Annotated in this window: 45 protein-coding genes (2 of these 45 only partly in view); 35 read left to right on the top strand and 10 right to left on the bottom strand. The window is 41.7% G+C overall.

The genetic code is table 11. The features are described from left to right. The 6 genes from BUB08_RS07270 to BUB08_RS07245 all read left to right on the top strand — a co-directional run. Window positions 1–28, top strand: partial view of a NifB/NifX family molybdenum-iron cluster-binding protein gene (locus BUB08_RS07270; RefSeq protein WP_073000308.1) — the final stretch only. The gene continues 311 nt to the left of window position 1, outside the view; the window shows 28 of its 339 coding nt (coding positions 312–339); the start codon falls outside the window, past its left edge; the stop codon is at window positions 26–28. A gap of 87 nt (window positions 29–115) precedes the next feature. Then, the gene (locus BUB08_RS07265; RefSeq protein ID WP_073000306.1) at window positions 116–457 is read left to right on the top strand and encodes a NifB/NifX family molybdenum-iron cluster-binding protein; all 342 of its coding nucleotides are present in this window, start codon (window positions 116–118) and stop codon (window positions 455–457) included. 24 nt (window positions 458–481) lie between these two features. Continuing rightward, a complete protein-coding gene (locus BUB08_RS07260) occupies window positions 482–1,351 on the top strand; it encodes a nucleotide-binding protein (RefSeq protein WP_073000304.1) in 870 nt (289 codons plus the stop codon). Window positions 1,352–1,364: 13 nt separating this feature from the next. Next, a complete protein-coding gene (locus BUB08_RS07255) occupies window positions 1,365–2,252 on the top strand; it encodes an ATP-binding protein (RefSeq protein WP_073000302.1) in 888 nt (295 codons plus the stop codon). 12 nt (window positions 2,253–2,264) lie between these two features. Then, a complete protein-coding gene (locus BUB08_RS07250) occupies window positions 2,265–3,485 on the top strand; it encodes an MFS transporter (protein WP_073000301.1) in 1,221 nt (406 codons plus the stop codon). Beyond that, window positions 3,482–4,264, top strand: coding sequence for an MBL fold metallo-hydrolase (locus BUB08_RS07245; RefSeq protein ID WP_073000299.1), 783 nt, complete (start codon window positions 3,482–3,484; stop codon window positions 4,262–4,264). Before BUB08_RS07250 ends, BUB08_RS07245 begins: the two co-directional genes overlap by 4 nt. Before the next feature lie 46 nt (window positions 4,265–4,310). On the opposite strand, the gene BUB08_RS07240 is transcribed toward BUB08_RS07245, so the two are convergent. After that, complete coding sequence (locus tag BUB08_RS07240) at window positions 4,311–5,087, bottom strand: amidohydrolase (RefSeq protein ID WP_073000862.1); 777 nt, start codon at window positions 5,085–5,087, stop codon at window positions 4,311–4,313. A gap of 313 nt (window positions 5,088–5,400) precedes the next feature. On the opposite strand from BUB08_RS07240, the gene BUB08_RS07235 reads away from it, so the two are divergent. The 3 genes from BUB08_RS07235 (at window position 5,401) to BUB08_RS07225 (ending at window position 7,915) form a co-directional block, all read left to right on the top strand. After that, a complete protein-coding gene (locus tag BUB08_RS07235) occupies window positions 5,401–5,895 on the top strand; it encodes a hypothetical protein (protein WP_073000297.1) in 495 nt (164 codons plus the stop codon). A 76-nt stretch (window positions 5,896–5,971) separates the two neighbouring features. After that, a complete protein-coding gene (locus BUB08_RS07230) occupies window positions 5,972–6,826 on the top strand; it encodes a GNAT family N-acetyltransferase (protein WP_073000295.1) in 855 nt (284 codons plus the stop codon). Between the two features lie 144 nt (window positions 6,827–6,970). After that, window positions 6,971–7,915 (top strand): NAD(P)-dependent alcohol dehydrogenase, encoded by a 945-nt coding sequence (locus BUB08_RS07225; protein WP_217651571.1) that lies wholly within the window; start codon window positions 6,971–6,973, stop codon window positions 7,913–7,915. Here BUB08_RS07225 and BUB08_RS07220 read toward each other — a convergent pair whose 3' ends face one another. Next, window positions 7,916–9,247, bottom strand: a complete 1,332-nt coding sequence (locus BUB08_RS07220; RefSeq protein WP_073000292.1) for a sodium:solute symporter family protein — start codon at window positions 9,245–9,247, stop codon at window positions 7,916–7,918. 115 nt (window positions 9,248–9,362) lie between these two features. Here BUB08_RS07220 and BUB08_RS07215 point away from each other — a divergent pair, with 115 nt between their 5' ends. From BUB08_RS07215 to BUB08_RS07115, 20 genes are all read left to right on the top strand, one after another. After that, window positions 9,363–11,450 (top strand): S9 family peptidase, encoded by a 2,088-nt coding sequence (locus tag BUB08_RS07215; RefSeq protein ID WP_262493942.1) that lies wholly within the window; start codon window positions 9,363–9,365, stop codon window positions 11,448–11,450. 502 nt (window positions 11,451–11,952) lie between these two features. Next, window positions 11,953–13,296: a 3-keto-disaccharide hydrolase gene (locus BUB08_RS07210; RefSeq protein ID WP_073000861.1), complete on the top strand. Its 1,344-nt coding sequence runs from the start codon at window positions 11,953–11,955 to the stop codon at window positions 13,294–13,296. Then, the gene (locus tag BUB08_RS07205) at window positions 13,296–14,135 is read left to right on the top strand and encodes a sugar phosphate isomerase/epimerase family protein (RefSeq protein WP_073000288.1); all 840 of its coding nucleotides are present in this window, start codon (window positions 13,296–13,298) and stop codon (window positions 14,133–14,135) included. Before BUB08_RS07210 ends, BUB08_RS07205 begins: the two co-directional genes overlap by 1 nt. Window positions 14,136–14,234: 99 nt before the next feature. After that, a complete protein-coding gene (locus BUB08_RS07200; protein WP_073000287.1) occupies window positions 14,235–15,578 on the top strand; it encodes a Gfo/Idh/MocA family protein in 1,344 nt (447 codons plus the stop codon). 478 nt (window positions 15,579–16,056) lie between these two features. After that, window positions 16,057–17,067: a DUF6807 domain-containing protein gene (locus BUB08_RS07190; protein ID WP_073000282.1), complete on the top strand. Its 1,011-nt coding sequence runs from the start codon at window positions 16,057–16,059 to the stop codon at window positions 17,065–17,067. Window positions 17,068–17,083: 16 nt separating this feature from the next. Further along, a complete protein-coding gene (locus tag BUB08_RS07185) occupies window positions 17,084–18,451 on the top strand; it encodes a Gfo/Idh/MocA family protein (RefSeq protein ID WP_073000280.1) in 1,368 nt (455 codons plus the stop codon). A gap of 276 nt (window positions 18,452–18,727) precedes the next feature. Then, window positions 18,728–19,306 (top strand): RNA polymerase sigma-70 factor, encoded by a 579-nt coding sequence (locus BUB08_RS07180; RefSeq protein WP_139249639.1) that lies wholly within the window; start codon window positions 18,728–18,730, stop codon window positions 19,304–19,306. A 156-nt stretch (window positions 19,307–19,462) separates the two neighbouring features. Continuing rightward, the gene (locus tag BUB08_RS07175) at window positions 19,463–20,647 is read left to right on the top strand and encodes a FecR family protein (RefSeq protein ID WP_073000277.1); all 1,185 of its coding nucleotides are present in this window, start codon (window positions 19,463–19,465) and stop codon (window positions 20,645–20,647) included. Between the two features lie 149 nt (window positions 20,648–20,796). Continuing rightward, window positions 20,797–24,198, top strand: a complete 3,402-nt coding sequence (locus tag BUB08_RS07170) for a TonB-dependent receptor (protein WP_175549968.1) — start codon at window positions 20,797–20,799, stop codon at window positions 24,196–24,198. A gap of 11 nt (window positions 24,199–24,209) precedes the next feature. Next, on the top strand, window positions 24,210–25,643 hold the full coding sequence (locus BUB08_RS07165; RefSeq protein WP_073000858.1) for a RagB/SusD family nutrient uptake outer membrane protein: 1,434 nt from the start codon (window positions 24,210–24,212) through the stop codon (window positions 25,641–25,643). Window positions 25,644–25,669: 26 nt separating this feature from the next. Then, window positions 25,670–26,278 carry a fasciclin domain-containing protein gene (locus BUB08_RS07160; protein ID WP_073000275.1) on the top strand — a complete coding sequence of 203 codons (609 nt, stop codon included), beginning with the start codon at window positions 25,670–25,672 and terminating at the stop codon, window positions 26,276–26,278. A gap of 39 nt (window positions 26,279–26,317) precedes the next feature. Continuing rightward, on the top strand, window positions 26,318–27,871 hold the full coding sequence (locus BUB08_RS07155) for a hypothetical protein (protein ID WP_073000274.1): 1,554 nt from the start codon (window positions 26,318–26,320) through the stop codon (window positions 27,869–27,871). Between the two features lie 216 nt (window positions 27,872–28,087). Continuing rightward, entirely contained in the window at window positions 28,088–30,172 is a 2,085-nt protein-coding gene (locus BUB08_RS07150) for a T9SS type A sorting domain-containing protein (protein WP_073000273.1), read from the top strand. Window positions 30,173–30,192: 20 nt separating this feature from the next. Continuing rightward, on the top strand, window positions 30,193–32,019 hold the full coding sequence (locus tag BUB08_RS07145; RefSeq protein ID WP_217651570.1) for a glycoside hydrolase family 99 protein: 1,827 nt from the start codon (window positions 30,193–30,195) through the stop codon (window positions 32,017–32,019). Further along, a complete protein-coding gene (locus BUB08_RS07140) occupies window positions 32,016–34,376 on the top strand; it encodes a glycoside hydrolase family 31 protein (RefSeq protein WP_073000272.1) in 2,361 nt (786 codons plus the stop codon). The genes BUB08_RS07145 and BUB08_RS07140 overlap by 4 nt, the downstream gene beginning before the upstream one ends. A gap of 31 nt (window positions 34,377–34,407) precedes the next feature. Then, window positions 34,408–37,080, top strand: a complete 2,673-nt coding sequence (locus BUB08_RS07135) for a glycoside hydrolase family 2 TIM barrel-domain containing protein (RefSeq protein WP_073000854.1) — start codon at window positions 34,408–34,410, stop codon at window positions 37,078–37,080. A gap of 81 nt (window positions 37,081–37,161) precedes the next feature. Then, complete coding sequence (locus BUB08_RS07130) at window positions 37,162–37,965, top strand: sialate O-acetylesterase (protein WP_073000270.1); 804 nt, start codon at window positions 37,162–37,164, stop codon at window positions 37,963–37,965. A 107-nt stretch (window positions 37,966–38,072) separates the two neighbouring features. Next, the gene (locus BUB08_RS07125; protein WP_073000268.1) at window positions 38,073–38,840 is read left to right on the top strand and encodes a TIGR03915 family putative DNA repair protein; all 768 of its coding nucleotides are present in this window, start codon (window positions 38,073–38,075) and stop codon (window positions 38,838–38,840) included. Between the two features lie 376 nt (window positions 38,841–39,216). Continuing rightward, window positions 39,217–42,282: a SusC/RagA family TonB-linked outer membrane protein gene (locus BUB08_RS07120; RefSeq protein ID WP_175549967.1), complete on the top strand. Its 3,066-nt coding sequence runs from the start codon at window positions 39,217–39,219 to the stop codon at window positions 42,280–42,282. Between the two features lie 18 nt (window positions 42,283–42,300). Continuing rightward, window positions 42,301–43,845: a RagB/SusD family nutrient uptake outer membrane protein gene (locus BUB08_RS07115; protein ID WP_073000266.1), complete on the top strand. Its 1,545-nt coding sequence runs from the start codon at window positions 42,301–42,303 to the stop codon at window positions 43,843–43,845. 924 nt (window positions 43,846–44,769) lie between these two features. On the opposite strand, the gene alaS is transcribed toward BUB08_RS07115, so the two are convergent. Continuing rightward, on the bottom strand, window positions 44,770–47,388 hold the full coding sequence (alaS, locus tag BUB08_RS07105) for an alanine--tRNA ligase (protein ID WP_073000850.1): 2,619 nt from the start codon (window positions 47,386–47,388) through the stop codon (window positions 44,770–44,772). 183 nt (window positions 47,389–47,571) lie between these two features. Here alaS and BUB08_RS07100 point away from each other — a divergent pair, with 183 nt between their 5' ends. From BUB08_RS07100 to BUB08_RS07080, 5 genes are all read left to right on the top strand, one after another. Further along, window positions 47,572–48,552, top strand: coding sequence for a M23 family metallopeptidase (locus BUB08_RS07100; protein ID WP_073000263.1), 981 nt, complete (start codon window positions 47,572–47,574; stop codon window positions 48,550–48,552). Between the two features lie 6 nt (window positions 48,553–48,558). Continuing rightward, window positions 48,559–48,900 (top strand): MerR family transcriptional regulator, encoded by a 342-nt coding sequence (locus BUB08_RS07095; RefSeq protein WP_073000261.1) that lies wholly within the window; start codon window positions 48,559–48,561, stop codon window positions 48,898–48,900. Between the two features lie 2 nt (window positions 48,901–48,902). Then, window positions 48,903–50,000, top strand: a complete 1,098-nt coding sequence (locus BUB08_RS07090; RefSeq protein WP_073000258.1) for a Nif3-like dinuclear metal center hexameric protein — start codon at window positions 48,903–48,905, stop codon at window positions 49,998–50,000. 35 nt (window positions 50,001–50,035) lie between these two features. Beyond that, window positions 50,036–50,812 (top strand): zinc ribbon domain-containing protein, encoded by a 777-nt coding sequence (locus BUB08_RS07085; RefSeq protein WP_073000256.1) that lies wholly within the window; start codon window positions 50,036–50,038, stop codon window positions 50,810–50,812. Between the two features lie 276 nt (window positions 50,813–51,088). Continuing rightward, a complete protein-coding gene (locus BUB08_RS07080) occupies window positions 51,089–51,919 on the top strand; it encodes a helix-turn-helix domain-containing protein (protein ID WP_073000255.1) in 831 nt (276 codons plus the stop codon). 122 nt (window positions 51,920–52,041) lie between these two features. Here BUB08_RS07080 and BUB08_RS07075 read toward each other — a convergent pair whose 3' ends face one another. The 4 genes from BUB08_RS07075 to BUB08_RS07060 form a co-directional block, all read right to left on the bottom strand. Next, window positions 52,042–52,473, bottom strand: coding sequence for a DsrE family protein (locus BUB08_RS07075; RefSeq protein ID WP_245820180.1), 432 nt, complete (start codon window positions 52,471–52,473; stop codon window positions 52,042–52,044). Window positions 52,474–52,485: 12 nt separating this feature from the next. Next, window positions 52,486–53,070 carry a peroxiredoxin-like family protein gene (locus tag BUB08_RS07070; RefSeq protein WP_073000253.1) on the bottom strand — a complete coding sequence of 195 codons (585 nt, stop codon included), beginning with the start codon at window positions 53,068–53,070 and terminating at the stop codon, window positions 52,486–52,488. A 131-nt stretch (window positions 53,071–53,201) separates the two neighbouring features. Further along, window positions 53,202–54,095 carry an anti-sigma factor gene (locus tag BUB08_RS07065; RefSeq protein ID WP_073000251.1) on the bottom strand — a complete coding sequence of 298 codons (894 nt, stop codon included), beginning with the start codon at window positions 54,093–54,095 and terminating at the stop codon, window positions 53,202–53,204. 40 nt (window positions 54,096–54,135) lie between these two features. Continuing rightward, complete coding sequence (locus BUB08_RS07060) at window positions 54,136–54,687, bottom strand: carboxymuconolactone decarboxylase family protein (protein WP_073000249.1); 552 nt, start codon at window positions 54,685–54,687, stop codon at window positions 54,136–54,138. Window positions 54,688–55,028: 341 nt separating this feature from the next. Here BUB08_RS07060 and BUB08_RS07055 point away from each other — a divergent pair, with 341 nt between their 5' ends. Further along, window positions 55,029–55,907 (top strand): DUF3078 domain-containing protein, encoded by an 879-nt coding sequence (locus BUB08_RS07055; protein WP_073000247.1) that lies wholly within the window; start codon window positions 55,029–55,031, stop codon window positions 55,905–55,907. 74 nt (window positions 55,908–55,981) lie between these two features. On the opposite strand, the gene BUB08_RS07050 is transcribed toward BUB08_RS07055, so the two are convergent. The 3 genes in view from BUB08_RS07050 to BUB08_RS07040 are tightly spaced (at most 12 nt apart) and all read right to left on the bottom strand, a layout consistent with a single transcriptional unit that may run on beyond the window. Next, window positions 55,982–56,782, bottom strand: a complete 801-nt coding sequence (locus BUB08_RS07050) for a TPM domain-containing protein (RefSeq protein ID WP_073000245.1) — start codon at window positions 56,780–56,782, stop codon at window positions 55,982–55,984. Continuing rightward, a complete protein-coding gene (locus tag BUB08_RS07045) occupies window positions 56,779–57,231 on the bottom strand; it encodes a TPM domain-containing protein (protein WP_073000243.1) in 453 nt (150 codons plus the stop codon). The genes BUB08_RS07050 and BUB08_RS07045 overlap by 4 nt, the downstream gene beginning before the upstream one ends. A gap of 12 nt (window positions 57,232–57,243) precedes the next feature. Next, on the bottom strand, window positions 57,244–57,671 hold the 3' portion of the coding sequence (locus BUB08_RS07040; RefSeq protein WP_073000241.1) for a LemA family protein. Its footprint extends 151 nt past the window's final position; the window shows 428 of its 579 coding nt (coding positions 152–579); its start codon lies beyond the right edge, outside the window; the stop codon is at window positions 57,244–57,246.

Here is a 57,671-nt window from a genome sequence, read left to right as displayed (position 1 = left end):
CAGTACCAAAAAACAACAAACTACCTGATAAATGCTGTTTTCAGGCACAGGGCAATTTCGGTTGTTCTGTGTCTTCTTTTGCTTCTCAATTCATTAAAAAAATAATACAAGTGTTATGAAAAAGAAATTTGCAGTTCCGGTTGACCAAAATGGAGTTTTGGATGGTCATTTTGGACATTGCCGTTATTTTGCCCTGCATACCGTAATAGATAATGAAATTACTTCAACTGAAATGATTCAGCCACCGCCGCACGAACCCGGAGTTCTTCCAAAATGGTTGTCGGATTTGGACGTTACCGATGTTCTGGCCGGAGGAATGGGAAATAGAGCCATTCAACTTTTTAATCAGCAGGGTGTAAATGTATTTGTAGGAGCACCTCAGAAAAAAGCTGAGGAACTGGTATCTGGATATCTCGAAAATACCATCGAATTTTCAGCAAATTATTGCGACCATTAGAAACAGGCAAGAGGGGATAAATAAATGCGAATAGCAGTTGCAAGTGGCAAGGGAGGCACCGGGAAAACCACGGTGGCAGTAAGCCTTTTTCATTTTCTTGAAATATTTCAGGATAAAAAAGTGCAGTTGGTTGACTGCGACGTGGAAGAACCCAACGATGCTCTTTTTCTGACTCCGCTACAGGTGTTGGACAAAGAGGAAGTTTGTCAGTTCATTCCCGGGATCGATCTCTCCACTTGCACCTTTTGCAAAAAATGCGTTGAATGGTGCGAGTTTAATGCCATTACTGTTGTGGCAAGCCGCAAATTTGCCGAAGTAGACTCCAATCTTTGTCACTCCTGTGGCGCCTGTTCAGAGGCTTGTCCTACTCATTCAATAGTAGAAGAACCTGGCGTCCTCGGTACTATTACGCATTACAAAACCGAAAACGGCAGCGCTTTTACACAAGGTCTTTTAGAGGTGGGGTCGGCAATGCAAACCATGCTTGTTAAAAAGCTAAAAAGCCGGGTTCGGCAAAATTCAGAAATCACGATTTTTGATTCTCCGCCGGGAACAAGTTGTTCTGTTGTAGAAACGGTTTCCGATACCGATTATGTTATTCTGGTTTCTGAGCCAACGCCATTTGGATTGCACGATTTGAAAATAACCGTGGAATTGTTGCAAGAGCTCGAAAAACCCTTTGGCGTAGTTGTGAATAAAGCGAATTTGGGTTTTCGCGATATTTATAGCTATCTGGATGAAAAAAAGATTGAGTTACTGGGCGAAATTCCATTTTCGCGAGAGTTTGCCCGGGTATATTCGTCGGGCGAATTGCTGAAAAATATTCCCGAAGAGTTCGAGCAAATTTACCAAGGAATAATCGAAAAGGTTTTGGCTCACGAAACAGTTAACTGAAAAAGCGGCACAATTGAAAGAGATTACCATACTTAGCGGAAAAGGTGGCGCCGGAAAAACCAGCGTAACCGCGGCCATTGCATCGTTGGTAAACAATGCGGTGTTTTGCGACAACGATGTGGATGCGGCTGATTTACATCTTGTTTTCAATCCAAAAATTAAGGAAGAACACGATTTTAGCAGCGGCAAAAAAGCGGTAATTGATGCCAAAAAATGTTCTGCTTGTGGTCTTTGTATTGAAAAGTGCCGGTTCGATGCCATTCATGTCAACGACGAAGGAATCCCGGAAATAAACCATTTCCAGTGCGAAGGTTGCAGATTGTGCGAACGTATTTGTCCGGAACAAGCGATAACTTCGGTTCAGTATAATAACAACAAGTGGTTTGTTTCAGACACACGGTTTGGTCTCTTGGTTCATGCGCGTATGAAGGCGGGTGAAGAAAACTCGGGCCGGTTGGTTACCGAAATTAGGGGAAAAGCCCGACAAATTGCTGAGGAATCAGCAGCAGATTTTGTTATAAACGATGGCCCTCCGGGAATTGGCTGTCCGGTAATTGCGTCGGTAACCGGAACCGACAAAGTGTTGCTGGTAACCGAGCCTTCGCTCTCCGGCCTTCACGACGCCGGGCGATTGCTGAAACTCGTTGAATCATTCCGTATTCCGGTGTTTGCTGTTATTAATAAATACGACATAAACCCGGAGATTACCGCTCAGACAGCCCGATTTTTTGAAGAAAAAGCTATTCCTCTGATTGGAAAAATACCGTTCGATACCCGGCTTGTTGATGCCATGGTTGCGGGGAAAAGTGTGGTTGAATTTGCTCCCGGCACTGAGCTTGCAACGGAGTTTGTTACGATTTGCGAAAAACTCGGAATTTTTCAGGATATTCGCAATGAGTAATGCGCAATATCAATGAAGTTATCCGAGAAAATATCACAACATAATTTTTGGTCTTTTTTGTGGCATGCCGGGTTTTTGGCTCTTGCAAAAAATTTTATGGATGTAGATACCATCATTCCGGCCATGTTGGTAGAAGCGGGCGGTGGTGCGTTTCACATCGGAATTATGACGGCAATTATGATGGGCGGTTCAAGTTTGACTCAACTCTTTTTTGCGCCGTATCTAAGTAATAAAACCTACAAAAAGGGATACCTGATAAGCGCCATTAGCATTCGTATCTTTTCTCTGGCCGGACTGGGAGGATTACTCTTTCTACTGAAGGGAGGGCAAGCCGGTTATGTGCTGTGGCCCGCATTTTTGTTCATTACTTTATTTTCGCTGGCCGGTGCTTTTGCCAATGTAAGTTATACCGACATTCTGGGAAAATCGGTCAATCCGGAAAAACGCAAAACTTTTTTCTCTTCTAACCAGATTATTTCGGGAGTTGTGGTGTTGGGCGCTGCATTTTTGGTAAAAAGAATACTGGTTTGGAAAGAATTTCCGGTGAATTACGCACTGATGTTTTTTGCAGGTGGAACACTGCTCCTGATAGCTTCAGGAGGATTTTGGAGCATTCGGGAAACGGTCCCTTCTACATTGAAAATTTCGGGGATGAAAAGCTTTTTCGGCATTTTGAAACATGAGCTGAAATCGAATAAAAAATTGGCTTATTTCCTGGGATTTATCAACACGCAGGGCATTGCAATTTCTTTTTTGCCGTTTGTGGTTTTATATGCGAAAGAAATTTTTCAGACGCAAAGCAGCGATACCGGTAACTTCCTTCTGTTTAAAGTTATCGGAATTGTTGTGGTAAGTACGCTGGTACTGCTGGGTGCCAAAAAATTGAAATACAATCTGCTGTTGTATGGAAATGTTGTGCTCTCTGTTCTGCTTGGGGCAATGGCTCTGGGAATTACCGACGTGGATAAACTGAAATATATTTTTGTGGTGGGCGGCATAGTCTATTCGCTTTATACAATGAGCATGAACGGCCTTTTACTCGAAATTTCCGGAACCGGAAACCGGGCGCTTTACACCGGATTTGCAGGCGCAGGAAATATTCTTCCGGCGGTTTTTCCGCTGTTGGGAGGCACACTTATTCAGCTATTCGGGTTTCATGCTTTTTTTGTGCTGTTTATGGTTGTTATTGCGTTGGCGGCCTTTTTCATTTTTAAAATTGATTGTAAACGATGAAGCTTTCTGTACTTACCGAAAATTGTGCCGGCGGCAGGTTTCTTGCCGAACACGGCCTGTCGTATTTGATAGAAATTGACGACCGGAAAATTTTGTTCGACACCGGTCATTCCGATGTTTTTCTGAAAAATGCCCGGCAAATGGGTGTTGATATCGAAAAAGAGGTGCAGCTTGTTGTTCTGAGTCACGGGCATTGGGATCACGGAGACGGATTGCAATACTTGCAGAACAAGCGGCTGATTACCCATCCCGGAGCGTTTATCCGGCGGTTTCGGAAGAGGGATTTTTCTGCGGTGGGGCTGTCGCTTTTAAAAACAGAAATAGAACAACGTTTTGATTTGACGGAGACAAAAAACGTATTTCAAATTAGCGAGCACTTGTTTTATCTGGGAGAAATTCCACGAGTTACTGAATTCGAAGCACAGGCAACACCTTTTGTTGATGAACATAAAAACGACGATGTTGTGCCCGACGATTCTGCGTTGGCTGCGATTGTAAATGATAGGTTGGTGGTAATTACCGGTTGTTCGCATTCTGGCATTTGCAATATTGTGGAACATGCCAAAAAAGCAACAGGTATTTCGGATGTAAAAACTGTTTTGGGCGGTTTTCATTTAAAAGAGCAGAATGAGCAAACGCGGCGCACTATCGGTTACTTTAAAAATGAACACGTCGAACAGGTTTATCCGTCGCACTGCACGGCGCTTCCTGCGCTGTCTGCATTCTATCAGGCATTTCAAAGTACGCAGTTAAAAACAGGAATGGTTTTGGAATTTTAATGCGTCAGCATTTACAAAGATCTGACGCGCAATCCGGTTATTTCTTTCAATTTGAAGTATCCAGTGAAAAAGCATCTCTGTCGTGTAAAACCGGGAATTTTTTCCTGAATTGATGCAGTTCCGAGTACGATAATTCGAAGGTTTTAACTGTTTCATCCTCTCCAATAAATGAAGCGGTACCTTTGGGGGAGATCAATGCAGATTTGCCCGAATAGTGCAGTCCGGTTCCGTCAACTCCCACCCGGTTTACGCCAATGCAATACGCCTGGTTTTCTATGGCGCGGGCCACCAACAGGTTTTCCCACACATGACTGCGCACCGAAGGCCAGTTGGCCATATATAGTAAAACATCGTAATTTTCGGTATTGCGGCTCCAAACCGGGAAACGCAAATCGTAACAAATGAGCGGGCAGAACCGCCAGCCGAGGTATTCTGTTACCAGCTTGTTGTTGCCGGGCGAATAGTGCGCATGTTCGCCACTCATGGTAAAAAGATGGCGCTTGTCGTAAAACTCCACTTTCCCGTTGGGGAGAACCCACAAACAGCGGTTGAAAATTTTCCCTTTGTCTTCAATTATCAGACTTCCTGTAATTGCTGCGTTTTTCTCATCGGCCAGCTTTTTCATCCATTGCACTGCCTGTCCGTCCATCGTTTCTTTCAGTTTTTCCGGATTCATGGAAAAGCCGGTTGTGAACATCTCGGGCAACACAATCAGGTTTGTATGTTGTACCTGGTTCAACATGTTGGAGCACCTTTTTAGATTCGCGTCCCGGTTTTCCCAAATAAGGTCGGGCTGTACAAGTGTAATATTGATTTTCTCCATTTTCTGCCTCCGCTTTTCTGCTTTTCCCAAATTGTCGACGTTGATAAAACAGATGTATTTAAAACAAATATAGTTTTAATCTCAATCACTTTAATTAAATCATGAGAAGCCGGAGTATACCTTGGAGTTTTTTACGGTTGAAGATTTTTTTTCCCTGGGAAAAAGTAAGTGTTTGGGCTTTAGTTGAGATACGGGGTTCAGAATTGTAGGCAGTTCTTTTATCTTTGTTGTTTCTGTAATGAATCAGCCGCTTTTCAATACTAGTAAAGAACAGAAAAATCTTATGCCTTAAATAACAAATAATTTTTGAAAGATGAGAATTAGATTAACCTGGAAAAAGGCACTCTTCTCAAGCACCTATTCAATATATTCGAACGAGAAAATTGTAGGGGCTTTAACGGGTAAATATTTTGCTCAGACAGCTTCCGGCGAGTTGAACGGCAAAAAATATACATTCAGAACAAAGGGCATTTTGAAACAGGAAACTGAAATTTTTGACAGCAGGGAAAATAAGGTCGTCGGAAGGATTTTATACGGCAACTGGATGAGCAACGCTACATTGGAACTGCCTGACAAATCGGTTAGTTGGGCTTACGACAATTTGTGGAACACCAAATGGCACGTTGTGGATGCAGAAGGGACAAAAATAAAATATGGAGGGACGTCAACCAGCGGAGAGATTGAATCGAACACTGATGACGCTTTGCTTTTACTGAGCGGACTTTTTGTAACCAATTATTTCTGGCAAATGGCAATTGGAATTATGATAGTAGCTTTTTTGCCGATATGGATATCAGTATTGAGTTAGCACAAAGAAAAGTGTTTGAGCCAAGAAATTGTGTTTAGCCTTTTTGAATTGAAACAGAAGAAAACTACCGAAACAGATGAAAATAAAGTCACTTGCGAACATCGAATTTGATACGTTTTTTGAAGCGTTCAGCCGGGCTTTTGCCGACTACGAGGTACAACTGAACAAACAGCAGTTGCAGGCCATGCTAAAAAGGCGTGGTTTCGACCCCGGCTTGTCTTTTGCCGCATTTAACACGAACAACCGGATTGTTGCTTTTACCTTTAACGGAATAGGAACGTTTAATGGAGTTCCGACTGCTTATGACACAGGAACAGGAACTCTGAAAGAGCACCGGGGAAAAGGTTTGGCAACCAAAATTTTTGAGTACTCCATTCCTTTCCTGAAAGAAAAGGAGATAAAACAATATCTGCTGGAAGTGTTGCAGCACAATACAAAAGCAGTTTCGGTGTACAAAAATCTTGGGTTCGAAATTACCCGCGAATTCAACTTTTTTATTCAGTCAAATACCGAAATACGGACAGATTTGAAAAGTGAGGCTTTCCCTTGTTCTATTGCGGAAATTAGTGTGGAAAAGCTGGCCTCAATTCCCGACTTCGGAGATTTTTATCCTTCGTGGCAAAACAGCCGCGAGGCGATTACGCGCGTTCCGGGAGAGTTTTTAATACTCGGTGCTTTTGCTGAAAACAGAATTTTGGGGTATTGTGTTTTTGAGCCCGTTTCGGGCGATGTTACTCAACTGGCAGTTGACCCGAAATACCGAAGAAAAGGGGTTGCGGGTTTGTTGCTTCGCGAAGTGGTGAAACTCAATAAATGTAATAAAATTAAAGTTTTGAATACTAATGTTTCATGTAACTCAATTACTTCTTTTTTAGCCGAAAAAAATATAAATATTCAGGGTAAGCAGTTTGAGATGATCAAGAAAATTTAAAACCGTATTTAATTAAATTCTGATTAATTTGACGGTGCTCCGGAGGCAGACAGGCAATACACGTTTCATTTTTTCGTACCTTCTTGAAGTTGCAAAAACGTGTTTTTTTATAAGTTGATAGTTTTGTAAATCAATGAATTAATTATGCCGATGAGAGCAGTGTTGTACAGCAAAACGAACCGCCAAAAGAAATTGGTCTGCCAGGAGATTGAAGAGCCTGTCCCTGCAGCCGGTGAAGTGTTAATTCGTGTAGAGGCAGTTGCACTAAACGCTGCTGACTACCGAATGATGCGGATGGGAATTGCGCCCAAAAAGAAGATCTTTGGGGCAGATATTGCAGGCAGAATAGAATCCACCGGAAATAATGTACAAATTTTCAAACCCGGAGACGAGGTGATTGCCGATTTGTCGGGGTGCGGCTTTGGCGGGATGGCAGAATACGTGGCGGTTCCCGAAAAGTACATAATTCGCAAGCCGGCAGGTATCTCTTTCGAAAATGCAGCGGCTTTGCCCATGGCGTCTGTAACAGCGCTGCAGGCGTTACGAAACAAAGGAGCCATCAAAAACGGGCAGAATGTGTTGATTATTGGCAGTGGCGGTGGTGTTGGTACTTTCGCCGTGCAGTTGGCAAAATATTTTGGAGCGAAAGTAACGGCAGTTTGCGGCCCTGAAAATGTTGAACTGGCCCGGTCGTTGGGTGCCGATAAGGTTATTGATTATACAAAAGAAAATTTTTTAGAAGGACAGGAGCCCTACGATTTGATTCTCGCGGCTAACGGGAATTATTCTTTGTCAGCCTGTAAAAGAATGCTGAATAAAAACGGTATTTATGTTTTATCAGGAGGAGCTTTAATTCAAATATTCAAAACCATGGCATTTGGCTGGTTTATGTCGTTAGGGTCAAAGAAAATTCGTTTTCTTGCGGCAAAACCTGAAGTTAAGGATTTGGAATTCATTCTGTCGCTTGTTGCCAACCAAAAGATTACACCTGTTGTCGACCGGGTTTATTTGTTGGAAGAAAGTGCCGATGCGTTTAAATACATGGGAGAGGGGCATGCCAAAGGGAAGGTTGTACTGAAAGTGCGATAATCAGTTTCTGTCTCTTTTCAAGTCAACAAACAAAAGAATCCCGTTCACGGCAAAAGCAAAAATTATCACAATATTTCCTGCCAGTGGATTTCCCCAAAGATTGATGAGTTTTCCTGCCAGAGCCACAAATCCTCCTGCTAAAATGGCTGCGGTGAGTTGCGGTTTTACAACTTTAATTCTTAGCAGGCCGGCCAGCATTGGCACCACAAATGCTCCTGAAAAAAATGTGAGCGCCAGCAACAGCGACTGTAAAATGGAAGTCACAAAAAGAGCAATAATTATACTGAAAAAGCCAAGCACCACAATCAGAATACGAGTAAGGCGAAAAGCTTTTTTGTCTTCCATATCAGGATGAAAAAGTTCGCTGAGAATGAGCGAAGAAGTGAGTAATGTGGTGTCGGCAGAAGACATCACCGCCGAAAGCAGCGCGGCCACAAACAATCCGTAAAACCAGTTGGGCAGCAGATGTTGTGCAAACGACATAATTTCCCGGCTTCCGGTTGCACTGGAATAAATGCCCAGAAACGTTAATCCGAAGGAGATCGGAATCAGAATAACTGCAACAATTAGTACGCTGCGTGTGGCTGTTTTTTCGTCTTTGGCACAAAACACCCGGGAGTAAATGTCGGGCCCCACCACAAAGGTAACCGAGTAGGTGAGAATCAGAATAACCAGGTCGATTCCTGTAAACGAGGCGTTGAACAATTCGCCGGTGGTTAGTTTTGGCAGACTGCCGGCAGTTGGTGTTTCTGCTGCAAAAATTGTTAATGCCGCCAGCCCCGTTATAATTAAAACCGATTGTAGTGTATCTGTTTTTAAAATACTGACCTGTCCGCCCACAAGGGTGTAAATAATAAAAACAGTGCCGGCAACAATTGCTGCAGCAGAATAGCCTATTATTCCCAGTCCGGTAAGTATTTTGGCCGCCGCAATAATTTGTGCTCCCACAATTCCCAGCCAGGCCAGAGGAATTACCAACGATGAAATAAAACGTGCCCGTTCTCCAAAAAAATGTCCCAGTAACCCGGGCAATGTATATTTGCCATACCGACTAACATATCTGGCCAGAGGCGCCAAAACAAATAATCCGAGCGCGGCGCAAAACAAAAACCATAAAGCTGCCCAGCCAATATTCTGGCTCAGCTCAATGGTTCCCAAAATTGCAGAGCCGCCAAGAATCGTCGCCAGCAAGCTTCCTGAAACCGGCACCAAACGGGCATTCTTTCCGGCAACGTAATAGTCTGATGGCGTTTTTATTTTAAACCAGGAATAAAACCCCAGCAATAAAACAAAAGCAAAATATATGATTACAAAATATATCGGGTCGTTCATGTAAATCTCGTTGAGATAATTGCAGCAAATATCGGAAAATCTGGGCCAATATTGTATTTTCGCTAAGTTATTAAAAGAATACCCAGATATGAAAAGACTGATTTTAAACTTTTTGGTGTTTTGTTTATTTTTAACAGGTTGTAACATCAAGGAGAAAATCGCTCCGCCAAAAGCAAAAAAAGTACCGATGGAAATAACGAAACACGGACATACCCGGGTAGATGACTATTACTGGTTGCGAGAACGTGAAAACCCCGAGGTGACAGAGTTTCTTGAAGTTGAAAACAACTACACTGAAAAAGTGATGAAACACACTCGACCGTTTCAGAATGAGATTTTTGAGGAAATTAAGTCGAAAATAAAACAGGAGGATGAATCTGTTCCCTACAAAAAAAACGGTTACTATTATTATAGCCGCACCGTACCCGAAACTGAATATTTTCTGATTTGTCGGAAAAAGGACATACCCGATGCCGGCGAGGAAACAATACTCGATGTAAACCAGGCAGCCTCCGGTTACGATTTTTTTGAACTGGGTGGCACTGCCGTTAGCCCTGATAACAAACTGTTGGCTTTTAGTGAAGATACAGTAAGCCGCCGGAAATACACCATCCGTATTAAAAACCTGGAAACCGGTGAAATGCTTGAAGATGCCATTCCGTTAACTTCGGGGCGGATTGTGTGGGCCAACGACAACAAAACGTTGTATTATGTTTTGAAAGATGATGTTACCCTGCGCTCTGAGCGGATTATGAAACACATCCTCGGAACTCCGTTTGAAGAAGATACTGAGGTGTTTTATGAAGAAGATGAAACTTTTTCGGTTTCTATTTATAAAACCAAGTCTGAAAAATACCTGATTATCGAAAGTGAAAGCACGCTCACTTCCGAATGTCGTTTTTTGGATGCCGGCAACCCCGGCGGGAAGTTTGAAATTATTCAGCCCCGCTCACGCGGAGTGGAATATTCAGTGGATCATTTCGGCACCGATTTTTACATTCGAACCAATCTGAACGCCCTCAATTTTAAACTGGTTAAAGCGCCAGTTGCCAATCCGGGGCAGGACAATTGGCAGGAAGTAATTCCTCATCGTGAAAACGTTTATTTTTCTGACTTTGAAATTCTGAAAAATTACCTGGTGGTTTCGGAGCGTGACCGTGGAATTACCCGGCTGCGGGTGATGCCGTGGAAAAATGGAGACGAGTATTATATCGATTTTGATGAAGATGTTTATACGGTTTACGGAGGCATTAACCTGGATTTTGATACCGAATGGTTTCGGTTCGATTATTCATCGTTGACAACTCCAAACTCAGTTTTCGAGTTCAATTTAAGAACAAAAGAACGTGTATTACTGAAAGAGGAGGAAGTTCTGGGCGGTTTTGATAAAAACAATTACGAAACCAAACGAATTTATGCCACGGCCGGCGACGGAACTCAGATTCCCATGTCGTTGGTTTATCGCAAAGGACTGGAAAAAAACGGCGATAATCCTGCATTGATATACGGTTACGGTTCGTACGGGATAACCATCGACCCTACTTTCCGGCTTTCCATTTTGCCACTTTTAGATCGCGGTTTTGTGTATGCAATTGCACATATTCGTGGCGGTCAGATTAATGGCCGGTCCTGGTACGAAGATGGCAAGCTCCTGAACAAAATGAATACGTTTACCGATTTTAACGACTGTGCACAACACCTGATTAACGAAGGTTACACCAACGAGAAAAAACTGTTTGCCAAAGGCGGAAGCGCCGGCGGACTATTGATGGGCGCCTGCATAAATATGCGGCCCGACTTGTATCGCGGAGTAATTGCCAATGTGCCGTTTGTTGATATTGTAACTACCATGCTCGACGAAACCATTCCGCTTACCACCAGCGAGTACGACGAGTGGGGTAATCCTAACAACGAAAAATACTATCACTACATGCTGTCGTATTCTCCGTACGACAATGTGGAACGGAAAGATTATCCGGCGTTGTTTGTAAGCACCGGATTGCACGATTCGCAGGTGCAGTACTGGGAACCTGCAAAATGGGTGGCCAAACTTCGCGACATGAAAACCGACAAAAACCTGCTTCTTTTTCATATTAATATGGATTACGGGCATGGCGGTGCATCCGGGCGTTTTCAGTGGATTGAAGATACTGCGCTGGAATATGCTTTTATTTTTGAATTGCTGGGGAAAGTCAACGGATAAATTCTTACAATGTTGTAATTTCGTTTTTTCAAAATGAAAATGCAATACAATAGCGCAAAAAACAAAGGCGACGGGCAGAACGATGTTTTGTTGGAACACGCATTCCGACAGCTGCATTCACCTTTGTTTTTTTATGCACTAAAATTTGTTGGGAACGATGAACCACTTCACAGAACCGCTAACTAAGGTCAGGTGGAGTTTATAGCCGCAAAGCCAGATCGACCTGAATATTGAGGCCGTAATTGAACAGAATCCGGGGTATAATCAGTAAATGATTAGATAATCAGTTCTTGATACTTATTTTGTAATCAGTACATTGTCCTGCTATGTTTTAGGAGTAGCAGGACAATGTTGTTTTTTTTGTACGTTGAAAGGTGAAAAAGCGTTCTGCTTTTCTGTTGTAGAACACCATGATGCAAACTAAAAAATAATTAAATTTGTATAGTCCGTGTGCGAACACGGTAACGTATTTGCAGTAAAACATATAAAAAAACTAATAATTATGAACAAAGTTCTTTATCTCTTTCTGGCGGTTTTGATTTTGAGTAGTTGCAACAGTGCAAAAAATGACGGCTGGACAGAGTTATTTAACGGTAAAGATCTAACCGGCTGGAAACAGCTGAATGGCGAAGCAAAATATGAGGCTGCTGATGGAATGATTGTTGGCACCACCGTTGCAAATACTCCCAATTCATTTTTATGCACAGAACAGGAATATTCAGACTTTGTGCTCGAACTCGAAATGTTGTTGGTAGACGATTTTAATTCAGGAATGCAATTTCGTAGTCAGAGTTCGCCTGATTATATGAACGGGCGGGTACATGGTTATCAATGCGAAGTAGACCCTTCTGAGCGTGCGTGGAGCGCAGGAATTTACGACGAAGCCCGTCGGGGATGGCTTTACCCGGTCGAATTAAATCCGGATGCGAAAACTGCATTCAAGTCTGGCCAATGGAACCACTACAGAATTGAGTGTATTGGCTCTTCAATAAAAACATGGCTGAACGGAGTTCCGGTTTCTCATCTTATTGATGATATGACTCCAAAAGGTTTTATTGCTTTGCAGGTTCATTCCATTCGCGATGAATCAATGGCCAACCGGCAAATCAAGTGGCGGAACATTCGCATAAAAACTGAAAATCTGCAACCTTCTCCCGACGAAGGTATCTATGTGGTAAATATGTTGCCGAACAATTTAAGCAAAGCTGAAGAAGGACAGGGTTTTAAATTGCTTTTCGACGGGAAATCTATCGACAACTTCAAAAGTGCAGAGGAAGATGAATTCCCTTCAAAAGGCTGGGAAGTAAAAAATGGGGAGCTTATTGTATTGTCTTCCGGTGGCGATCCTGAAAAAAAAGGCGGAAGTATTGTTACGAAGGAGCAGTTTGGTCCGTTCGAGCTAAAATTTGATTTTATGTTTACCGAAGGTGCCAACAGCGGAGTAAAATACTGCCTTGGAAATAACGGCCCTTCTGTAGGGCTTGAATACCAAATTCTCGACGACGAGAATCACCCTGATGCGAAAAATGGAATAAACGGGAACCGTACGCTGGCTTCGTTGTACGATTTAATTCCTGCCCAAAAAGAAAAACGTTACATCAAAGGGCCCGGCGAATGGAACCGCGGGCGCATTGTTGTTTATCCCGACAACAGGGCTGAGCACTGGCTCAACGGACGAAAAGTTGTTGAGTTTACAAGGGGAAGCGACGAATTTAAAAAGCTGGTTGCCGGCAGTAAGTTTGCAGATAAAGAAGGTTTTGCAATGGCAGACCAGTGGCCTATATACTTCCAGGATCACAATGATGAGGTACATTTCAGAAGTATTAAAATAAGAGAGTTGCAATAATGACAAACAGGAGAAATTTTTTGAAAGCTGCCGGAATTGGGATGGCTGCAGCAGCTATGCCAGGCCTGGCATCAGCTTCCTCTGGGAAAGCAGATGCCAAAAAAGACAAAATTAACTTTCAGCTGGGTGTTGCTTCTTATACGCTGAGAAGGTTCCCCGTTGAAGAAGCACTGGACATGACCCTGCGTTGCGGGGTAAACAGAATTACGTTTAAAGACATGCATCTGCCACTCGATTCGGACGAAGCGACCATCAAAAAAACGGTGGAGCTTTGCCGAAGTAAAGGTGTCGAAGCTTACGGAGCGGGTGTAATATACATGAAAACAAAAGAGGAAGTAGATCGCGCGTTTGAGTATGCCAAAGCTGCCGAAATGGAGATGATAATTGGTGTGCCCAATCACGAGCTGTTGGAATATGTGGAAGGCAAGGTAAAACAGTACGATATAAAACTGGCTATTCACAATCATGGTCCGGGCGACAAGTTATACCCAAGCGCCGAGAGTGCATACAAGCTTATTCAGCATTTGGATAAACGAATGGGATTGTGTATTGATATTGGTCATACAAAACGCATTAATCGCGATCCAGAGCAGGATGTAAAAGATTTTTTCGACCGTGTTTTCGATGTGCACATAAAAGATGTTACTGCTGCATCTGCCGACGGTAAAACCTGTATAATAGGGCGTGGTGTTATTGATTTTCCTGCTTTTATGAAAAGTATGGTGAAGCTGGGATACAACGGAACACTAGCTTTGGAATATGAGGCCGAAGCTGAAGACCCGCTTCCGGGAATGATGGAATCGTTCGGATACGTTAAGGGAATTATGGCCATGTTGTAGCAGATTAGATTGGGCGGATACTGTCTTGTTCCCGATTCAATTTCAACCTAAAAAAAGCAAGATCCAGAAATAAATTATAACAAAGAATTTTTAAGTAATATGAGTGCAAACAGAAGAGATTTTATCAAAAAAGTAACAGCCGGTGCTGCCGGAATCGCAGTTGGTGGTTCGGCAATGGGAATGTCGGCAAAAAGTTACAGTAGAGTTATTGGAGCTAACGAGAGGCTGAATGTGGCAATAGTAGGATTGGGAAGAAGATTGGGAGCCTACTATCAGCCGGTAGCCATGAAAGAGGCCAATGTTGAGTTGGTTTATTTATGCGATGTAATGAAAAAACAGCGGGAAAAAGCCTTGCAAAGTTTTTCGAAATTCATCGACTATAAACCGAAGCTGGAAAACGATATTCGAAAAGTAATTGACGACCCGAAAGTGGATGTTGTGTTTAATGCAACTCCCGACCATTGGCATACTCCGGGCTCTATTATGGCCATGAAAGGCGGAAAACATGTTTATGTTGAAAAACCTTGCAGCCATAATATGTTTGAAAACGAATTGCTTGTAAAAGCAGCAAAAAAGCTGAATAAAGTAGTGCAAATGGGTAATCAGCAACGCTCGTCTGATCATACCATCGAAATAATAAACGAAATTCATAACGGAGTAATCGGAACACCATACAAAGCCTTGGCTTTTTATACCAACAAAAGGGGAGAAGTGCCATTGCAAAAGAAAGCTCCTGCTCCTGAAGGTCTCGACTGGGAACTTTTCCAGGGACCTGCTCCGCGCCGCGACTATACCGTGGAAACATGGGATTACAACTGGCACTGGTACGGTTGGGATTATGGAACAGCAGAGTCGGGCAACAATGCTACCCACGAACTGGATGTGGCTCGTTGGGCTTTGGGTGTGGATCTTCCTCTTCGTGTGGATGTGGAAGCAGCAAAACGCCACTTTTTGAACGACGGCTGGGAAATGTATGATACCATGGAAGCTACGTTCCGTTTTTCCGGAAATAAAATCATTCAGTGGGACGGGAAAAGCCGTAACGGGTATGATACCTACAACAGCGACCGTGGCACTATTATTTATGGCAGCGAAGGTTCCGTTTTTGTAAACCGAAATAAATACATGCTGTTCGACCGTGCTGGCAAGATGATTAAAGACAACAAATCAGCATCAAACGAAGCAGGTACAGCTTTAGGTGGCGGTGGTGATATGACGACTACTCATGTTTTGAATTTCTTTGAAACCATAAGAGGAAAACAAAAGCTTACTGCGCCAATAGATGATGCCAGCATTAGTATGGCGATGGTTCATTACTCCAACATTGCATATCGTGTTGGAAGAGGTTTTGATATTGATGAGAAAACCGGCCGCATGTTTGATCGTGATGCGATGAAACTGTGGAGCAGAGAGTATGCTCCTGGTTGGGAGCCAACATTATAAAAAACTTACTTCCGGGAGTTTCCACATTCAACGGGAACTCCCTTTTTTTCTTCTATAATCTGAAAAGATCTTCCTGTCGTTCTATTTTCTCGTGCTTGATGGTCGTGAGCAACCACGGCATTGCCCTAAAAAGAAAGCCGTTTCGCGTCATTATATTTATGTTTCTGAATATTGTCGCAGAAAAATTCCAGTCAGTGCAGAAAGTTCTAATTTTTGTAATTGGCGCATCAGAAAAACAAATGCAGTTTCTCTTTTTGTCGAGAGGCGATGAAACAATTTTACATGACAAATTAACCTCTTTTTCAATTATTTAAACTGTACGAAAATGGGTCGGAGTTTTTTTGCTCAAATGCAAAAACTTTTTTGTTTCTGCGTCGAAAAAAGTCTGCAATATGTGAAAATCTCTCTGGAAAATACACTAAATTAGCAATCCGTGTGCGAACACGGAGACTTTTATAAAACTTAAATCCTTTATCTAATGAAACACATCATTTACCTGTCAATCTTATTTTTTGCTTTGACATTTGCCTCTTCAGCGCAAAAAGTGCAGTTTAAAAACGATACCGCAAATAGAAAAGTGGACGTTTATTTCGGAGACAGTTATTTTACTTCTTACATCTACCCCGAGGATATGGAAAAACAGGTTCTTTATCCGATTGTAACTGCTTCCGGTAAAGAAATTACGCGGGGATATCCGATTAATCCGAGGCCTTTTGAGCGGACAGACCATCCTCACCATGTCGGGCTTTGGCTGAACTTTGGCGATGTGAACGGCCTCGATTTTTGGAACAACTCTTTTGCGGTAAAAGCGGAAGATAAATACCGTTATGGTGCAATTAAATTCAAAGAAGTTGTTGACGCTAATTCTAAAACCGGAACTTTAGTGACAGCTTCAGATTGGGTGAATATAGACAATGAAACATTGCTGAATGAAAGAACAACCTTCGTTTTTGGCGAGAAAAAAGGTGTTCGAACAATTGATCGCACCTCTGAACTGACCGCGCGTCAGGAAGTGACATTTACTGAAAACAAAGAAGGACTGCTTGGCCTTCGCATGGATCGGGCCTTCGAAGAGCCCGCAGATAAAGCCGGCCGGTTTCTCGATGCCGAAGGCAATATAACCGAAGTTCCGGTATTGAATAACGACGGGGTGAACGGCGTTTATAGAAATGCCGAGGGTTTTACCGCCGGAGACGTTTGGGGGAAAAGAAGTCCGTGGGTTGCCCTCAGAGCCGAAAAAGAAGGAGAAGTTATTACGGTTGTGATACTGGATCATCCCGATAATCCTAATTATCCGGCGTGGTCGCATGCACGGGGGTATGGACTTTTTGCTTCAAATAATTTTGGCGGCAGGGCAATTGATAAAAATGCAAATCCGGTGAAGCTCACTTTAAAGCCCGGAGAAAAGCTGGTGTTGAAACATTTGGTAGTTATTGGAGGGGATTTAACCGACGAACAGATTTCGCGAATTAAAAAGAGTTTTAAATAATTAAATCAATAAAATTATGGGAAAATCTAACGACAATTCAAGAAGAAAGTTTATTAAGAATGCTGCAACAGGAGCCTTGTTTGCCACGGTAACGCCTGGCATATTAAGTGCTGAGCCCATTGCTGCCCCAACAATTCTCCCGGCTGATGCCAAAGGTGCAAACGACCGCATCAGAGTTGCTGTGCTTGGAATTAACGGCCGCGGAAAAAGTCATATTAGCGAGATAATGGGGCTTTCCAAAAAAGCAAATGTTGAGGTGGCTGCCCTTTGCGATCCGGATATGGTTATTTTGCAGGAACGCGCCAAAGAATTTCAGAAAAAATATGGAAAGGAAGTTGCCATCGAACAGGATTTTAGAAAAACCTACGACGACAAAAGTATCGATGCTGTAGCGCTTGCAACGCCAAATCATTGGCACGCGTTGCAAACTATTTGGGCATGCCAGGCCGGAAAAGATGTGTATGTTGAAAAACCCGCCACTCATAATATTTATGAAGGGAAGAAGATGATTGAGGCAGCGTACAAATACAATCGCATTGTTCAGCATGGTGTTCAGTTGCGCAGCTCCAAAGCTATTCAGGAGGCCATAAAACATTTGGAAGATGGTCTGATTGGTCGCGTTTACATGGCGCGCGGGTTGGTTTATCGCTGGCGGCCCGATATTGGCGATCAGGGAATTTCTAAAGTACCTGAAGGGTTGGATTACGACTTGTGGACAGGCCCGGCGCCGATGCGTCCTTTCTCCCGCAACCTGGTGCATTACAACTGGCACTGGCATTGGAATTACGGAAACGGCGACGTAGGAAATCAGGGTATCCACGAGACTGACTTGTGCATGTGGGGGCTGGGTGTTAACGAACTTCCAGAAAGAATTACTTCGATGGGCGGAAAATTTCTCTGGGATGATTGCAAAGAAGTGCCGGAAATACAGACATCAGTTTACCATTATCCGAAGCAAAAGAAGATTATTCAGTTTGAAGTACGTAACTGGTGCACCAACCTTGAAGATGGTGCAGGGGTAGGAAATATTTTTTACGGCGATAAAGGTTATTTGGTTGTAAAAGGATACGGTACCTACGCAACTTACCTGGGCAAAGATAGGGAGCCGGGCCCGTCGCGGTCGGAGGACGGAGAACTTACACTTCATTTCGAAAACTGGTTTGATGCAATCAGGGCGCGCGATATGAGCATTCAAAATGGCCCCGTACAAACCGGCCACTTGTCTTCTTCTTTGGCACATTTGGGCAACATTTCTTATCGGTTGGGGCGTCAGCTCGAGTTCGATCCGGTTGCCGAGCGGTTTGTTGGCGAGGGAGAAAGTGAAGCCAATTCTATGTTGAGCAGAAACTATCGGGCTCCTTATATTTTGCCAGAAATAGTCTGATCAATATAGTTCTAAGCAACAGTTAATATTTGAAGAATTAACACCATATCCCGGCGGGAAAAAACAGCCCTCCGGGATTTTTTATGTTTTTTTGTTCTGAACAAATGGTAAATAACTTGTTGCGAAAAATTTAGTTGCCGTTGAAGAAAACAGAACAGCATGCTGCGACACATATTTCTGTTTTCCAGAAACAAGTGTTTCTCTTTTGTATTGTATTGATAAGGCTGAAATCGTTTGTTTTTATTCTTTTTGAAAGAAGAAAAATATGGTCTATTTTTGACCGAGGAAAAGACTATGGGGGTTGAGTATAAAAAAATACAAGATGGAAACACACCAGCTTTTAAGGAATTCTTTGAGGATTTTTATCCCTCGTTGTGCTTTTTCGCCAATAAAATAGTCAGGGACGAAGAAGTGTCCAACGATATTGTGCAGGACGCTTTTATTTATTTCTGGGAGAAAAGGATTGGAATTGCCACCCTTAATGCCGCTAAATCATATCTTTTTAAATATGTAAAAAACCGGTGCCTGAATTATTTGCGGGATGATCATTCTGAACATTCCATAAAACCGGAGGATGTAAAAGAACACGCATTGTATCACGATTTTGTGGTGGAAGATGAAACGTACCGGCTAATTCATAAAGCCATAAGTGCATTGCCTCCCAAAGGTAAACAGGTTATTGAACTAACTCTCGACGGATTGAAAAACCAGGAAATAGCGGAATGTTTAGATGTGTCGATTAATACAGTTAAAACATTAAAATTAAGAGCTTTTAAGGTATTGCGGGAAGAATTGAAGGATATGTCGTTTCTGTTTTTTTCTTTGTTGCAGGAGGACGCTGCTGTTACGGAGTAGTGATTTTGTTATCCCTGCTTAATTTCTTTCTGCTAAATTTCAGTAATGTAATGAGTTGTATTTAGAATGATTTTTTTTTGAAAATATTCTTTCTTTTTGTCACCCGTTTTTCCCTTTTGGGTGCTTTACTCACAAATTGCTTTCAATAATTTCTGAATGAAGAATCATCAAAAAAAGATAGCCGGACTTATTGCCAAGGATACAATGGAAGAGTTGACGCCGAGAGAGAATGAAGAATTGGACAATTGGGTTAATGAGGGCAGTAACAGGCAATTATTGAATGCGATAAAAAATTCTAAAAACTACAGCGCATGGAGTCGTACCCGCGAAGCTGATACTCAGCCTGCATGGAACAAAATATACAAGGTAATACAAAAACAGAAAAAGCATTCATTTCTTCAAAAGGCTTTTCGGGTGGCAGCTTCAGTATTACTTCCTTTATTAATTGGCGGTGGTGTCTATTTATTTGTTTCAGATCATATTAACAAACAGGCGACGGAGAGTACTGTAGTTGCACAAATCACTCCGGGCACAAGTAAAGCTGTTTTGGTATTGGACAACGGGAAGTCGATTGTTTTAGATACTCCCGGAGAGGAAGAAATCAGGGAAGAAGATGGAACCGTTATTCGCAAATCAGAAAAGAAGCTGGATTATACTGAACATAAAATAAATAAAAAGGCCAAACAGCCATTGTATAATACAATCCGTGTTCCGCAAGGCGCAGAGTATGACTTGTTGCTTTCTGACGGAACGCGTGTTTTTCTGAATGCAAAAAGTGAATTCCGTTATCCGGTAAAGTTTTCGGGCGAAGTGAGGAAAGTGGAATTGACAGGAGAAGCGTATTTTGAAGTAACCAAATCAGGGACGCCTTTTATTGTTAAAACAGCACAAGTCAGTGTAGAAGTAATGGGCACCTCGTTTAATGTAAATGCATACGAAAGTACCGAAAAGGTAATTACTACCCTTGTGGAAGGGAAAGTAAGAGTGGCAGCAACCCGTCATCCCGAAAAAGCGTGCTTATTAGCACCCGACGAGCAGGCCGTTTTCTCACTTAGCGATGGGAGTATTGAAGTCGAAAAAGTTGATGTGTCCTTGTTTACTGCATGGAAAGATGGAGAATTGATTTTTCGGGACACGCGCCTCGAAGACATTATGATTACGCTGACCCGCTGGTATTCGGCCGATGTTTTTTATATGAATCCGTCGGTTAAAGAATTGCGTTTCAGTGGCAGTCTCAACAGATATGGAGATATTACCCAGGTACTTGATATAATAAAAGCAACCAATAAAGTAGAAGTAGACGTGAATGGTACAACCATATTATTTAGGGAAAGAAAGTAAATGAAAAAAGGCAGAAAGTACTCGCAATACTTTCTGCCTGAGCTTTATACTGCCAAAGGCAGAATTTAATATAAAACTAATAGTTCAAAAGTATGAAAAAATTTATGAATGATTACTTTCCCCGTCGGAAAGTGTTAAAATGCATCGTTATGATGAAAATGGTATGGATTTTTGTGTTAGCCTCAGCGTTACAGGTAGTGGCTGGCAACACAAAAAGCTATTCTCAGGTTACGAGGCTGGACTTAAAACTAAAAAATGCCTCGCTCGAAAATGTAATCTGGAGCATAAAAAAACAAACGGAGTTCAATTTTTTCTACAACTCCGAAGACGTAAAAGAAGTTAAAAACATTGATGTTGATTTGAAAGGGGCTACTGCCGAAGAAATTCTTGAGGATGTGCTGGAAGGGTCTGATTTAACTTTTGAGATCGTCCACAAAGCCATTATTATCCGGAAAGATTCCAGAATGAAATCCAAGTTGATGGAACCCTTGGAGCAAAACCAGCAGCCCCGGCAAAAAGAAATTACCGGGAAAGTAACCGATGCTGACGGAGGGCCGCTACCTGGCGTTACAATAATTGTAAAAGGAACCACTATCGGCGCGATAACCAATGTTGATGGTGAATTTTCATTTCTCATCCCTGCTGGGGCAGAAACATTACAGTTTTCATTTGTAGGTATGAAAACCCAGGAAATTGAAGTGAAAGGTAAAACCAGATTCGATGTGGTTTTGGATGCAGAAACCATCGGGATAGAAGAAGTTGTTGCAATCGGGTATGGTGCCATGAAAAAAAGGGACGTGACCGGCGCAATTACTTCTATTTCAAGCGAAGCTATCGAGAAAAAAGTTGCTACAAATATTTTCGATGCTTTGCAGGGATCTACTGCCGGCGTTCAGATTGTGTCCGGCTCAGGGCAACCGGGGGAATCTTCCTCAATCAAAATTCGTGGAACTTCTACGTTTTCTGCTGACGGAGTTAAACCACTCTATATTGTCGATGGAATTCCTCTGGAAGACATCGATGGAATTAACCCTAGCGATATTGCGTCGTTAGAAGTTTTAAAAGATGCGGCATCTGCAGCAATTTACGGTTCTCGTTCAGCCAACGGGGTGATAATTGTTACCACAAAGAGAGGACAGAAAGGGAAACCTCAAATTGATATTAAGTATAACCACTCCTGGGGAGTATTATCTCATAAGCTTGCACAGTCAAACCGGGAAGAACGTCGGTTATACGATGTGCTTCGTAAGGATTTTTTTGAAACCTACGGAGGAGGAAGCCCGACGGAAAGTATTCAGATGATTCAGGATTCTCTGAATGTTTTTTTCAACGTAGATAACGATTACCTGGACATGATTACCCAAACCGGAAAGAAAGATCAGGTTGATATTAGCGTAGGCGGAGGTGAGGATAAAATTAAGTATTTCATTAATACTGCCTATTTTAGCGAAAAGGGGATTATTCCGAACACAAGTTTCGACCGGTTAACAACCCGTATTAATACTGATTATAAACCGGCAAACTTCTTAAATATGGGAAACCGTATTTCATTAACATACTCGAAAAAGCAGGGAATAAATGAAGGGCAGTTGTTGAACGCCGTTTTAAGCAGGCGCCCGTATTTCTCAACAGTTTATCCTGATGGTTCGTTGGTTGGGGTTTTTAACGGGCAGAAAAATCCTCTGGCCCAGATAGAATATACAACCGATTTTACCGATTCATACAGAGGTCATTTCTTTCAGTTTTTTGAATTTGATATTGCCAACGGATTGACGTTTAGAACGAATATAAATGCCAACTTTTACCTGGATAAACGAAAAAGAATGTATCCGAGTATTATTACCGATGAATGGCAAAAAAATAATACAGGCAGCTCTTTAAATTATCTGAACTGGAACTGGATGAATGAAGACTATTTTTCATACAGTAACAACTGGGGCGATCACAGCTTTACTGCAATGGCAGGTTTTAGTGCCCAAAAGTGGAGATTCGAAAGCGAAGTGCTTTCCGGAAGAAACTCTTCTACCGATTTTATTTATACCATGAATGCTTTTGTAGCAAATCTCGATCTGGGCGCAACCGGCTCCTGGTTGACAAATCACTCCATGGCCTCTCTTTTTACCCGTGTTACTTACAATTATAAAAGCAGGTACCTGTTTACAGCCAATGTTCGACGCGATGGCTCTTCCAGGTTTGCAAAAAATAACAAGTGGGGAAACTTTCCCTCTGTATCTGCAGGGTGGCGTTTTTCTGATGAAAACTTTATGGGTTTTGCCAAAAACGTACTTGACGATGGGAAGTTTAGAGTAAGTTATGGTATAACCGGTAACGAAGCAATTGGCAACTATGATTATGTGTACTCTTATGCTCCAGGCGATATTTACGACGGAGTGGGAGGAGTAAGTCCTGCAAGAATTGGAAAAGATAACCTGAAATGGGAGGAAACACAACAGTTTAATGTTGGTCTTGATTTGAGCTTCTGGAATAACAGGTTGACAATTACTTCTGATTATTACTACAAGTACACAGACGGGTTGCTGGCTAATTACCAGTTGCCAAAAGAATCGGGGTTCTCATACATGAAAACAAATGTTGGAGAGATGAGTAACCGTGGTATTGAAACAGCTGTAGCCGGAGATATTATACGTTCAAAAAAATTCAAATGGAATGCATCTTTTAATTTTTCGCATAACAAAAACCGTATAGAAAAGCTTTCTGAAGGGAAGTCATATATGGAGAGTGATTTGTGGTGGATGCAGGAAGGAGGAGAAATCGGGAGCTTTTACGGATACAAAAGTCTGGGCGTTTTCCAATACGACGAGTCGAATGCATTTACAGACAAATGGGAACAACTTACCCCGGTGTTTGAAGATGGAGTATTTCAAAATAAATACCTATTAAACGGGCAGTCATACGCAGGAGATATACAACAGAAAAAACTTCCAAACGGAAATCCGTTTAGAGGCGGAGACTACAACTGGGAAGAAACCGATGCAGACCGCGACGGTGTTATTGATGACAACGACCGAATGATTATTGGCCACGCATTGCCTGATTTCAGTGGAGGGCTGACTTCTCAGTTTACCTGGAAAAATGTTAACCTGTTTTTTGCTTTTTACTACTCTTTGGGCGCAGAAATATACAACAGTGCAGAGCATAACCGAAATGCTTTTAAATACACCGGGAATACACCGGCTCCATACGTTATTCATAACATGTGGGTTAAGCCGGGTGACGAAGCCATTTATCCACGCCCATACAACGATGCATACAATAATGCACGTTTTGCAAACTCTTTTTATGTTGAAGACGGTTCGTTTATCAGACTGCAAAATGTTCGTTTATCATACGACTTTCAGAAAGAGTTGATTAAGCAATGGAATATTAAAGGATTAAGCTTGTATGGTTATGTAAATAACGCATTGACCTGGACAAACTATTCCGGCTTTGATCCTGAATTCTCAACAAGTAATCCGCTTCAGATCGGTAAGGATACTTATCGATACCCAAGAAAAAGAGAATTTGGGTTAGGGCTAACTGTTAACTTTTAAATCGTAAAATGATGAATAAAATTAGATTAATATTGGGATTGTGCGTGTTTGCATTGTGCTTCAACTCTTGTAGCGATTTTCTGGAAGAGCAGCCTGTTAGTGAAATCCCTGCAGATAAAATGTGGAAAACATCAAGAGATGCTAAAGCTGGTGTTAGCGAAATTTATGGCCTTTTCCGTAAAACAATGCGCGCCAATTATTTCTATTGGGGAGAGTTCCGGTCAGATAATGTTGCGCAGGGTGCTCCTGCTGCAAATACACAGGCACGGGTAATTGATAACCTTCTTACAACAGACCACGCCTGCACCGAATGGACAGATTTGTACCGGATGATAAACCAGGCCAATTTGGCTATTAAATACATTGCAAATATTGATATGCCTTCAGTTTCTGAACGGAATGATTTGCTGGGGCAGGCATATGCTATGCGGGCTTTAGGTTATTTTTATGCAGTAAGAGTATGGGGAGATGTCCCGTTGTTTACAGAGCCCAACGAAATGTACAGCAAAGATTTGTATCGTTCTAGAACAGATAAAAATGAAATACTGAATGACGTTATTCTTGCCGATTTGAAGAAAGCCGAAGAGCTAATCGACAGAACAAAAAACAAAGAACGTAAACGTATCTCTATTTATGGAGTTTGGGCTGTTATGGCTGATGTTTACATGTGGTTGGAAGATTATAACCTCGCGGATCAAACAATCTCAAAAATGGGGAACGATCCTTCTTTCATGGCATTTGAACCCGAAATTGAAACCTGGAGAAAAATGTTTGTTGAGGAGTTGAACGGAAAATCAACTGACAATACCCCCGAAAACGATGAATACACAACAAAGGAATTCATTTTTGTAATCCATTTTAATATGGAAGAAGTTGGGGAATATGGCTACAGCTACATGTACCAATGGTTTACTGGTGGTGGAAACCGCGCCGCGGTATTGTCTGATAAGTTTGTATCTCTTTTGGAAGAGGATGACCTGAGAAAACCCTACATTATGATGGATTATCAGGGCGGCAACGAACTGAATAAGTTTATTGGCGGAACAATAAGTACAACTTTAAATAAAACATGCCAGGTAGCTTATCCTGTTTACCGATACACCGACATGTTGTTGTTGCAGGCCGAAGCCCGCGCCAGACTCGGAAAATGGGAAGAAGCGCTGCAATTGGTAAAACAGGTTAGAGATAGGGCAGGGCTGAATACTCCCACTGCCATTGACTTTTTCTCTGAAGATGACATTATCGATTACATTCTGACAGAACGTCAAATTGAGCTGGTTGGAGAAGGGCGCCGCTGGTTTGATTTGGTTCGAACAGGCAAATGGAAAGAAGTTATGGAGCCGATTAACGGAATGAAAGACGACGGAAACGAACTCTTCCCGATTCACTACTCCCACATCATCCAAAATCCTTCAATTGTTCAGAATCCTTATTACGGTAACTAACAGGCAAATTATTAAGATATAACACAATGAATAAAATAATAAATAAAAGCTTAATAGTCCTTATTGCATTGGTAATGATAACAGGATGTGATTTAAGCTTACAAACAGACTACGATTACAAAGAGTCAGTGCTCGATCCTCATGTGGAAATGACAGCCTGGGAATATTTTCAATCGCGCCAGGATGTGTTTGAGGTTTTAACCGAGGCCATTGAATATTGTGGATTAAAGGATTATTATACCCAGACAGAAGTGGACTACACCTTTCTTGCCCTAAATAATACTGCTATGAAATTGTACATGATGGATCGTTTCCCGGGTACGTCATCTATTACAGAATGTGATAAAGAGGCTGTTAAAAAATTGCTTTTGTACCATATTGTGGATGGCGCGTACAGTTCATATTCACAATTGCAGATAGAGCCCATGTATGTGTTGACAATGCTTAAAGGAGAGGAAGGATTGATGACAATGTTAGTCCGGAAAAATCCATGGCAGGCAGATGCCGGCAAGGTAATCGTAAATGATACCGGCAGCAACGGAAACTCACCAATGAGAGGCGCTGTAACAAGCAATATTATTCCAACCAACGGTGTGGTACATGTATTTGAGTCGTATTGTTATTACAAACAATAACCAACTTCAAACAGATAAAAATTTTAATACTAAAACGACATGACAAAAATTATAAATTCACTGCTGGTATTTTTACTTTGTTTAGGCTTTGTTAGTTGCCAGGAAGACGAAGAAGTAATAGATCCGTCCGCCAGTGTACCGGTTATTAAATTTGCATTTGATGAGCTTCAGGCTGATATGAATAAAGTCGATAATTTGCCTGTGGTAGCTGTTGTTCAATCCGAAGCCGGTTTGGTGCAGGTGGATATGAAAATTCTGACAAAAGATGAAACGATAGAGTATAAAACAGTGAATGAGTTTTTTAACGAAAAAACTTATAATCTGGCAGAAAAACTTAATTACAGCGAAGATTATCTGGCGTTTATTGTAAGTGCTACCGATAAGCTGGAACGTGTAACTATTGATACATTGGGCCTATCGGTAACCGGAGTTGTTGGAGTGCCTGAAATAAAATTTGAGCCGGAAGAGATTGTTTATGATGAATTGATTGGAGGGCCAATGCCCGAAACCCATTTTACGGTGTTGTCTGATGCCGGGTTAAAAAGCCTTGAAATGTACCTTGTTACAGAAGAAGCTCAGGTTCCCTACGGGTTTCCTATCGATTTTTCGAATGATGAGAAAGAATACAGTTTTACTGAACAAGTCCTTTATAAAGAAGGAGATAAAGGATTTAAAGTAAAGGTTACAGATGTTTACGGGCAAACTAAAATTGAAACAATGCCTGTTAAGTATCTTACTCCCGCTCCGCCTGTTGTTACGCTGGAAACAGAAATGATTATTGCAGACAAAGACGAAGTAAAAGCCATTGGTATGCAAATTAAGTCTCAACGCGGTATAAAAGACATAAAAATTTACCGGATTGAAGACGGAGAAGAAGTATTGGTAAATACCATTGAAAGAGACGACAGCCCTGCATCAATGAAAATTGCTCCCGAAGTTACGCTTACAGATGCCACTTCAGGATTGAAAATTGTTGTAACCGATGTTGTGGATAAATCAACCGAAGTATTTGTTGAAACAATAGTGAACATGCTTTATGTGCCTGAAATTTTTATCGGAAGTCATCCGCTCGCCAATATAGCGCACGATAATTACCCGGGAGTATTTGCTATGCTTTCGCTTAAAGACATGAAAACCTATTCTGTAGATTACGCTCTGGAAAGCAGTGCAAACGCTTCAAATGTAGACCTGAAATTCTACTGCTTTGGCGGTTCTGCTGTTCCCCGTTTGTATTCTATCGATGGTGGCTCAGGAACTAAAAGCAACGAGTTTAAAGGTTCTGATGGTAAAAGTGTAATGGATATGGACGTGCAGAATGCTACACGTTTGCTTAAACTTCCCGGGTTCGATTTTGATAACGCAACATCAGCTTCAATTACCAGGGATATTAAAGCATCCAACATTACATCCACAAATGTTAATCCGTTTGAAATAGGCGATGTAATTGCATTCAAAACTGCTGAATCTTCAAGTGTGGGAGGCGGACGTATCGGAATAATTAAAATTTTGGCAATCACTCCGCCGAGAGAACTGTCATCAAATAATCCGACTGTACGTGTTGCAACTGTTTCAATTAAATTTCCCAAAGAATAAATTCGAATTGGAAAGGCAATAAAGTACACCCTGGCTGTTGTCAGGGTGTACCTTTTTCTGGAATAACCATTCAGAAATCGCTTAGCAGTTAAGAACAGTACTCTTGTGCTGCGACGTCAGGTTTAGCTGGTGAGTTTTTGTTTGGCCACAGTTCATAGAAGATACAGCTAAGCCTGGTTGGAAAGGATAAAACCAAGAAACTTGAAAATGTAGAAAATGAAAAAACTAATTTTTGTTTTGCTGGCAACTGCTTTTTGTTTGACAAGCGTTGCTCAGAAAAAAATATACGCAGACTATCACGGGGTTCGGCGGACGAGAGTTCACGATGGAGACTTTGGTGAGTGGAAGTATGCATCCAAATTGCAGAATAATATAACCGGAGTAAAACAGCTTACTTATAATCCGGACCTTATTCTGGAAAACGGACAACACAATATCGCAGCAGCAGATTATCCTCTTGTTGGAATGCAGTCGCAATACGATTCAGATTATATTGAGTACGAGATATTGAGTGCAAAGTCTGCCGGCATCGATGGATTTTTTGTGGAATGGGGATATGTTGATCATACTTCCAACACGCTTTTGCAAAAAATGCTCGACGTGGCAAAAAAGTACAATTTTGAGATAGGTGTAAACCTCTGCGACGGCTGGCTTATGGAGAAAAACTGGTATCCGGGAAGCCGGGAGGAAAAAGTGGATTATTTTATCGAGTGCATGCAATATCTGATAGACAATGTATTTAGCGTCTCCACTGCTCCGTTAGTGAAAGGAAAGCCGGTAATGTATTTGTTTCATAGTGGTTTTACCGCTGCCGAATTTAAAAAGGTAAGGGAGCATGAGTATGCTTATCCCGCTACTTATCCTGTGAAATCAGGAGACAGGTTTCCTCAGGTGATAATGCGCACCCCGCTTCAGCCCGAAATGGTTGATGGTGTCTACTCTCCGAAGTCTCCCGTAACTCAGGCGGGGCAGGAGTGGATACAGACCAACAGAGTGGTCCCGGTGCCCTGGATTCCCGAACGTATTCGCGATGCCCGCACTGTTTATCCAAAATTTAACCGTTATGCAACTGCCGACGACTGTATTCTGTACCTGAAAGCTTTTGCCGATAATGTTTGGCGAACAGGGATGCCTGTTAAGTCAGGATTTGTTTTCCCGGGAATGGACAATTACGGTTGCGGAGGATGGAGTAGCACCGGAAAGTTGTATTATATTCCGCACGAAGAGGGAAAAACATACGGGAAACTGTGGGAATATAATTTGCAGTACAAACAGCAGTTGGACATGATTTATATTGCATCGTGGAGCGATTATACAGAAGGACACCAGATTGAGCCTACTGTACAGAACGGGAACAGCTATTTGGACATGACCCTGAAATATGCAACGGATTTTAAAGAAAACCTGTCGGATGATAATTCCGGGATCGGGCTTTCGTACGAGTTATTTATTTTGAAAAAACAGATGCGGGAGTTTTCAAAATCCGGAATCAATACGAATGAATTATCGGATTTATTGAATGCAGTTGGACTGAAAATCGGACAAGGATTGTATTCCGACGCAGCCATCTCTCTTAGTTCGGCAGAAAAAAAGTGCGCAGCTATTCAAGCCGCAATCATAGAAACAAAATATTTGCTATCCGAGGATGATTTGTCTATTACTGGAGAAAAAAATGCCGAAGGAGCGTATAACCTGAGTTTGAGCAAAACGGGAATTTCCATCAATAATGCCAACCTGAAAGAAGAGCTTCAAAAGAAAAACTATGAAGGTTACCTGACTTTTGAATATTGGGATGATACCTGGGGAAACAATATGAATATAGTTTCAGAGACCGACCGCACTCCGCGGGATTTATTTAAGATAGTTGCCCAGATTAAGGATGAAGGCCTTGGCCAATGGAAGAAGGCGAGAGTAAGGTTGTACAAAGAAAATATCAGATACGGTTCCGGTGCTTCAATAGATATTTCTTTTTATGGAAACTCTTCTGGAACGGCAAAAATCAGAAATATATCAATGGACTTCACTGTTTTTACTCCCGATATTTCCAGCAGCAGTTGGAAGCCTTACAACGCAGATGCAACTAACGTGTATTATTCGGGAGGCAAAATTCACATTACTCTGGGAACGAATATTCAAACGAAAGCCAGCCTGAATATTTATTCTGTTGATGGCCGATGTGTCTATTCAACACAGGTAAATGCGCCGTCAGAAACCGTTGGAATGGAAATGCTCAACCATGGGATTTATGTTTTTCAGCTGGTTGCCGCTGGCAAAAGTTATTCAGACAAATTTTTTCATTAATGATAAAAGGTTTTGTTTCAATGAAGAATCGTGCTTTTTCTATTGGGGTAGTTTTTGGTATTCTGATGTTTTCTTCGGTATGTTCATTTGGACGAACGCCTGATGGTAATGGGAAAAAAGTGTATGCCGATTATCACGGAGTTCGTTATACGCGGCAACACGACGGCAAACTGGGGCGTTGGGAAATGTACGCTAACACAGAAAAATCAGCAACCGAAAGAAAAACGCTGTGCTATAATGCAGATAATATTTTAGAGAATGGTCGGCACGATATTGCCGCAACAGCATATCCTCTTGTCGGCATGCAGTCGAACCTCGACCCGGATTATATTGAGTACCAGATACTGTCTGCTAAAGCAGCTAAGATTGATGGTTTTTTTATTGAATGGGGTTATATGCACCATGAGAATGATATTCTGTTACGTGAAATGCAAAAAGTTGCTGCTCGCTATAATTTCGAAATCGGTGTAAATTGGTGCGACGGGTGGCTTTACTATAACTGGATTACAAAGCTTTATCCAGAAATAAATACGAGAGAAAAGAAAACTGAACATTATGTGCGGTGTTACCAGTATCTGATAGACAGTGTTTTTTCTGTGCCTACTGCTCCTCTTGTAAACGGCAGGCCTGTTTTTTACCTTTTCGGCCCCGGTGCCACTCCCGAAGAATACAAATGGGTAACATCTAAAATTCACTTTCCGGAAAATATAAAGCAACCAGCTGTTTTGAGGCGATGGGCTGACTGGGGCAGGCTGGAGAACGATAAATATATTCCGGTTACAAAAAGCGAGGATATTGATAAATGGGTTAAGCTGGGAACTATTCCCACGGCCTGGATTCCGGCACGTGTCCGTACTATGGACGAGAATTTTCCGCATTGGGATAATTATGCACTTGCTGACGATTTAATTGAATTTATGAAACCCTTTCGCGATTCTATATGGAATAGTGCCAGACCTTCTTTTTCTTTAAAATCAGGTTTTGCAATGCCGGGAATGGATAACAGGGGATGCGCCGGATGGGGACGAGGTCATTTTTTTTGTATCCCTCGCAACCAGGGAAAAACGTACGAACAGATGTGGAACTTTTGTCTTGCTAACAAAGACAGCCTGGATATGATGTTTATTGCTTCGTGGAGTGATTATACCGAAGGGCACGAAATTGAACCAACAGTAGAAAATGGCGACCGCGAATTGCGGAATACCCTGAAATATGCTGCACAATTTAAAAATGAGCAAGCAGATGACCGGGGAATTGCTTTGCCTCTTCAACTTTTTACACTTAGGAAGCAAACAACTTTTTTGAAGGCCTTCTTTTTGAATGTTTCAACAATGGAAATTGCATTAGATTACGCTGCACGGCTAATTAGTAATGGCGAATATAAGCGTGCAAAAAAAGCGTTGGATAAAGCTTCTGAAAAGTTGAATAAAGCAGGTCGGCTGCTATCCGCAACTACCATTGTTCTTTCCGAAGAGAAGTTGCTTTTAGAAGGAACTTCAACACCTGAAGGATACAATATTTTCGGTGGTTTAAAGGTCTCATTTCCCGACGAACTCGTAAAAAAACTGACATCAAATAATTACAAAGGGTATATTAGTTTTGAATATCTGGATAATGGCTTTGATTTAATGGAAGTGCGTTCTAAAACCGCCCGGAAACCGGTGGAGCAATTTGAAATTGTAGGCAGGATTAAAACAGATAATACACAAGGTTGGAAAAAAGCGAAAATTGCCCTGTTTAAAGATAACATTTTGTATGCCGCCAACCCTGCTTTTACATTTAAAGGAAAGGGTGTTGTTCGAAATGTTTCCGTTGTATATGAAATATTTCAAACTGAATTGAAATGAAAATAGTATCCTGTTTTTTTATAATTCTGGCGGGAATATTTTGGGGCTGTTCTTCTCCCCAAAATCTGAAAACAGATGATAAAGGCATAGCATTCGTGAATGACAGCATTCAATACAGAGTTGAATTTCTGACACCTCACAGTGCACGTATTTTGTCTTTGCCCAAAGGAGATACATTGGTTACGCAAAGGCTGGTAGTTAGCGATTCTCTTCCACGTTTTCAGAATTTTACGACAAAAGAAGGGACGAAAGAACTGACTTTTTCAACCGAGGAATTAACTGTTCTTTTCAATATTGAAGAAAAAGCTTTTAGCTTCTTCGAAACAAAAACGGGGAAGTTGCTTCTTAAGGAAAAGGGGAACGGAGAAAGTCGTACGTTTACCAATACATCAGTGGCAGGAGAAGAGTGCCTGAATGTTGTACAACGTTTTGTCCCGGATAACGAAGAAGCGCTTTACGGACTGGGGCAATATCAGAACGGAGTAATGAATTACCGGGGAGATTCTGTCCTTTTTCTTCAGGCTAATATGGATATTGTTAATCCTTTTTTGGTTTCAACAAACAGATATGGAATTCTTTGGGATAATTACTCCTCTTCCATGTTTAAGGATGATGAAACTGGATATTCCTTTTCTTCTGAAGTTGCTGACGCCTCTGACTATTATTTCGTTTACGGAAAAGATATGGATGAGGTGATTGCAGGATATCGGGAATTAACAGGAGAGGTGCCCATGTTTGGAAAATGGGTTTACGGTTTTTGGCAAAGCAAAGAGCGTTATAAATCATTTGCAGAGTTAGAAAATGTTGTAAAAGAGTACCGTAAACGGAAAATTCCTTTGGATAATATTGTGCAGGACTGGGAGTATTGGGGCGGAAAAGAATATTGGAACCGCCTCTCTTTTGACCAAAAAAACTTCGATAACCCAGAAGCTGTAATTAACCGTTTGCATAACCGTTACAACGTTCATTTTATGCTTTCGGTATGGCCGGGATTTGGCCCGAAAACCAAAGTGTACGCAGAGCTTGATTCAGTGAATGCTTTGTTTAATGAACCTACCTGGGCAGGATACAAAATTTTTGACGCTTATAATCCTTATGCAAGAGATATATTTTGGCAGAAACTGAAAACAGGATTATTTAATAAAGGGGTTGATGCGTGGTGGATGGACGCTACCGAACCATCGTTTAGAGATGGATTTACCCAGTTAAAACAAGAAGAAAAAACCAAGTCTGCCGGCAAAACATATATTGGGACATTTCATCGGTACCTGAATGTATACTCTTTGGAACTGATACGTTTTCTTCACGAAAAATTGAGAAAAGAAACCGACGAGAAAAGGGTATTTATTTTAACCCGGTCGGCGTTTGCTTCACAGCAGAAATATGCGGCAGCAGTGTGGTCTGGAGATGTTTCTGCATCGTGGCAGAACATGAAAAAGCAGTTGGCTGCGGGGTTGAACCTGTCCATGTCCGGTATTCCATATTGGACTTCGGATATCGGCGGTTTTTTTGTTACCGAACGCGGAGCGCAGTTTCCGGAAGGGTTAAAAAGTGACGAGTACAAAGAGTTGTATTCCCGATGGTTTCAGTTCGGAGCTTTTTCTCCCTTGTTCCGTGCGCATGGAACCAATGTCCCGCGTGAAATATGGCAGTTTGGTTCTCCTGGAACAGTGTATTACGACAATCAGTTGCAGTACATTAAATTGCGATACCGACTGTTGCCGTACATTTATTCCTTATCGTACAAAGTAACTGCCGAAAACTACACCATGTTTCGGGGGCTGGCCATGGACTTTACTCAGGATACCCAAACTTTTAATGTTAACAATGCATATATGTTTGGCCCTGCTTTTTTGGTGCGCCCTGTTTTTGAGCCATTGTCGGTTTCTGCCAAAACAGCTACATACCTGCCAGCTCATAAAGGCGGTTGTTGGTATAACTTCTGGACCGGAGAGGCAGTTAAGTGCGGACAAATACATAACATGCACACTCCTCTGGATGTAATGCCATTGTATATTAAAGGCGGCTCTGTTATTCCGTTTGCCGAAGAAAAGCAATACACTACTGAGTTCCCGGATACAAACCTTGAAGTAAGAATTTATTCAGGAGCCGATGCTGCTTTCGATTGGTACGACGATGAGGGCGATTCTTACCGCTACCAACAGGGGATGTTTTCGCAAGTCAGGTTTCAATGGTACGAAGATGACCAAAAATTTGTAATAGGAGAACGCAATGGCAATTATGATGGAATGCCGAAAAATGTTCATCTGACAATTCGGCTGTATTCTCCGGAACAACCTGAACCTGTAGAAAAGAGCATTCAGTATTCAGGGCAGGAGGTTACACTTTTTTTCTAGTTTGATTAATTCTAAAAAACAGATGTTTATAATGAAAAACGGGTTGGTTGCGTTGCTTGTTCTGATGAGTGTTTATTTTACTCAGGCAGGCAACCGGATAATATACACGATTAACGACGGATGGCGATTTGCGAAAGGAGCATCTTTTGGTGCAAAAGCCGAAAAATTCGACGATGCATTATGGATGAAGGTTAATATTCCGCATACCTGGAATAACCTTGACAGTGATGACGAAATTCCCGGGTATTACAGAGGCCAGGCATGGTATCGTAAAAGCGTTTTTGTAGATAAAAATAAGCAGAACAAACGTGCCTTTATTTATTTTGAAGGCGCTAATCAGGAAACATCTCTTTATGTAAATGGAAAGTTTGCCGGAGAACACAAAGGAGGTTATACCCGCTTTTGTTTTGATATAACATCTTTATTGCGTTTTGGCGAGAAGAACACATTTGCTGTTCTTGTTGATAATTCTCATAATCCGGATATTCCTCCACTTTCGGCAGATTTTACCTTTTATGGCGGTATTTATCGCGATGTTTATCTGCAATTTACCGAACCGGTTCATTTTTCAACGAACCATTATGCCACTTCCGGGGTTTACATCCGGACACCCAAAGTCAACGAAGACGAAGCTGTTGTTGATGTTACCTGCTTGATTAGTAACGATTCGGATTCGAAATCAAAAATTATTCTGGAAAACGTTATTTGTGATGCTTCCGGCAGAGAGGTAGAGAAAACAACTTCTACATTAGCGTTACCTGCCAAAAAAACGGTTACCGAAGTGCAGAAGAATATAAGGATTAAAAATCCGAGGCTTTGGGATATTGATGATCCGCATCGGTACATGGTTTACAGTCGTGTATACAACAAAGATGATTTTCGGTTGATGGATGAAGTTGTGACTCCTGTGGGGTTGCGTTGGTTTAGCTTTGATGCGGATAACGGTTTTTTCCTGAACGGAAAACACCGCAAATTAATAGGGACTTGCCGTCATCAGGATTATTGTAAAAAAGGAAATGCTTTGCGCGATGAAATGCATGTTCGCGATATTTTGCTGATAAAAGAGATGGGCGGTAACTTTCTGAGGGTTTCACATTATCCGCAGGATCCCGTTGTTATGGAAATGTGTGATAAATTAGGTATTGTTACTTCGGTTGAAATTCCGGTAGTAAATGCCGTAACCGAATCTCAGGGATTTCTAGATAATGCTGTTTTTATGGCAAAAGAAATGATTCATCAATGCTTTAATCATCCTTCTGTTATGATTTGGGGATACATGAATGAAATACTGCTTCGTAAACCTTACAAAGACAAAAAAAAGCTTGAACAGTATTATCTCGATGTAGAGAAAGTGGCACGGACGTTGGAAAGTACAATCCGAGAAGAAGATCCTTCGCGCTACACAATGATGGCTTATCACAATGATCCGGATTCATACGAAGCAGCCCGGTTAACTGATATTTCCATGATTCAGGGCTGGAATTTGTACCAGGGGTGGTACGAACCAGATATTAATGAGTTTCAGCGGTTACTTGATCGGGCACACCGCACCTATAAAGGGAAGGTAATTATGGTAACCGAATATGGGCCCGGAGTAGATCCTCGATTGCATTCCTATTCCCCGGAACGTTTCGATTTTTCTCAGGAATATGGAATTGATTATCATAATCATTACTTAAACGAAATGAAGAAGAGGCCTTTTGTGGCGGGCTCCAGTCTGTGGAATCTGAATGATTTTTACTCTGAGTCAAGAGCAGATGCTGTACCGCATGTAAATAATAAAGGGATTGTGGGGTTGAGCCGCGAGCAAAAAGATACTTACCTGTTTTATCAGGCTTCGTTGAGTAAGGCACCAATCATAAAAATTGGAAATCGTGAATGGAAAACTCGTGGAGGGGTTGTTAATACACCTGAAAATATGTGTTCGCAGATTCTTCCTGTTTTTACTAATATGGAAGAAGTAGAGCTTATCATAAATGGGAAAAGCCTCGGAAAAAAGAAGAGCGAAGATTGCATTGCCAAATTCAATGTTCCTTTTTGCAATGGGAGTAACACTGTTGAGGCAGTTGGACGGCAGGCGGGGATAGAATTGCACGATTTGATTTCTGTCGATTTTAAACTGATCCCTTCTGACTTAAATCAACATGAAGTTTCTTTTTCTGAAATGAATGTAATGCTAGGCTCTCCCCGTTATTTCGAAGACCGTAAGGCTGGAGCAGTTTGGATACCCGAACAAGAATATAAACCGGGAAGCTGGGGATACGTTGGCGGAACTCCTTATAGACGGGAAACCGGGTTTGGTACGATGTTGGGCTCCGAAGTTGATATTGCGGGAACTGATAATAATCCTGTTTTTCAGACACAACGAGTTGGTTTGGAGGCATTCAGAGCAGATGTTCTCGATGGTGAATACTCGGTTTATTTGTATTGGGCAGAACTGGATTCTGATACGAAGAAGGAATCGCTCATATACAATCTGGGAGCAGAGGCAACGCATTCCGTTGCCGGGGTTCGTTGTTTTGGAGTTTCTATTAACGGTGTTTCTGTTCTTGATAATTTTAGCATTACCCGCGAATATGGATACGCCCGTGCCGTTGTAAAAAAATTTAAAGTAGTTGTTACAAATGGGCAGGGACTAAATATCGAGTTTTCCAGACAAGAAGGAGAACCGGTTTTAAATGCTATTCGTATTTATAAAAACTGATATTACAGGGAGAGACAGATGGAATCATTCCGCCAGTCAATTTTGAATTTTTAGTTTATTGGAAAATTATAATTTTTACAAATGAGTCGTTTATTGATATTCAGTAATGTGTGTGCTTTTTTACTTGTTATGCAGTCGGGTTTGCTGGCTGTTAACCCTGTAAAAGAAAACGTCGGGAATTTGGATGTCTATTTGTGTATTGGTCAGTCTAATATGGCAGGAAGGGCCACGCTTACACCTGAGCTTGCAGACACATTACACCATGTGTATTTGCTGAACGATCAGAATATATTTGAACCGGCTGTTAACCCGTTAAATCGTTTTTCTACTATTCGTAAAGAAATATCGATGCAACGCCTCGGTCCGTCGTATTCTTTTGCAAAAAAGATGGCTCAAGCAACCGTGAACCCGATAGGCCTGGTTGTAAATGCCCGCGGAGGTTCATCTATTAATTCGTGGCTGAAAGGTGCCGACGACGGTTATTACGAAGAAGCACTTGTGCGGGTAAAAGCAGCTTTGAAGTATGGAAAACTAAAAGCAGTGATATGGCATCAGGGGGAAGCAGATTCTAATAACCCCGATAAATATAAGGTTCAGCTTATTTCGCTGGTGAGCGATTTGCGTTGCGATTTGAACATGCCGGAACTGCCTTTCATTTTAGGACAAATTTCTCAATGGGGCGAATGGACAAAACGCCCGGAAGGCACCAAGCCATTTAATGATATGTTAGAGGCGGTACCTTCCTTCCTTAGGCATTCGGCCGTTGTTTCGTCCAAAGGATTGAAACCATACAAAGATGAAACCGACCCACACTTTGATACCTCCAGCCAGCTTTTGCTTGGGGAACGTTATGCCGAGGCTGTTTTGAGGCTGATTAAAAAGTAGGTTTTTCTGTTTTTGCTAAATTGCCAACAGGTTATTTTTTGTAACCCGATCATCCCTCCTTCAAAAAAGAATGGTATTTTTAAGTTTAGCCAAATAATAATTTAGAGATGCTGGTTTTCTACTACGACGGAACATTTGAAGGATTGCTTACCTGCATTTTTGAGGCGTATGATAAAAAGCTTTTCCCGGGTAATATTGAGGCAAAAGGCAGGCGGCCAGAAGATTTGTTTGCTGAGTCGATAGTGGTTCATCCAGACTCGGAGAAGGCCCGCCGGGTTTGGAAAGGGATTCGGCAAAAGCTTTCGGTACGAAACCAACAGTTGCTTTACTATGCTTTTCTTTCAGAAGATGAGAAAATTGAAATAAAAATTTTTCGGTTTGTCCGGAGGTTATTCCGCGAAGAAATAAGCATTGAGACCGATTTCGGAGACCCGGATGTGCTTGATGTAGTTCAGCTGGCACGAAAAGTAAAGAAAGAGGGGATGCGCATGATGCAGTTTGTGCGTTTTCGGCAAACAAAAGACGGACTGTATTTTTGTGGAATTGAGCCGTTATACGATGTGTTGCCTCTTGCCTTATGGCATTTTAAAAACAGGTTTGCAGATCAGCCGTGGCTGCTTTATGATCTTAAACGAAATTACGGCGCGCTTTATAACACAAAAACAGTGGAGGAAGTTGTATTAACCAGCCATGAAATCAACCGGCAAACAGGGCAGGTTAACGAAAATGTATTAAAAGAAGAAGATGCGTTTTACAAAACGCTCTGGAAATCGTATTTCGAAAACATCAACATTAAAGAGCGAAAGAACCTCCGCTTGCAACGCCAGCACATGCCACGTCGGTTTTGGAAATACCTTACTGAAAAACAGAAGTAGGTAAAGTGAGTTTCCATCTAAAATACATAATTCTGAAATGGGGTGAGGCTTCTTGTCATTAGCTTTGTCGAGAGTTGGTCTGAAATCTGATACATCCCCAAAATCGATAATTATGTAATAACATTTATCGAAATCAGAACCTATATTGGTTTGTGTGTGAGCTTCCGGAAGTGGAGCTCGCATAGTACATTGCCGGCATGCTATCCCGATTATTGAGTTGAAAATCGCATTTCGGGTAATTTGTTTGAAATTACACGATATCTAAACAATTTTGAATAAATGTAACATTTTCAGGATAAGGTTTCAACATCCGTTAAATACAGATTTGGTCATTTTTTACTGGTTTACATAGCATTCTAACTATTAAAATATGATTATGAAAACAAAGAAATTTGAGTATTTAATGGTCTTCATTTTTGGAATTGTGTTCTCTTTTCAGGGATTTGCTCAGGAGAAAACAATAAATGGAACCATAAGCGACGATCAAGGGTTCCCACTGCCGGGAGTAACTGTTATCATAAAAGGAACAACAATGGGAACGGCAAGTGATGTCGACGGTAATTACTCCTTGAAAAATGTTCCGGCGGATGCAGTTCTTACATTCTCTTTTGTTGGGATGAAAACGAAAGAATTGGCTGTTACAAACGAAACTAATTTTAATGTTGTTATGGAAACCGATGCTATCGGGCTCGAAGAAGTGGTAGCAATCGGTTATGGCGTAACCAAGAAAAGAGACTTAGTTTCGTCTGTAACATCTGTAGATTCTGAAGTGTTGGAAAATCAGCCCACACCGAGGATCGATCAGGCAATGCAAGGCAGAGCCGCCGGTGTTTCTGTAACTTCTACAAGCGGCGCCCCCGGTGCTGCAGCTACTGTTCGTATCAGGGGAACAAACTCGGTAAAAGGAAATAATTCTCCATTGTATGTTATCGATGGTTTTATTGCAGGTAGCGATTTCGATTTGAATACGCTTAATGTGAATGACGTCAAATCCATTGAAGTATTAAAAGATGCAACTGCTCTTTCTATTTATGGAACCAGAGGAGCGGCAGGTGTTATTCTTATTACTACAAAAAGCGGTAAGCGAATTAGCGGCGGAAAACCTAATATCAGTTTTAACCACTACACAACCGTTCAAACAATCGCTAATAACTATGAGGTTTTAACCGGGCAAGACTATCTCGATTACATGAATGAAGCATCTCAGTTTATTCCCGGCCCTAATGGCTTTGGTTATACTGATACTTCTTTGCCACTCGAATTTCCCGCAGGCGGAAATTATGCGAATACCGATTGGATTGGTCTAGTCAAGCAAAACGGGGTTATAAATAATACCGATGTTTCGGTTTCCGGTGGAAGCAATAATATGAACTACTATGTTTCTTTTAACCGGTTCGACCAAAAGGGAGTAATTAAAAATTCAGGGTTGGAGCGTTATTCTTTACGTGTAAATCTGGATATGGATATTTCTGATAAGGTGAGATCCGGAATCCGAATGAGCATTGCAGACATCAACCAGGAAAACAATAAAGTAGAGTGGGATCAGACCGTAAACAGGTTATTGTCGATAAGACCGGTTTATAACGAAGACGGAACCTACAACGGGATTAACCCGAAAAGCGGCCGCGAAGAAAGAAATCCGGTTGCGGACATTAACCTGCGCCAGGATAATCGTAACACCAAAAAATTTGTCGGCAATTCGTACCTCGAATACGAACCGATTAGTGGACTCAGACTAAAATCAACCGTGGGAACATCGTTAACCGATTTTAGAGAAAACCAATACCTGCCTGGTGAATTGCCCGAAAGAATGGTGTATCAATTAGGAGGAAGTGCAACAGTAACCCAGAACCGGTACAGAAGTATTTTGAACGAAAATACAATAACCTTCTCAAAGGAATTGAATGACCACCGAATAACCGCTTTAGCCGGTGCTACCTGGCAAAAAGATGTAGCGGAAACCTCCGGAATGTCAGCCAGTGGATTTGTAAACGATGCCGTTGGATACAATAACATTTCTTTGGGCTCAGAACAAAGTACTTACATTATGAATACCGGTTATGTGCAACGAACATTCGCATCGCTTTTAGCTCGGCTGGATTATTCATACAGGGGAAAATACCTGGTTACGCTAGTTGGCAGACGCGACGGTTCTTCAGTTTTTGAAGAAGGAAACAAGTATGCGTTTTTCCCGTCTTTAGGATTGGCGTGGAACCTGCATGAAGAAGATTTTATGAAATCTGTTGATGCTATTTCATCACTGAAATTAAGAACCAGCTACGGAATTGTTGGCGACCAGGGAGTGAGCCCCTACAACTCGCTTGCAACGTTTACCGGAACATATAACTACTTTAATCAAAACCTGTTTAATGCCATTATTATCGGCGATTTGCCCAGTAGTAATTTAAGTTGGGAAACCACAAAACAGTTTGACCTCGGGATGGATCTTGCATTGCTTAACGGGCGGATTAATGTTGAAGCAGATTTTTACAAGAAAAATACAACAGACTTGCTTTTGGAACGAAAGGTTCCGGGAACTGTAGGAAACAATCAACTTCAAAATATTGGAGAGATAGAGAATAAAGGTATCGATTTGAACATACGAACCATGAATGTGTCGAAACCTGATTTCTTCTGGGAAACCACGCTGGTGTTGTCGGCTAACAGAAATAAGGTTGTTGATTTGGGTGGCGTGGACTGGATTCAGCTCGACGAAGCAGTAGATGCCTCTGCTAACGGCGGATATATGAGGCTGATTGTTGGCGAAACTGTTCCAACATTTTATGGCGTAACTTATTTGGGAACATATAAAAACCAGGAAGAAATTATTGCTGACGGCTGGGAAGGAAAAGGCTTTATCGGAGGCCCCAGGTTTGACGATGTAAATAACGACGGAGAATTAACCGAAGCCGACAGAAAGGTTCTGGGAAGCCCCGAGCCTGATTTTCAGGGAGGACTCCGGAACGTGTTAAGCTACAAGGGATTTACTTTTGATATGTTTTTCCAGTTTACATACGGGAATGAAATTCTAAACCGGTCGAGAGAAACATCGCTATTTGGCAAAAACGAATTCAACCTGTCTACCGAAGTACGTAATCGTTGGATAGAAGGCGTAAACGAAAGTTCGGACATTCCACGGGCAGGAACTTCTCAGGGAGCATTCTTTCCGCCCAGTTCAATATGGGTAGAAGATGCATCATTTTTACGATTGAAACAGGTTACCGTTTCTTACGATTTGCCAACAAGTAAAATAGGATTTGAAAAAGTAATAAAATCGGCTAATATTTATTTAACAGGCAATAATCTGTTTCTGCTTTCCAATTTTTCTCAGGGAGATCCGGAAGTAAGCTACCTGGGAACTGAATCACTGGCACAGGGGCTTTACTATGGCCAGTATCCATATACCAGGTCATTTGTCGCCGGAATTAAATTAAATTTCTAACCAATAATAAATATAATTATGAAGCCAATTAAAGACATTAAGATACTGACAATTATATTGATTGTGTTGCTCGCGGGCTGCTCTGACGATTTCCTGAAAGAAGAATCAAAAAGTGAATTAACAACAACAACATTTTTTAAAAACGATGCTGAGGCAAAGCTGGCTGTAAATGGCTTGTATATGTTATTGCATCAGGATGGTTTGTACCGCAATGTAGGGTTAGATAGGTTTTACCTGATGGGAGGAGATGAGGTTGGAACTAACCGGGCAGAAGATAATGAAACCTATAACTACACATGGAATGCATCTACAGCATATGTTTATGATACTTACAAAGCTCTTTACGAGGTGATAAGAAATGCGGATTTGTTTATTTCCAGTATTGAGGGAAATGAAAACGTGTCGGAGTCGGTACAAAACCAGGCAATCGGAGAAGCTCTTTTTATCCGGGCTTTGATGTATTGGCATTTAACCAACATCTGGGGAGATGTCCCATATTTCAGGGAACTGTTGTCAATAGATGAATTATCAACCATTGAACGTACCGATAAAGAGCTTATACGTGAAGAGATGAGAAACGATCTAGATCGTGCGTATAATTTGTTGCCTGCATCTTATCCTGCTTCTGATTTGGGCCGTGCTACCAAATGGGCTGCCACCGCCTTAAAAGCTAAGTATTTTATGATGGAAGAAAACTGGGCAGGAACGCTGGCAGAATGCAAAAAGCTGATTCAGAGTCCTAATCATCGACTTCTGGATAACTTTGCTGATGTTTTTGATCAGAAAGATTCTTATAATCAATACAATGACGAAATTATTTTTGCCGTTGACTTTTTCGGCCGCGATGCTATCGACGATGTGTTCAAACAGTCTCGTCAGAACTGGTACAATCCTCGTATCGATAAAGATGAACCTTTACGCAGAAATGAACCCGGAGTTTCTGCTGCATTTAAGCAAGCGCTGAATGAACGCAATGAATGGATGGCCGGCTATGGGAAAATGATTCCTCTTCCCGAACTTGCAAGGGCGGAAAACTGGGAAGATGGGGATTTGAGATATTCTGAAACCATCATTCAGGAATACCTGGGGTTTGAGTTGCAATATCCTTATTTCAAAAAGATGTGGAACTTAGATCAAGAGAATCATGCCCGCCACAATTCGTCTGTAAATTATGTCGTATTTCGCATGGCAGATATCTACCTGATGGCTGCCGAGGCTGAAAATGAATTAAACGGGCCCGGAGAGGCTTATGAGTATGTTAATGCTGTAAGAGCCAGAGCTTTTAATCCGGATAAGCCGTGGAGTGGGTTATCTAAAGAGGAGTTCAGAACTAAAATGTACGATGAACGTAAGTTTGAGTTGTGCGGAGAAGCCTACCGGAAACTTGATTTGTGGCGTTGGGGAATTTTGATTGAAACAATCAGAAATACGGAGCAAAGACCACACAATAATCCGGCAAGCAATATTTCAGAAAAACACCTTAAATATCCTTTGCCTGAGGAAGAAATAATTCTGAATCCTAATTTATTGAATACTGATGCGACAAATAACGGCTGGCAATAAGACCGCTATGTAGAATTGCCTGATTAGGAATCAGGTTGTTTTGAAAAATCTGTCCGGTAGTAGTTTGCTGCCGGACATATTTTTTTTGATTATATGTGAAGTTTGTTAATGACGAAAAAAATTCACGACTACCGGAGCGACAGGGAGGTCGGTAATGGTTTTTCAACGCCCGAACAACATGGGAGTTGTTGTGATGGACAAAACTACAAACGCCCAATGCACCCTTTCAGGAATCTGAAAAATCCATAACTTCTATCCCTCTTAAAAGCACAAATGGGAACTACTCTGTTACGAATAGCTCCCATTCACTGGGTTTACCGAAGTATTCCCGAGCGCCAGGCTACAGTTATTATGGCCGGCTTTTGTTCAGTTTTTCAACTGAATTTTTTGCCCTGTACTTTCCGGTTTTGCTTTCTACGGCAAAACGTTTAAGTAGTCCGTTCGGCTTTCCGGATTGCCTTTTCGGACGAAGTGTCTTTCAGTGCTTTCATCTGTTTTCCGAAGAAAACAGTTTTCGGCAATTTGCATTTTGCGGGAAACCCGCTTTGTGCTATGCAGTATGGCTTTTTCAAGAAACCGGAGTTTTTTGTTGCCTTCCTTTCGGTTGGCGGCCTCCTGCCTGAAGACTCAATCTTTGAAAGAACGTCTGGTTCTCTTCCTGATGATTGAATGAACCGCTGGTTTCCAGACAACCCGGTTCAAACTTCGGCTCTTCTGATGTGCCTTCCCGGAGGAAGGAGAGAATCGGTTCCGGTTTCAGCTAAGAAACTTTTGCCTTTTCCACATTTTTGGAGCTGCCTTTTATCGCTCACCTGGTATTATCAAAATTAGGATAAAAGACTACTACAAAGCAACTTTTTTGGGCTGATTGTATTCACCATGTTTCAACCAGTGCTATTAACAATTGTTGAAAACATGTGCAGTTTAGTTGGTGAAACTCAGCGCTTTCTCAATGGCTGCAGGTATTCCGGCTGCATCCTTCCCGCCGGCAGTTGCATAGAATGTTTGTCCGCCACCGCCGCCTTTTATTTCTTTTCCTGCCTCGCGCACAATTTTGCCGGCATTTAATCCTTTCTGGTCAACCAGGCTTTCCGAAATCATTATGGTGAGGTTTGGTTTTCCGTTTATGTCAGCACCAATCACCATGAATAGATTTTCTACCTCGTTTTTCAGTTGAAAAGCAAGGTCTTTAATCATTGCTGCATTTTCAACCTGCACCTGTTCTGCAATAATATTTATGTCGCCTTTTTTTGTGATCTTGTTTTTCAAATCATTTTTCAGGGCTTTGGTCTGCTCGCGTTCAAATGCTTCAATTTTTTTCGACAGATCAGCATTTTCCTTCAAAAGATTTGTAACCCCGGCCAAAATGTCTTTTGAGCCTTTCATCGCCTCACGAACGTTTTTCAGGGTATTAATCTGGTCGTTTACAAATTCTTCAGCGTGTTTGCCGGTGATGGCTTCAATGCGTCGTACTCCCGCTGCAATTGCGCTTTCCGATACGATTTTAAACAGCCCAATCTGGCCGGTGGCTTCTACGTGGGTTCCTCCACACAATTCAATGGATTTGCCAAATTTAATAACCCTGACCGCTTCTCCGTATTTTTCACCAAAAAGCATCATCGCGCCCAACTCCTGAGCCTTTTTCATGGGCACTTCCCTGTTTTCTTCTTTTGCTGAATTTTCTCGTATTTTTTTGTTTACCAATGTTTCGACCTGTTCAATTTCTTCATCTGTCATTTTTTGAAAATGAGAAAAGTCGAACCGTAGGTGGTCTGAATTTACCAACGAACCTTTTTGTTCAACATGAGTGCCAAGCACTTCGCGCAACGCTGCGTGAAGCAGGTGGGTTGCAGTGTGGTTGTTGGCTGTTTCGCGGCGTTTTTCACTGTTCACAACTGCCAGAAATGATTCAGCCGGATTCTCTGGTAATTTTTCTGTTAAATGAACGGTGAGGTTGTTTTCTTTTTGAGTGTCAAAAATTATTGTTTTTGCACCGTCCTGTTCGAGGTAACCGGTGTCTCCAACCTGGCCGCCAGATTCGCCGTAAAACGGTGTTTTGTCGAACACCAGTTGATAGTATGTTTTCTTTTTCTGGGAAACTTTGCGGTAGCGCGCAATACGTACTTCGGCCTCAGTAGTATCGTATCCCAAAAATTTTGTCTGGTCAATTTTTCTGATATCAATCCAGTCCCCGGTTTCCAGCTGCGCGGCATTTCTCGAACGTTTTTTCTGTTCTTCCATGGCTGAGGAAAAACCGGCTTCATCAACGCTCAGCCCATGTTCGCGGGCAATAAGCGCAGTAAGGTCCAGCGGAAATCCGTAGGTGTCGTACAATACAAAGGCATCTTTCCCGTCAATGTGCGTTCCATTTTCCTGCCGGGTTTTAGAAACCATTTCGTCCAGCAATTTTATACCGGTTGAAAGTGTATGCAGGAACGATTCTTCCTCTTCTTTTATCACCTTTTCGATAAGCTGTTGCTGGGCAGCCAGTTCAGAGAAAGTGTCGCCCATCGTGTTTTTCAGCACTTCTACCAGTTTATAAATAAAAGGCTCGCGAAGGGAGAGGAAAGTGTATCCGTAACGAACGGCTCTTCGCAAAATACGACGAATAACGTAACCTGCTTTGTTGTTCGACGGTAACTGCCCGTCGGCAATTGCAAATGCCACAGCACGGAGATGGTCTGCCACCACGCGCATTGCGATGTCGGTTTTCTCATCTGTTCCGTATTTTATGTTGCTCAGCTTTTCAATTTCCCCAATTATATTTTGGAAAAGGTCGGTGTCGTAATTGGAAGTCACGCCCTGTACTGCCATACACAACCGCTCAAATCCCATTCCCGTATCCACGTGTCTGGCCGGAAGCGCCTGCAAACTGCCATCGGCTTTGCGGTTAAACTGCATAAATACGAGGTTCCAGATTTCAATAACCAGCGGGTGATCTTTGTTTACCAGTTCCCGTCCCGGTAATTTAGCCCGTTCTTCTTCAGGGCGCAGGTCAACGTGTATTTCAGAACATGGTCCGCACGGGCCGGTATCTCCCATTTCCCAGAAATTATCTTTTTTGCTGCCATCCAGAATGCACTCTTTGGGCAAATGCTTTTCCCAATAGCTTGCAGCTTCGTCGTCGCGGCCCAGGTTATCGTCGCTGCTGCCTTCAAAAACCGAGGCGTAGAGCCTGTCTGCGGGCAACCCCATTTTGTCAACCAAAAATTCCCAGGCCCAGTCAATGACTTCCTTTTTAAAGTAATCGCCAAACGACCAGTTTCCCAACATCTCAAACATGGTATGGTGGTAAGTGTCAAGCCCCACTTCTTCCAAATCGTTGTGTTTTCCGGATACGCGTAAACACTTTTGGGTATCTGCAACACGCGGCCATTTTATCGGTTCGTTTCCCAGAAACTTGTCTTTAAACTGGTTCATCCCCGCGTTGGTAAACATGAGTGTGGGATCGCCTTTTACTACCATTGGTGCAGACTTAACAATCTGGTGTCCTTTTTCTTCGAAAAAATCAAGAAAAGCTTTTCGTATTTCTTTTGAAGTCATTTTCATTTCAAATCTTCCTGTCTTTTTGTTAAAAATTTTTAATGCAATAAAACAAATTTCCTGAATGAAAGTAATTTGATTATTTTTGCCGCGTGAAAATAATTTCACTCGATTTAAAATTCATGCAAAGTTAGGTGTTTTAATTAATTTTGCTTAAAACAGGAAAAAAATAGCCGAAACTTTATGGCGAAAAAAAAATATAAATTTAATCCCGACACCCTTAGCTACGAACGAGTAGGAATATCGTTCAAAGAAAAATCCGGAAAAATACTTACATATCTGTCGAGCAGTTTAGCACTGGCTCTGATTATGGTTGTTGTTTTTCTGAATTTTTATGAGACGCCGCGTTCGAAAGCATTAAAAAGGGAAAATCAGCAATTATTAAGTCAATATGAGCTGATGTCGAGAGATATAGACCGAATTGAAAATGTGCTGACCGAATTGCAGCAGCGAGATGACAATATTTACAGAGTAATTTTTGAAGCCGACCCGATTCCGTCTTCTGTGAGAAAAGCCGGATTTGGGGGCGCCAATAATTATTCGCATTTGGAAAATCTGAACAACTCGAAGCTGATTGTTGAAACAGCACGAAAAATTGACGTTTTAGCCAAAGAGGCTTACATTCAGTCCAAATCGTACGATGAGGTTTTGGCGATGGCGCTGAATAAGGAAACGATGCTGGCAAGTATTCCTGCTGTTATGCCGGTAGCAAACGAAGATTTAAAACGAACAGCCAGTGGCTGGGGATACCGAATTCATCCGATTTATAAAGTGCGCAAAATGCACTATGGCATGGATTTTACAGCTCCGGTTGGTACTCCTGTTTATTCTACCGGCGACGGTACAGTGGTGGAAGTAAGCGGTTCCAAACGCAGTCGTTCAGGCTACGGATTGATGCTGAAAGTTGATCATGGATTTGGTTACGAAACAATTTATGCCCACCTGAATGCTTTTAACGTTAGGCAGGGGCAGAAAGTGAAACGTGGCGATGTGATTGGTTATGTGGGAAATACCGGTGGTTCTACCGCTCCTCACCTTCATTATGAAGTGCACCGCAATGGAAGCGCAGTAAATCCGCAGCACTATTATTTTAAAGATCTTACGCCTCAGGAGTACGAGAGGATGATTGCTATTTCTTCGAATATTGGTCAGACCCTCGATTAATAATTCGTGCCCTACAAAAAGCCTAAAATAGAAAAGATTTTTTTTACCATCGGGGAAGTTGCCGAAATGGTTGACGTTACACCTCCCACCATTAGATATTGGGAAAGCAGTTTCGATGAGCTTTCTCCCAAAAAGAGCAGTAAAGGAACGCGGCTTTTTTCGAAAGAGGATATCGAAACGGTAAAATTTATCCATTTTTTGGTGAAAGAACGCGGAATGACCGTTAAAGGCGTGCAGCAGAAACTGAAAAGCAACAGGCAAAGCACCATAGAAAATTGGGAAATTGTAAAACGACTGCAAAAAATTAAGGACGAGCTGATTGCTATTAAAAATGAAATGGACGAGTAATTATGTTGAAGGTTAAAGAAATTGTAAACTATCTTGATACGATTGCGCCGCCGGCTCTGCAGGAATCTTACGATAATGCGGGGCTGATTGTTGGTAATCCTGACGCAGAAGTTTCGTCAGCTCTTGTTACTATCGATGTTACCGAAGCAGTTGTTGATGAGGCAGTAAATAGCAAATCAGGATTGATTATCGCCCACCATCCAATTGTTTTTTCGGGGTTGAAAAAGCTAACCGGCAAAAACTATGTTGAACGCACAGTGCTGAAAGCCATCAAAAACGACATTGCCATTTATGCTGCACACACAAACTTGGATGCGGTTTCAGGTGGTGTTAATACAAAAATATGTGAAAAGCTGGGGTTGAAAAACTGTCGGGTTTTGCAACCTGTTTCAGGACAGCTAAAAAAGCTGGTTACATTTATCCCGACTGAAAAGGCCGAATTTGTAAGAACCGCAATTTTTGAAGCCGGCGCAGGTTTTATCGGTAATTACGATTATTGCGGGTATAATCTAGAAGGCGTCGGGAGTTTCAGAGCCGGCGAAAATACCAACCCCTACGTTGGCGAGAAAGGAGAGGTTCATTACGAGAAAGAGGTTCGATTCGAAACTGTTTTCCCGTCGTGGCTGCAGCCAAAAATTATAAAAGCGCTTATTAATGCTCATCCTTACGAAGAGGTGGCTTACGATATTTATACTTTAGATAATAATTTTGAGAAAGCCGGGATGGGAATGATTGGCGACCTGGAAACAGCTATTCCAGAGGCAGATTTTTTAAAATTGTTGAAAGGAACTTTTGCAACGGGCAGTATCAGGCATACTGCATTGAAAGGCGAAAATGTGAAGAAAGTTGCTGTTTGCGGTGGCGCCGGATCGTTTTTGCTGAAACAGGCGATTGCCGCCAAAGCAGATTTTTTTGTGACCGGAGATTTTAAATACCATCAGTTTTTTGATGCCGAAAATAAAATAGTGATTGCAGATGTTGGTCATTATGAAAGTGAGCAGTTCACTAAAGAACTTTTTTATGAATTACTTATGAAAAAATTCCCTACATTTGCAGTCCGTTTTTCGGAGGTAAGAACCAATCCGGTATTTTACTTTTGATTTTTTAATGAGTTGAATTTAAAGAATAACGAGCGATGAATGCATCAATTTCAAGGCAAGAAGACAAAGACATTTCAATTGAGGATAAACTGCGCGCATTGCATGAATTGCAGAGTGTGGTTTCTGAAATAGATAAAATAAAAACCCTGCGGGGAGAATTGCCGCTTGAAGTGCAGGATCTTGAAGACGAAATTGCAGGGTTGCGTACCAGGCTGGTAAATCTTGAAGACGAAATAAAAACTTTGGATACTGCAATAAATAACAAAAAAATTGCGATTAAAGATTCGCAAACGCTTATTGCAAAGTACACCGAGCAACAAAATAACGTACGTAACAACCGTGAGTTCGATTCTTTGTCGAAAGAGATCGAGTTCCAAACTCTCGAAATAGAACTTTCTGAAAAGAGAATTAAGGAATTTACTGCGGAAATGTCCGAAAAGAAAGAAACTATTGAAACTTCTAAAACGTTGCTGAAAGAACGCGAAGAAGATTCGGACAGGAAGAAAAACGAGCTGGACGAAATTACCGAAGAAACAAAAATTGAAGAGGAAAAACTGAAAGGCAAGGCCGAAAAAATTGAGATGTTTATTGAGCCGCGCCTGCTTACAGCTTTTAAACGTATTCGGAAAAATGCGCGTAACGGGCTTGCTGTAGTTACCATTCAGCGTGATGCATGTGGTGGTTGCTTTAACAAAATTCCGCCACAGCGTCAACTCGATATCGCCAGCCGCAAAAAAATTATTGTTTGTGAGTACTGCGGTAGAATTCTGGTTGATAAAAACATCAACGTGGTAGAAGAAGCTGAGCAATAGAATTTTGTTAATAATATTAATGGGTTTGTCCGTAAACAGCGGGACAACTCTGAATAAAGAAAAGACATTCAGTACATTAAAAATGTATGAGTGTCTTTTCTGGTTTTAAGACCTTCTCCAAAGTTTTTTTGTAAAGGTTTAAGTTTTGAAAAAAAGGGAGATTCCATTTATTTGTCGCGGTATAATTATTGTTGATTGTTTCAAGTTGATTTAATTCATTTTCAGTCATAAAAGTCATATCTTTTTGTTTCAAAAAATCATTTCAACTTTAACCGGATGAATTTTATTTATCGCGATAAACTAAATGGCTTTTTTTCGTTGTCTGCTGCCGATAAATGGATGCAGCGAAATGCCGGACAGCCGTTGCCCACATTCTGTATTTTGTTGAACTACGGAAAATCAATTGACCTGCAGATTGATTTGGAAAACTACCAGATTCAGAACAACCAGATTTGCTGTATTAACCCCGGAAGTATTATCCCAAAAATTGATTATGCAGATGAAAACCATTGCCTGATTGATTTTAACCAGGCCTTTTATTGCCTGGAGTTGCACGACAAAGAACTATCGTGCAACGGCCTGCTTTTTGGCGCCTTGTCAGCTCCTCCTGTTTTGAGTTTTCCTCCGGAAGAAGCTTCGGACAATATTGCCCTGGTAGATACATTCCGAAAAGAGTTTCAATATGCAGATAGTAACCAGGGAGATATGCTTCGTGTGTTGCTAAAGCAGCTAATTATTAAAAGTGTAAGGCTGGCCAGGGAACAGCTTTTTACCACTGAAAACCCATTGCAGGAAGAAACTGATGTAATCCGAAAATTTCAGGCGTTGGTTGAACGGTATTTCAGAGAAAAACACAAGGTGGCAGATTATGCTGAAATGATGTACAAATCACCTAAAACCTTGTCGAATACTTTTAAGAAGTTAAGCGGAATATCGCCTATGCAAATTATTCAGGAACGAATTGTTTTGGAAGCCAAAAGACTTATGTTTTACACCGACAAATCGGTTAAGGAAATTACATATGAACTGGGCTTTTCAGAACCTGCGCATTTTAGCCGGCTGTTTAAAAAGGTTACCGGGAAGAGCCCATCGGAGTTTCAAGTGTGATTTTAGTACCTAAAAAAGATACCTCCACTGCAACGTGAAGGTACCAGTCATGCGCGAGAGTTTTTCCATTAAAGCTTATCCGCGTTGGTGTGATCAAGGCTTAAATAGTTCTACTGTTTCTTCTAAAAAGTCAGAACCTTAACCCTTTCATCTTTCAGGTAGTCAGTTAGCGGTTTTCCCATTCCGGCTACGTCAAAGCCAAGTCCTTTTAGTTCATCTGCAACGTTGTAGGCATTGGCACAGGCAATGCAGGCTCGTATTTCAATTCCATCGTTTTCCATGGCCTTCAGCTTGTCCTGAATTTTTTTGTTTTCCGATGTCAGCTTTGCTGATGGTCCCCAGATAATAAGAGTTACATCTTTGAACCATTCATTCTTTTTTGCAGCGTGAGTGTACATCAGTGCAACACGCTCTGCTACGTACGGGTCTCCACTGGTCCAGACCACAACTAATTGGTCTTTGTTCTCGTTCTTTTGTTCTTGATTCATGGCATCGCTAATGTTTGCAGAAAGGAAAGCAACTGCAAGGATTACTAAGTATTTTAAATGTTTCATTTCCCCGGGAATTTACATGTTTTTCAAAATGGCCAACAGCAGTTTTCCTGACAGACGAGTAGTATAATCGGGATTAATGTATTCGAATTGAATTTTACCCGATGGAGAAACAATAAAAACAGATGGAACGGGCAATAATCCTTTGTTCATTCCTCCGCTTTTAATTTCCAGCATTCCGTAATATTTTTCTGGCGCTTTAAATGCAATTCCCATATTTTTTATTAATTGCCCGTCAGCATCAGAATATAATTTGTACTGAATGTTCTTGTCGTCTTCGGTAATTTTCAGGTTTTCAGGCGCATCCGGACTTACAGCTACAATTTGGTACCCCAAGTCAATAATCTCTTTTTCAACCTCTTGGATGTCCGATAAATGGGCATTGCAATACGGACACCAGCCTCCCCGGTAAAAAAGTAAAACCGTTGGTTTTTCTGAAAGCACTTTGCTGAGTTGAACTGTAGAGTTGTCATCCGATTTGAGGCTGGCTTCCGGCACCTGTTCGCCAATCAGCAGTGGAGAAATTTGTTCCGGAAGTTGCGGAATTTGAGCAATAGCATAATTGCCTGCGAATAGTAGTAAAACTAATAGTTGTTTCATCGTATAAATTTTTGAGTTTTTAAAGGCAGCAGATGGAATTTGTCTGAGTTGTTTTTATCTCTCTCATTATGACCTCCATGCTGATGCTCATTTTGTAATTTTATTATTCTGAAGTCTTTCTTTTATATGAGCTAATTTATTGAAATATTTACACTTCCGCCCGGGTTTGTGTTGGTTGATATGTTTCCCATTGAATGCACTGAGTGAACCGCTGCGTCAGCAGGTACGTCAGCCAATAAAGGTTTTAGCAGGAAGGGAGCTGCGCTGTTGTCGGGCATGGGTTCAACTGATATTACAATTTTTGCACCGGACAAATCGGTTGGAAAGGTGAGGCCGGATGGAGCATTCATTAGAAAATCTTCGCCGGGATAGTTCGGGCCGGGATTTGTTCCACTAAACGGCGCAGCCATATCCGCAGCACTAACCGACGTAAATTTACCTGTTGTAACAGGCGTTCCGTTAATTACGGCCCATCCTTCGTATTGCCATCCTTCTGGCAACGTAGGAAGGTTGAGTCCTGCCATTGGTGAACCTGTGCTGTTGTCGAGGAACCAAACCCCGCTGTTTTCGTCGGTATCCACATTATTGGTTGGGGTTGCCAGAATGTATTTCCCAGTTGAATTGGCAAAATTAGTTCCCAATGCCGCGGCGTGCTCAACACTGAGTGTTCCGGCCTTTGCGGAAATGTCGCCGCCTAAAATGTGTACTTTGCTTGGTGCGGGGTCTGCATCAGGCACAGGTTCAATGGTTAATACAAAAGTAGTTGCTTTTTCAAGGGTCATCCGGTCAAGGGCAAATGTTGTTTTCGAGAGTTTGCCGGTGACATCCACGTTAAAAGTACCGGTTGCAACAGGCGCTCCGTCTACAATAACCCAGCCTTCGTAAGTAAAATCCGGGCCTAAGTCTTCAAGGCCGTTAATGTTTAAATTAAGATTCCCGGTCATCGACACGTCATCGTCTTTGTCGCAACTTATAAAAAGTGCGATGCTTAAAAGAATTAGAACTGAAATTTTAATTGTTTTCATTTTTGATAATTTTTAAGGTTAAAATGATAATTTGATTTTGTTATGCTGCATAATCGTGTAATTCCGGGGCAGGCGGAAAATCTACCGGTACTTGTGTGGCGTTGTGTAAGTAGTTGGTGAAACTTGTTACGTTAACAATGGCAACAAGGTCAATCAAAGCCTTATTGTCAAATCCTTCGTTAAAAAAGCGTTCGTTCAGGTGTTCGTTCAGTTTGCCTTTGTTAGTTGCAATTTGCTGAGCCGTTTCAACAAGCAGATTTATTCGTTTGTCGGTCAGGTTGGCCTTGCGAATGGCAATTGTTTCTTCTTCGGTAAAGCCATTCATTTTTGCAATTACAGTGTGTGCTGCCTTGCAATACTGACAATTATTTACTTCTGAAACGGCCAGTTTTATGGCTTCAATTTCTCTTTTGTTAAAACTTGAGTTGCCTACAACTCCCGAATAATTCAGGTATCCAGCAAGTACATCTGAAGAATATCCCATTGTCGCGTAAAGGTTGGGAACCATTCCCAGACTATTCTCAAGGTCGTTAAAAACTGCTTTTGCTTTTTCATCAACCTGCTCTTTTGTTGGTACATTAATCTTTGTCATTTTTATCTGTTTTTACGATGAATAATCTACATTACAAAGGTGTTGCAGATTTTGGTTTTGTGGAATGAAGCTTTTTCCCGTGGGCTTATCAATTTTTCCCTTTATGCGAAACCGAAGCTTTTTCCGGATGAATTTTGTACAGATTTTAACATAAGGTGAAATAACATTGCAGAATACCTGGTGCTTTTGCTTTTGAGATTATTGTTTGAGAGATTTGGCCGAAAATGCAATAATGCGAACGAAACAGGAAAATGCATTATTGAGGAATATGTAAAAAGCGTGGAACTTTTCTGCGCTTCTTGCGTTTTTAGGAAAGTTAGAACTAGAAATATTGAGAAGTTATGAGAACATTAAAAACATTTATTCTATTCATTTTTATTGCAACCGGGGTTGTTGCTCAGGATGCAGTAAAAGACACAACATACTGGAAAGTATCTGGTCAGGCTTCAGTGAATTTTAGCCAGGTTTCGTTTTCTCACTGGGCCGGTGGTGGTAAAAATTCCGTTTCGGGAGTTGGATTGTTCGATATGAATGCCATTTATCAAAAGAATAAAATTCAGTGGAGCAATACGTTGAAATCTGGTTACGGTCTTTTGAAAGAGGAGAAAGGGCAGGCGGTTAAAACCGACGATAAACTGGAAGTGAACTCAAAACTGGGCGTTCAGTTGAAAAACGAAAAGCTGCTGTTTTCGTCTTTTGCAAACTTTTTAACCCAGTTTGCCGATGGTTATAAATACCCGAACACCACCGATAAAATTTCAACCTTTTTTGCACCTGCATACCTGACGATTGCTTCCGGTATCGATTATCAACCCTCTGAAAAACTTTCGCTTTTTATTACTCCGATTTCCGGAAAATTTACGTTTGTTACCGATGAGGAGCTTTCTGCCGCAGGTGCTTTTGGTGTTGAGCCCGGGAAAAAAGCAAGAGCAGAAATGGGTGCAACCCTGAAAGGCGAGTTTAAAACGCCGGTGATGAAAAATGTAAATCTGGCAACTACTTTATCGTTGTTTTCCAATTATTTCAACAATCCTCAAAACATTGACGTAAATTGGGATATAGCGGTAAATATGAAGATTAACGATTATTTGTCGGCTAATTTGCTCACCAATCTGGTTTACGACCACGACATTTTGGTGCCGGTTGACGATGAAGGAAATACCGGACGACGCATTCAGTTAAAACAACTGTTTGGAGTTGGTTTAAGTTATAAGTTTTAGAAGAATTGATATCTAATAAAAATGGGGCGAGAAATTATTTCTTACCCCATTTTTTATTGTTTCCAGGTATGGTGTTACCAGCTTCCTCCGGCACCACCACCGCCAAAACTTCCTCCTCCAAAACCACCGAATCCACCGAATCCTCCAGAGCCGCCAAAGCTTCCGCTGCCCGAAGAGAAATTACTGAAAGACCCGCCATGCGAACGGTTGCCCGACATCATGCCTAAAGCAATCCATAGCGGAAGGTTCTTTCCGGGGGAATAAAACCTGCGTTTGCGCCCGCGCAATGCGGGAATTACAACAAAAAACAGAAGCAAAATTACAAACAGAGGAATTCCGCTGCCTTTTTTTGCGTAGTTTTCCTGGTAATATTCGGCGGTGTATTCACCTTTGGTAATGTTCATAATTACGTTGATTCCACTTTCGAGCCCTTTGTAATAGTTGTTCTGCTTGAAATATGGAATCATTTCATTATCGATAACCGGGCCGTTGACAACAGCGTCAGGCAAAACCCCTTCCAGTCCGTAACCGGTAGCAATAAAAATTCGTCCCTGCTCGTTGCCAATTTTTGGTTTTACAAGTATTACCAACCCGTTGTTTTTACCTTTTTGTCCAACGCCCCATTTTTCTCCCAGACGAAAAGCGTAGTCGCCCGGATCGTACCCTTCCAAATCTTTAACGGTGGCTACCACAATCTGGGTCGAAGTTTCGCGGGCAAACTGTTCGAGCTTTAATTCCAGGTTGTTGTATTCCGGCTGGCTCAGAACTCCGGCAAAGTCATTTACCAGCCTTGGCGGGGTGGGACGTTCCGGAATTTCAGCATGAAGGGCGGTAACACCCAGAATCAGAATAAATAATGCTATTATTTTTTTCATTTTTCCTCCTTGTCAGTACCAAACGAAATTTCGTCTGATAATTCATTAACATCATCTTTTTGGTAAGGGAAGTGCTGTTTTAGTTGTTCTCCTGCCTTTTTAATCCCAACGGAGATGCCATCGGTGAAGTTTCCTTCTTTGAATTTTAATGCCATTTCGTTTTTGATTTCCTCCCAAAAACTATCCGGAACTTTTTGGTTAATTCCGGCATCACCTAGAATGGCAAATTTATGGTCTGCAACAGCCAGGTAAAACAGCACTCCGTTACGAAGCTGTGTTTTGTGCATCTCCAGTTTTTCGAAAATGTAAGCAGCTCTGTCCAACACGTTTCCTTTGCAGTTTTTTTCGATATGCACGCGAATTTCGCCCGATGTATTGGTTTCGGCTACGCGTATTGCATTGGTGATTTTTAGTTTGTCTTCTTCTGAAAAATATTTTCGAACACTCATTTCATTTGACAATTAAAATTCTACAACCGGGGGTTGATCTGCTCCCTGCCTTGCTTCAAAATAGTTTTTCTTTTCGAACCCAAGCATTCCTGAATAAATTACTTGCGGGAACTTGCGGATGTAAGCGTTGTAAGTCTGGGTTACTTCATTGAATTTTCTGCGCTCTACTGCAATTCGGTTTTCAGTGCCTTCAAGCTGCGCCTGTAAATCCATGAAGTTTTGGTTGGCTTTCAGATCAGGATACCGTTCAACCGTAACCATCAACCTGCTCAATGCAGAAGAAAGTCCTTCCTGTGCCTGATTGAATTGTGCAATGGCTTCTGGTGTTAAATTGCTTGGGTCGACGTTTACAGAAGTGGCTTTTGAACGCGCTTCGATTACACCCACCAGTGTTTCCTGTTCGTGCCCTGCATAACCTTTTACCGTATTTACCAGGTTCG

This window comes from Mariniphaga anaerophila (assembly GCF_900129025.1).
Classification (GTDB): domain Bacteria; phylum Bacteroidota; class Bacteroidia; order Bacteroidales; family Prolixibacteraceae; genus Mariniphaga; species Mariniphaga anaerophila.
Note: the sequence above shows the minus strand (reverse complement) of the source record. Positions and strands in the feature narration are given on the sequence as shown.

What these genes read in the sequence shown, in the direction of transcription:
- BUB08_RS07100 (WP_073000263.1), top strand. Translation starts at nt 47,572, where the DNA reads ATGGCGAAAAAAAAATATAAATTTAATCCCGACACCCTTAGCTACGAA.
- BUB08_RS07250 (WP_073000301.1), top strand. Translation starts at nt 2,265, where the DNA reads ATGAAGTTATCCGAGAAAATATCACAACATAATTTTTGGTCTTTTTTG.
- BUB08_RS07265 (WP_073000306.1), top strand. Translation starts at nt 116, where the DNA reads ATGAAAAAGAAATTTGCAGTTCCGGTTGACCAAAATGGAGTTTTGGAT.
- BUB08_RS07200 (WP_073000287.1), top strand. Translation starts at nt 14,235, where the DNA reads ATGAGTGCAAACAGAAGAGATTTTATCAAAAAAGTAACAGCCGGTGCT.
- BUB08_RS07055 (WP_073000247.1), top strand. Translation starts at nt 55,029, where the DNA reads ATGAGAACATTAAAAACATTTATTCTATTCATTTTTATTGCAACCGGG.
- BUB08_RS07050 (WP_073000245.1), bottom strand. Translation starts at nt 56,782, where the DNA reads ATGAAAAAAATAATAGCATTATTTATTCTGATTCTGGGTGTTACCGCC.
- BUB08_RS07170 (WP_175549968.1), top strand. Translation starts at nt 20,797, where the DNA reads ATGATGAAAATGGTATGGATTTTTGTGTTAGCCTCAGCGTTACAGGTA.
- BUB08_RS07205 (WP_073000288.1), top strand. Translation starts at nt 13,296, where the DNA reads ATGACAAACAGGAGAAATTTTTTGAAAGCTGCCGGAATTGGGATGGCT.
- BUB08_RS07190 (WP_073000282.1), top strand. Translation starts at nt 16,057, where the DNA reads ATGAAACACATCATTTACCTGTCAATCTTATTTTTTGCTTTGACATTT.
- BUB08_RS07060 (WP_073000249.1), bottom strand. Translation starts at nt 54,687, where the DNA reads ATGACAAAGATTAATGTACCAACAAAAGAGCAGGTTGATGAAAAAGCA.
- BUB08_RS07080 (WP_073000255.1), top strand. Translation starts at nt 51,089, where the DNA reads ATGAATTTTATTTATCGCGATAAACTAAATGGCTTTTTTTCGTTGTCT.
- BUB08_RS07220 (WP_073000292.1), bottom strand. Translation starts at nt 9,247, where the DNA reads ATGAACGACCCGATATATTTTGTAATCATATATTTTGCTTTTGTTTTA.
- BUB08_RS07065 (WP_073000251.1), bottom strand. Translation starts at nt 54,095, where the DNA reads ATGAAAACAATTAAAATTTCAGTTCTAATTCTTTTAAGCATCGCACTT.
- BUB08_RS07090 (WP_073000258.1), top strand. Translation starts at nt 48,903, where the DNA reads ATGTTGAAGGTTAAAGAAATTGTAAACTATCTTGATACGATTGCGCCG.
- BUB08_RS07210 (WP_073000861.1), top strand. Translation starts at nt 11,953, where the DNA reads ATGAACAAAGTTCTTTATCTCTTTCTGGCGGTTTTGATTTTGAGTAGT.
- BUB08_RS07260 (WP_073000304.1), top strand. Translation starts at nt 482, where the DNA reads ATGCGAATAGCAGTTGCAAGTGGCAAGGGAGGCACCGGGAAAACCACG.
- BUB08_RS07135 (WP_073000854.1), top strand. Translation starts at nt 34,408, where the DNA reads ATGAAAAACGGGTTGGTTGCGTTGCTTGTTCTGATGAGTGTTTATTTT.
- BUB08_RS07155 (WP_073000274.1), top strand. Translation starts at nt 26,318, where the DNA reads ATGACAAAAATTATAAATTCACTGCTGGTATTTTTACTTTGTTTAGGC.
- BUB08_RS07245 (WP_073000299.1), top strand. Translation starts at nt 3,482, where the DNA reads ATGAAGCTTTCTGTACTTACCGAAAATTGTGCCGGCGGCAGGTTTCTT.
- BUB08_RS07235 (WP_073000297.1), top strand. Translation starts at nt 5,401, where the DNA reads ATGAGAATTAGATTAACCTGGAAAAAGGCACTCTTCTCAAGCACCTAT.
- BUB08_RS07085 (WP_073000256.1), top strand. Translation starts at nt 50,036, where the DNA reads ATGAATGCATCAATTTCAAGGCAAGAAGACAAAGACATTTCAATTGAG.
- BUB08_RS07225 (WP_217651571.1), top strand. Translation starts at nt 6,971, where the DNA reads ATGCCGATGAGAGCAGTGTTGTACAGCAAAACGAACCGCCAAAAGAAA.
- BUB08_RS07230 (WP_073000295.1), top strand. Translation starts at nt 5,972, where the DNA reads ATGAAAATAAAGTCACTTGCGAACATCGAATTTGATACGTTTTTTGAA.
- BUB08_RS07045 (WP_073000243.1), bottom strand. Translation starts at nt 57,231, where the DNA reads ATGAGTGTTCGAAAATATTTTTCAGAAGAAGACAAACTAAAAATCACC.
- BUB08_RS07240 (WP_073000862.1), bottom strand. Translation starts at nt 5,087, where the DNA reads ATGGAGAAAATCAATATTACACTTGTACAGCCCGACCTTATTTGGGAA.
- BUB08_RS07150 (WP_073000273.1), top strand. Translation starts at nt 28,088, where the DNA reads ATGAAAAAACTAATTTTTGTTTTGCTGGCAACTGCTTTTTGTTTGACA.
- BUB08_RS07145 (WP_217651570.1), top strand. Translation starts at nt 30,193, where the DNA reads ATGAAGAATCGTGCTTTTTCTATTGGGGTAGTTTTTGGTATTCTGATG.
- BUB08_RS07140 (WP_073000272.1), top strand. Translation starts at nt 32,016, where the DNA reads ATGAAAATAGTATCCTGTTTTTTTATAATTCTGGCGGGAATATTTTGG.
- alaS (WP_073000850.1), bottom strand. Translation starts at nt 47,388, where the DNA reads ATGACTTCAAAAGAAATACGAAAAGCTTTTCTTGATTTTTTCGAAGAA.
- BUB08_RS07185 (WP_073000280.1), top strand. Translation starts at nt 17,084, where the DNA reads ATGGGAAAATCTAACGACAATTCAAGAAGAAAGTTTATTAAGAATGCT.
- BUB08_RS07075 (WP_245820180.1), bottom strand. Translation starts at nt 52,473, where the DNA reads ATGAAACATTTAAAATACTTAGTAATCCTTGCAGTTGCTTTCCTTTCT.
- BUB08_RS07165 (WP_073000858.1), top strand. Translation starts at nt 24,210, where the DNA reads ATGAATAAAATTAGATTAATATTGGGATTGTGCGTGTTTGCATTGTGC.
- BUB08_RS07160 (WP_073000275.1), top strand. Translation starts at nt 25,670, where the DNA reads ATGAATAAAATAATAAATAAAAGCTTAATAGTCCTTATTGCATTGGTA.
- BUB08_RS07070 (WP_073000253.1), bottom strand. Translation starts at nt 53,070, where the DNA reads ATGAAACAACTATTAGTTTTACTACTATTCGCAGGCAATTATGCTATT.
- BUB08_RS07175 (WP_073000277.1), top strand. Translation starts at nt 19,463, where the DNA reads ATGAAGAATCATCAAAAAAAGATAGCCGGACTTATTGCCAAGGATACA.
- BUB08_RS07130 (WP_073000270.1), top strand. Translation starts at nt 37,162, where the DNA reads ATGAGTCGTTTATTGATATTCAGTAATGTGTGTGCTTTTTTACTTGTT.
- BUB08_RS07125 (WP_073000268.1), top strand. Translation starts at nt 38,073, where the DNA reads ATGCTGGTTTTCTACTACGACGGAACATTTGAAGGATTGCTTACCTGC.
- BUB08_RS07120 (WP_175549967.1), top strand. Translation starts at nt 39,217, where the DNA reads ATGAAAACAAAGAAATTTGAGTATTTAATGGTCTTCATTTTTGGAATT.
- BUB08_RS07115 (WP_073000266.1), top strand. Translation starts at nt 42,301, where the DNA reads ATGAAGCCAATTAAAGACATTAAGATACTGACAATTATATTGATTGTG.